The following is a 57671-nucleotide window of genomic DNA, read 5'->3' on the forward strand; positions in this document are numbered from 1 at the left end:
GCGCAAGGCCCGGTGGGTCGAGCAGGAACTGCGTGTCGAACGCGTCGAACTGGCCGATCGTCAAGGGGGCACACTCGCGGTGACGTGCCTGATAGCCGCCGAAATCAACACGCCTGAGGGCTGCAAACCCGTGTGCTGGCGGCTCCTGACCAACCGGGCCGTGCCCACGCTGGCGGCCGCAGTCGAGTTGCTGGATTGGTATCGCGCCCGCTGGGAGGTTGAGCTGTTCTTCCTGGTGCTCAAAGAAGGCTGCCGGGTCGAGCGCCTGCAACTGGCCGACACGGATCGGCTGCAAACGGCCCTGGCCCTGTACATGGTGATCACCTGGCGGATCAACCGCCTGATGCGCCTGGGACGCACCTTGCCGGATTTGCCGGCGGATCTGCTGTTCGAGCCCGATGAGTGGCGAGCCGCCTTCATTCTCAACAAGAAGCCCGTCCCCAAAATGGTGCCGCCCCTGAACGCGGTGCTGCGCCTGATCGCTCAGCGCGGTGGCTTCCTCGCCCGCCGGCACGACGGGGAGCCGGGTGCAAAAACGATCTGGCTCGGCCTTCAGGAGATTGCCGTCTTTGTTGAAGGCGCCCGCTATGCCCGACAGTTCGGGGATGTGTGAGATGTGTGTAATGGGATGGCCTCAGGGGGGCTCGGGGATCGAGGCCGGCGAACAGGATCGAATCGTACAGATTCGGATGGTTCTCCTTCACGCACAGCACGTAGTGGGCGCCCCGTTCGCGAATCGTGCGCGCGATCTTTGTCTGCGTTCCCATCGCATCGATCGTCACCACGCAGCCCTCGAGTGCCAGCTTGGCGAGCAGTTCCGGAATGGCGGTGATCTCGTTGGACTTCTCGTCGGTGGCCCTCTGGCCCAATACAACGCCCATGCCGGCGGCGAACGCGCTGACCAGATGCAGCGGAGCGGCCTCGGCTTTCGTCTTGCTGCCCGTGCGCCGGCTGGTCTTGCCGTCGATGGCGACAACCGTCTCTTCGGCCAATGCGGGCACCGTCATGCCGACCCAGCGTCGGAAGGCGGATTCGAACTCGTCGGGGGCAATCATGCCGAACACGCGCCCCATCGTGTCGTGAGACGGGATGCCGTGCTCAAGCGCGATGAACCCGCGCAACCAGTCGAGCTTGGCTTCGGCCCACAACTCGATGTCGACGAAGTCGTCCACGCCCGAGAGCACCGCACAGACCGCCACCGTCAGCAATTCGGCCAGGTCATGGCGGGTATGGCGCGCACTGCGCGGGTCGAAGATCGAGACGAATACCTGCGTCAGCGGCATGACGTTTCCCATCTTCATCGGATGCCCAAAAAGGCAGGAAACTACACAATTTGGGCCGCGGTGAACAGTCACGTCACGAATTTGTCGCGTTTTACGAGGGGCGTTTCACTATGCAAGGTAGGTGCGATTGCCCTGCGCCATAGCTGACGATTCCCCTGAGAGGGGGCACCCAACGTTGTGCCCACAATGGATTGATGGACACAAAGTTGAATCAACACCCGCATCGCGCGCCACACGGCGCGTACCGCCGCCACACGCTCGAATTCAAGCGCGCCGTCGTCGAGCAGTCCCTGCAGCCAGGCGCCTCCGTGTCGCGCTTGGCGCGCCTGCACGACGTCAACGCTAACCAGATCTTCTCGTGGCGCAAGGCCTACCGGTAAGGTTGCTTGGGCATGGCAGCATTCGTGCCGGTCGGGACGGCCCGGAGGCGCCGAAGCAGCTCGACGCGCCCAATGCCGCGTCTGGGCGACTGACGATCGAGCACAAGGGGGCGAGGCTGATCGTCGAAGGACGTCCCGACGCCTTTCTGCGGTATGCGTCTACGTGTAGAGCCCTGCTGACGGTGGGAGTTGCTTGTTATTGATTCAATTTATTTCAATGCTATAAGGTTGACTAATTGACGGCCGGGTCAAACGTCGTTCTTGTCACTTGGTTAAACTCAACCATTTTGTCGATTTCGAGAGCGATCTCTAACGAACTCTTTCCTTCTGCCAAACCGGATAATGCATGGGAGATCAATTTGTGTGGAGGCGGGACATGCCCGATCCCAAAATTACTTAGACAATACGCAAACCCACTCCCATTCGCCAAGACATTCACCCCCTTTCGTTGATTACAAGCCATGGCCTGAAGAAAGTCATGTGCGTGCATCTCTGCATGCCAGTCATCATGATTTTGAAGGTAGAGGATTTGATGCCTAAATTGCATAGCACTGATCGAAAGATCATGGCCAACGCCGATAGCACTCAATCTCGACGCTATCGAACCTACGGTAATCGCGTTAGGAAAGGCTGTCTTGATATACTCATCGACAAATTGTTCCACGTAATTTTCAACAGATGTTTGCGGGTTCCATATGAAGAGGCAAGCATTCTCCGTTTCAAGATGTGTTGAAACCCTTAAAGAGGCAAACCCCCCGCCGCTACCGCCGCAAATTAGAAGCTTTGCACCGAAGCTATCAGAAAAGTTATCAAGAATACCTGCTATGGTTTTTGGAAGGTCAGAAAATCCGTCGTATCCTAAATACCAACCAAGTTTAATTGAGTCTGACAAGCTTAGCGTCGGGTCTGAAATGGAGATAAGAGGAATTTGTAATTGTTCAGCCAGACTAAACCCGTAAAAATAAGGTGCAGCAGAGAATTCACGAGTTGACACAGCCCCTCCGAAAACGACGAGCACACTTCCTTTTTCTTTGAGGCGTTCTATGCCATTAATCAATATGTCTAGATGGCGTTTTCCATCAAGGAAGTGAAAGATTCCATTTTTGGCCTCCAAAAATTCACTTCCCAGATCGCGATCAAATACGCTCTCATTAAACTGGCTTATATCGTAAAATGGTCCATCATTAAAGTTAACATTGTTTGAGCTGTAAATCCTTGTGCTTTCATTCTCGGAATTGTGTCGAACAAATCCGATCGCGCTATAGACGCCTTTTTTTTTGTGCTCAAACTCTACGCTTCTCGATGTTGAGTACCATTTTATATCGACTTTGTTTCCATTTAGTAACAAATAGAACGCATATTCGTCGCCATCGGATTCGTCTTTTAGGCAAGGAAGTAATTCCACACGCCATTTGCTTCCAAATCGCTCGAGAATAACTTTCGAATTGCTTTGAACCGAAGAGGATAAAATTCCCTCTGAAGCTGCTTGGTAGTATGATTCAACAAAATGAAATGGACTCTTCCCCCAGCGATGATTGTTGTCACCAATAAAGTGAGCACTGTCGAAATTTAAAAATTGCGCGTCACTCAGGTCTGATGCCATGTATGCATAAATAGCCTTCAAATGCTCATTGGCGATTCGTATTCTATCTTGAGGATAAGTCGGCAAAAAATCTGATCCATCCACACACTGTTCAGCCCAAAAAACCTGATTAATGAGCAATCTATGCAACTTGCCAGTCTTGCGTAGCAATGCAGTGAATAAATTCCAGGCTTGACTCCACATTTCAAGATGCTGCTCTGAAGCAGCATGCACGACACTGCCTTGGCGTTTTGTCGGATCAAAACCTGTTGCTAGGATTTCGTTAGATAACGTACACCGAGCCCCTTTGTCATCGATAAATACGTCAAACCGCTCATCAATCGCATCGTAGATCAAGTAATCGTATTGACCTGCCTCCAGCAGTGAAATCAAACCATGCTGAATATCCATTTCAACCATACGGCGCTGGAAAGCCGATGTCAATTTGTCTAGGGGGATATCCACAACGGCCCCACAGTCTGCGGAAAAAGCAGAAACTAAAGAGGTTCTGGAAATATAGCCCACCAAATCGAAATGTTTAAACGCTGTTTGGTCGAAAATGTCGCGAGTAACGCAACTGCCGATTATTAAGATGCGCGGCTTTTTTTTCATGGCGTGTTTTGTGATGGCGAAATAAATAAATCCAATTCCGCGTCACGGATCTGTTGTGCTTCGGACTGCCGTCTAACCCGCGTTGCGGCTGCTGCAGACATCGATATAAATAGCGCTGGATCTGCTACTAGACGCTCGATGCCTTGTGCCATCGCAAGATGATCTTCGGGGGGGGCCAGAATACCGCAAGTCTCATCCACAAAATCAGGAATAGCCGCAACGCAATTGGTAACTGGCACCAAGCCCGATGCCATCGCCTCGTCCCGCGAGACACCCTGGGTATCCATTCGTGTGGGTACAAGGAATATTCCATACTCCTTGTGTAGCGCGGCTATTTCATTTTGCGGAAGAAATCGGCGTTCAATTGCAATGTTAGAAAATCTTCGTAAAGGAGCAAGAGTTTCCTCAAAAAGTGGCCCGTCGCCAATGAGTTTGAACTCCATTTCCGCAAAGAACGGCCGTGTGGAGAGCTCAAGAATGGTTTTTACGCTTAGATCGTTTGCATATGTTTTGGAGGCATATGGGCGAATTGAAAGTACTTTTTTTCTTTGTTCGACAGACTTCGGTTGATAAGAAAATAGTCCGCAGTCGATTGGGTTGTGAATAATGACATGGCTTTCGTCGGGTAAGCGAAAGCCCAGATCTTCAAAGACCTCTTCAGCAAAGTGACGTGACACGAATACCAATTTTAGGTTATTCGGCATTGGCCTGAGAATGCTCTGCCAGAACGCGATGCGTTGATCACTCTGATGTTTCGCCTCGGTACGCTCCTGTTCGCTCCGGTAGTTGTATGCACGTCGATACCAAGGCTGGACTTCGGCCCCATGCACCCAAACGATAATTCGTAGTTTCGGGTAGTGTTTCAGCACATCCCACATATCTGGTGACAGGAAATGAACTAGCACACTCCTGTAGCTTCCGCCGTTCAGCAACTTAGTCAGGGCTTGATGCCCCCCTGTAATCACGTCGACATTTTGAAATTCATGATAATGTGTAGCCTCATTCGGGCGTAAACGAAAAACATCGACGGGTACGCCGTTCTGCAGGTAAGTCTTGACTCGGCTATGTACGAACCCGTAACGATATAGATCGTCGTAACTGGCATAGTGGTTAGTCAACAGCAGGGTCTCGCCGCGACCGAGTACTCGGGCTGGCTCCAGCTTGCGATGCCCCCAGAGCAAGGTGTTGATGGTCGCTGAGCCTCCGCCGGATATACGCCAGCCTATGCGTACAAACGCTGCGGCGGCGGGGATCGTAGCCGAGTAGTTTCGATTCGCGGAGTGAATTATGTGGCTGATCTTCTGCTTCCTTTTATCAAGGAAAACAAAAACGTACTGCACATCCAGTCCTGGCGTGACATCAAGGAAGGTATCCAGCGTTACCTTGATTGGTAAAGCCTCAATTGGTAGTTCCGGGGGGGCATAGATATATTCATGTTTTCCGTCGGGCAAACTCGATTCGACGTGCAGTCCATTCTGCCTATTTTCGATGCGAACCAAAGCGTGCGTGATAGCTCCAAAAACCTGTACGAGGCGCTCGGAACTCCAATTAGGAGTACCGGTTTCGTCGGATTCCGCCGGTGGAATAGCCTCAGCTGTGTGCGTGAGTTGATCAATCGTCAATCCCGGGTTTAGCTTCACGTCATCAACGTGCTTTCTGACTGCCGCTTGGCGCGATGTAAAGCCACCACCGAGACAATAATTGAACTGATCAATGGCTAGTCCGGGGTGCTTGCTAATCTGCTCTCGCGAACGGGAAAGCCAGAATAATAGGCTCTGTTCGTGCGGCAAGGCATCGAATTGAATGATGCTGCAGCGTGCCGGGAGGTAGGTTGTGGCATGATAGGTATGCCCCGGAGCCACTATGCGAATGCTCTCATCGGCCCACTGATAATGCGTCCCTTTGCCAATGACCTGAGCCTTGCTGTAACGCGTTGCGATAGCGAGATCAAGTAGGTAGTTAGGGCCATAATAGTCATCGTTAACCATTGTGGCGAGCCAATCGTCATTGCCCTGCATACTGCCCAGATACATTTGATCTGCCACGTTATCTGTAATTACTGTGACAGTGGTATCTTCGTGGGGCTTGTGTAGCGTCAGCAACTCATTTTTCATCACGACCACAAGGCGCTTATGAGCATACTGCTGTCCGTGATACATCCCGATTAATTGCTGTAATTCGTCTATTGAACTGGCCAAGGCAACGATAACTATGCGTGGCAAGTTGACATTCTTGCGCCATCCAAGCGCCTTGCGTGCCACGTATGCCAGACGCTGCTCGTATGTGTGTTCCAGCATGACTTTTCTTAGCCCGGCAAGCCGAAACTTCTCTCCAGCCTCGTTGCCAAGCCGCTGCAAACGCTCGACAACTTCCTTGCCGCTATCGCTGGAGATCACAAGATCGCCAAACATTAGACGAACGCCGCGGGAGAAGTTGCTTACAGTGATTGTATTTGACCCCAACAACTCATAAACGCGTCGAGCAAACATAGTTTGAGACTGCTTGACGGAATTCAAATTGATTGAATAGCGGTAGCCTTTGTAAGCCTTGTCGATTTCATTGAAAGGTAGAGTGCCGACAATATATGGCTCGTATTTTGGGGGGAATTTGTAGTTGACATCATCCTTGCCGAAGTTGCGATCGAAAATCTCCAGCGGTTTGTATTTCGGAAACTCTATCATGTAGTTTTCGAGGTCGCGGGTACGCTCTGGATAGCGTACGTAATATGCTCCGGCAAAGCAGAATGCATCCTTGCGCGGATAGAGCTCAATCGGATTGTGAATCTTGGGTTGGCAAGCAAAGGGTAGCAAATAAATGCGATTGTGGCCTAATGCCGCTTTGTAGCGAGAGATGCAGTCGATATCGGTAGTAAAGACGAAGTCGAATTGCTGTGCAGTCGTCAGAAAAGTCTCAAAGTGAACCGGGTCTTCCTTGTTCCAAAAGACGGTAGGCACTTGGTTATCCTTGCACCATTGCAGCACCGAGCGAAGCTCTTGGCTGAGAGTGCCAATCTTCCGACTCCACAGTTCATCTTTGCCGCGCCATGCAGATTCTATAAAAAGGAGGTCGGGTTCAAACGCTTGCAACTCTTGGATGGCATGATTGGGGGAAAGTTGAAAGAGATTGCATTCCGGAGCATAGCTATGGAACGTGAACTCATCCATAACGCAGGCTACTTTAATCTCTCCGAGAGGGATCTCGGAGGAGCTTCTACGGTATTGTCTTTTTGTTCTCTTTTCACACAACCAGATGTTCGCTTTGAAATTATGTTCACCTAGCTGCGCCGCAAGCCTTCGGTAAAGATCGAGTGCTACCAAATACTCGCCTTGAGCAAACTCTTCGGCTGCGCGCCGAACCATCGATTTCTGATGCACTATAGCCTCCTTCAGTATCTCGTAATGCCTGCCGCAAACAGGCCAACTGTGTCGATAAGCTTGTTGTGATGGTAAGTCGCTTGGGCGGCGTCAATGAATGAAGGATGCTTCACTGATACGCAGAGCACATCGGTAGCTGCCAAAACTGCATCCAAGGCAACCAAATTCAATTTGGGATGTATCATTTTTTTCGGCAAGGTTTCGTATTTGGCTCCACTACCAGCACTTGGCAGTCCATTTGGGCAATGCGCTGGGGAATTTCGATGGCAGGGCTCTCACGCAGGTCATCGATATCAGGCTTGAAGGCGAGGCCCAGGCAGGCCGACTTTGATGTCCGCCATGGTGCTGTCTGCTTTCCGAGCCAGGGTGTCGACGATGGCTGCCGAGACCTTATCCAGTACCTATTCCGGATTGTAGTCGTTGGTTTGGCGGGCCAGGAGGATGATGCGGGTCTCGTCCGGGCTGGTATTGACCATGGACTAAAGGGCGAGCGTAATGCAGTGGCCCCCAACATCAGCCCCCGGCCGCAGGGTATTGACACGCGGGCGGCGGTAGGCAGGCCGATGTAACCGAGGTCGATCAAAGATATGCTGTTAAACACAGTTGTTTTTTTATGAAAAATTTGGGGTGTTCGCAAATTCGGGCGGCAGCCATCCCGTCGCCGTGAGGCTGTGGGCGCGGGCAGGTGGTCCTGCGGGGCGATGAGCTTGATGCTGAGGGTGTTGCCGAGGATGTGGAGTACTGACTCCGGCACATTCTGGTTGAGATGCGCGGAGTAAAGAATCTGTATATCGCTCCGCTCGACCACTTTGGGGGAAGGCACGGCAGATGTTTTCAAAGCCAGTGCCAAAGCGTTCCCAGCGGCGGTCGATGACCAGAACGAGGCATTTGCTTGGGTCGATGAGGTCTAATTTTGCCGCAAGGCGGCTTTTCAGCGCGGCGTCGGTGGGCACTCGGTCGACTACGTCGAACAAGGTATCTATGAGGGGGCTCCCGGTGATATGGATGGCATCGGCCAGCAGGTTGACACGTGCTTTTTCGGTCGGAGCGAAAGGGATGTCGGTCGCAGCGCCCGTGATTCGGCTGTTCATTTCCTCGGGCTACGGGGTGTATTTGTTGTGGGTGCGCAAGCCAGCTTCCACATGGCCGCTCTTGACTTTGGCATAGTAGGCCGAGAGGCTGGCCGCCAGGGGCGGTGTCATCGTGCACGAGGATGGCATCGGGTGCCACTCCTTATAAACCTCGCGCATACCAAGAGGCACGTTGATGGTGATGTCGGAGAGGTCCTGCTCAGGTTTCATCCGGTTAAGGTCGAAATCCGGCTGGATGTCGAAGATTTCGACCATCTGGTCAAGCGTTTGCCGATGCTGTGCGGTGACGCAGACCTTGGTGTCGAAGTTGGGGGCTGCAGCCAGCGGCGCTTTGATGACCGGAGCCATTTTGATGGCTTCAGGGTGAGTCCCGAAAACGGTGGGGCCTTTCATGTGTTAAGACCGGGGGGAGGTGGTGATATGGACTGGATTTGAATCAGGCAGGCATCTTTCTCGAGTCTGCGTTCGGTGAGGGTGTACGTGCGTTTGGCCGCGGTGATGTCACCTTGCCAGCGCTGCGCAATTTCCTTTTCATCGGTGCGAATGTAGTCGTCGAGCAGCAGATCAATGTGTGCCTGGGCGAAGTGCTGGAGGATTAGTGGCGCTGCAGGGTAGCGCGCATGTTTGCCTGTGGCGGCCGGTGGGCCGTCAACGATGACCAGCATCCGCAGGCTTGCAGTGGCGTGTGTTTGCGCAAGTTGAGCGAGGATGGGTTGGCAGTCGTAATAGGAATAGGCGTTGCCGTCCGGGGCTGGCCAGTCCTTTAGGGGCGCGAGGGAGAGCTGTACCGTATCCGCCAGCCCCGCCTGCTGCAGGTGGGCACGGGTTTGCTGGTAATACTGATCCAGGTGGTCGAACGAGGCGAACGTGACGCTGGGCTTGCCTTGCCGCCGACTGGCCATTTTGGCGAGTGTTTTGGCGATGATGACGGTAGAGATGCCCGAGCCGAACTCGATGATGAGGTCGTAGTCGTTGAGTTCGATGAGTTCGATGAGGTAGATGGCAAAGTCCGGGCTGATAGGCCAGCTATGACGTTCGGTGTTGACGCTGGGCAGTTCGCCTGTCGCGAAATAGTTTTGAAGGCCCATGAAGGCTTCGATTTGTTTCGCGGCGTTGCTGACTTCGCTCTTCAGGCTGCTATCCAGAAATTTGCGCACGCGGATGAGTTCGTCGGCTTGCTTTTTGAGCTGAGCGTCGAGTTCGGTTTTGTGTTCCTGCAGTGCATCGGTGAGCGTATCGATGTGTGTTGCGAGGGGCGTGAGCTTGAGGGCAGGGCGGTGGTCTGCATTGATGTTGAGTTGGGCAGTACCGCCAGATAGGCCAAGCTGTTGGAGTTGTTCACCCGTGCGGGCCTGGAGTAGTAGCTGGGTCGCTGCTCCAGGAGTGCCGACATCGATGGCTGATTTGAAGTGCTGCAGGGCTGTTGTCTGTTTGCCGGCAAGGGCTGCGGCACGCCCCAGGCTGTTGTGCACGCCGGCAGCCAGGATCTGGGCCAGCAGCTTCTTGCTGATGCCCCAGTCCTGGGCCAGGCGGAGGTAAAGCCGGGCCTCGTCGCTGCGATCGGTTTGCAGACGGCCCGCCGCCGCGAGCAACGCTAGCTTGGCGCGGTCGGGGTGGTGCTGCAGGGTGTCACGGTCGAGTTGGGCGAGGCTGTTCCAGTCGCCAAACTGCCACTGCGTGCGGGCGCGTTCGAGCAGATTTTCGTCGTAGGCGACGGGGTGAGCAGGGGGAGGGTTGGTGTGGAGCTCGGATGGCGAGGGGGCGGGCTGGGGCGGGTCTGCAGGGGGAGGGGCATCTGTCACCGGTGCCGGGCCAAACCAGCGGGCAAGAAAGGCGCTGAGTGTGCGTAGCATGGTGTGCCTCTTACAGTCCCGGCTCCCGCAGCAGCAGGTCCTTGATGAGTTCGAGTTGGGCGTTGGCCTTGATCATTTCCTCTTCCAGCAACTGCTGCCGGTGCTGTCCCTCGGCGATGGTTTGCGTGAGGGCATCGCGTTCGCTTGTCAGCGTGCTCTTCGCCTTGGCGAGGGTGTCGAGTTGGGCCTGACGGTCGATGGCTAGCTTTTCAGCAGTGGCTTTGGCCTTGTTCAGCGCCTCGATCTGGGCTGCGCGATCGGTGGCCAGTTTGGTCTGCTCGTCGCGGGCGGCGGTCAGCTCAGCGACCTGCTGTTGCAGGGCGTCACGGGCGGTGAGGGCGTGGGCCTTGGCTTGGGCTTCTGCATCGCGGGCTGCGAGCGCATCTGACTTTGCCTTAAGGGCCGCGTCACGCTCGGCGTCCCTGGCGGCCAGCGCTTCTGCTCTGGCCTGCTCGGCGGCTTCCTGCGCCTGGGTGAGTTGGGCCTTTTGCGTGTTCAGCGCATCGCGCTCGGTGATGAGCGCGGCCTTCTCCTGGGCGAGGGCATCGCGTTCAGCTGTGAGTGCAGTCTTTTCCTTGGACAAGGTCTCAAGCCGGGCTTGACGATCCGCGGCGAGCTGCTCGGCTGCTCCTTTGGCTTGGGTCAGGGCATCAAGCTGGGTGGCGCGGTCAGTGGCGAGTCTGGCCTGCTCGTCGCGGGCGGCGGTCAGCTCGTCGGCTTGTTTTTGCAGGTCGTTACGGGCAGCGAGAGCTTCGGTTCTCGCCTTGGCCTCGACTTCGCAAGCGGCCAGCGCTTCGGCTTTGGCCTGCTCGGCGGCTTCCTGCGCCTGGGTGAGTTGGGCCTTTTGCGTGTTCAGCGCATCGCGCTCGGTGATGAGCGCGGCCTTCTCCTGGGCGAGGGCATCGCGTTCAGCTGTGAGTGCAGTCTTTTCCTTGGACAAGGTCTCAAGCTGGGCTTGGCGATCTGCGGCGAGCTGGTCGGCAGCTGCTTTGGCTTGGGTCAGGGCATCAAGCTGGGTGGCGCGGTCAGTGGCGAGTCTGGCCTGCTCGTCGCGGGTGGCGGTCAGCTCGTCGGCTTGTTTTTGCAGGGCGTTACGGGCAGCGAGAGCTTCGGTTTTCGCCTCGGCCTCGGCTTCGCAAGCGGCCAGTGCTTCAGCTTTGGCTTGCTCGGTGACCTCCAGCGCCTGGGCGAGTTGGGCCAACTGCTCTTGCTGTACGCTGTGTTCGGCCTGCAGGGCGGTTGCTTCATCGTGCAGGAAGAGGGCTTCGCACACGGCGGGGTGGTTGGTTTCGCCCACGTGTACGCATATGAAACCCTGCTCGGCCAGAAAGTGGGTGGCGGCGGCGAGGCTGGCTGCGGGGTCATCGAGCCGGGCGGGGTCGAGTACGGCGCGCAGGCATACGACGCCAACTGTTGGCAGGGTCTGTGCGGCGCCTTGCAGGATGCGCAGGGCAGGCAGGCAGTCGATAATGAGCCAGGTGGGGCGCGCACCCGGCGAGCTGTCCGGGAGCTTGGGCAGCGGATGTTCGGCGAGCAGGGTGTCCAGGCGTCGGGCGGACTGGGTGTTGTGCGGCAGGGCGCGCAGGTTGGGCCACAGGCCCAGGAGGGCGCCGGCGGACAGCAGGCCGTCTTCGGCAGGGTTGCTGGCGTGGTGGAAGTCGACTTCTCCATCGTGGTCTGCCACCACCGCAACCAGTGCTTGCCAGTCGGGCGGGGGGCCGCCCTCCGGCTCGGTGGTAGTGAGCGTGTGCAGCCACTGCAGGCGGCTGTCGTCGGCGTCAATGACGCGCGCGTGCTTCACTGGCCAATGTTGCCATTGGTGTAGCACGCCATGTCCTTGACCTGCTCCGATATGGATGACTGCCTGTGGTGGGGCGAGGCGGCGGGCCATCTCGAGGCAGGCGAGGGTGGCGTGCGGGGCTGTGGGTTTGAGGGCGACATTCATGAAGGGGTGTCCTGCCAGCATGGCGTGCATGTGCTCAAGGTTCGCTTCAGGCGACGACGGCGTCTTCAAGCGGTGCGCGCAGGGCCAGGATGTGGCGGCTGTGGTCGGCGAGCTTGAACCAGTCTTGCCAGGCGCGGCTGATCTGCACGCCGCTGGCTTGCAGGGTGGTGAGCAGGCCGGGCAGGGCGTCGAGGAGGGCGCGCAGGAAGTGGTGGTCGGCGTCGCTGAGCTGACTCCAGACCTGGACGTCCATGGCGTCGGGCAGGGCGAAGCGTAGTTCGAGCTTGGCGCCATGGTCGTCGTAGCTTTCGTCGAACCAGCCGGGTAGCGGAGCTTGGCCCACGTGCTGCGGGAATTCCAGCTTGGGGTGCGTGCCGAAGCGGCGCGGGCCGACGTTGGCGCACGATAGGCGGAATTCGAACTGCGCCCAGCGCTGGCTGCCCAGCGACAGGTTGTCGAGCACGAGCCAGAGGTGCTCATAGTCGGGATTGGTCTGGTTGTTCTTGAGCGTTACGCGGTCGTAGCGCAGCGCCGGCGGTAAGGCGGCGAGCTGCTCCGGGAGTTGAGACAGCGCTGTCTGTAATTCAGCGGCCGGGAAATCGGCAGGGAGTTGCAGGTCGGCGGGGGCGCGCAGGGCCTGCTGGAAAACGCTTGCGAGGTTTTTCAGCAATACGAGGTCGCTGGTGGCGAGGCGTGCCAAGGGAGTCCGTGCAGACTCTACGCCCGGAGCGAGCAGTACGTCGGCTGCGTCGGTGTCGGCAGGCCAGTGCAGCAAGGCCTGACCGGCATTGCGCGGTATGCGGATGGCCGCGGTGCCGTCGATGAGTAGCGTCTGGCAGGCCAGTTGCGGGATGTGCCGGCCGGCGGTTTCCAGTTCTTCGAACTGCCAGTCGAGGGTGCCGTGCTGCGTGCCCGGGCTGGCGTTGACGGCGGCAAAGTCACAGTAATCGGGCGTGCGCTGCAGCATGCGCCGCCAGCGTTCGTTCTGGACTTGGTGTTCGTGCTTGAGTTTTTGGTGTTCGAGGAAGTAGTGCTCGAGTTCCTCCTGGACTTGATGCAGTTGGGTAAGCAGTAGCTCGCCTTCTTCACGGGCATCATCGAGATGGGCGACGAGGGTGGTCTTATCCTTGTTCAGGGCGTCGATCTGGGCTTTGTGCTCATTGGCGAGCCGGGTCTGCTCGTCGAAGGCCTTGGTCAGGTCGTCGACTTGCTTGTTGAGAGTATCGCGTGCGGTGGTGAGGGCGGCCTTGTCTTGGGTAAGGGTGCTCAGGGCAGCCTGGGCTGTCGTGAGTTGCTGGGCGGTTTGCTGTTCCTTGAGGAACAGGCTTTCGAGTTCTTCCTGCACCTGATGCAGTTGAGTGAGTAGCAGCTCGCCTTCTTCGCGGGCGTTGCTGAGGTCGGCAGCGAGGGTGGTCTTGTCCTTGTTCAGGGTGTTGATCTGGGCTTGGCGTTCGTTGGCGAACTGGGCCTGTTCATCGTAGGACTTGGTGAGGTCGGCGATTTTCTTGTCGAGGGTGGTGCGCGTCGTGGTGAGCTCGATGCGAGCACCTTCGAGTGCCTCGGCTTCTTTGCTGCGGTCGCGGAGCTGGCGGTAGGCGGCGATGACGTCATCGGTGGAGAACACTTCCGCCGCAGCCACTCCGTCCTGCGAGAGAGGGCTGAGGCAGGCGAGAATTTCCTGTTGCAGGGCGTGTTCGACGCTGCGGTCTTGCATGAGCTGCTGAGCGAGGTAGGCCGCGACGGCGTCGGAGCGAGGGGACTCGACTACCGTGCCGGAGGTGGGCTGCAGCGGAAGTTCCCACTGGCGGGTCAGCGTATCGACCAGTTGTGCGGGATGGTTGAGCGCGTCGTCGGCCATGACGAGCAGGCTGCGTTCCGGGTGGCGCAGGTGGAAGCGCAGCATGGTTTGGTGGGTGGTGTACCAGCGCCGCAGGACATCATCTGGGCCGACGTTGTCGGTCGGGTTGGCGATGGCCTGGGCGAGGGCGTGTTGCGGCAGTACGCAGACGAGGACGAAGTAGAGGTGTGGATCGAAGTGGTGCCAGAAGTCGAGTAGTTCGACGCTGTCCGGGTTGCTCCAACCCCAGGTCGGGACGTCGAGATTCCCCATGAAAATGTCTGCGGCCAACTGTTCCCACAGTCTGCCCAGTTGAGGTACGTCGACGTTGCTTGGGTGCTTGGCAAGAACGCGTTTGTGCCAGGCAGCGATGTCCATGCCGTCATTGCGGTGGGCTGGAAGCGCCGGCGCCAGGCCGCTGGCAAAAAGCTGTTGTGCCACGGCGTCCAGGGCTGGGTGGGCAATGCCGGTGATGCAGAGGGTTTTCATGAATATGGCTCGTTGAATGGCGTTGCGCTGAATTATCGGTTGGCGTGGTCGGCTGTGTTTAGCGCTGCATGGAGTTCGATGAGGCGTTGCCGATAGCGCCTACCGATGATGGTGGGCGCAAAAAGGCCGTTGCACATGTGTCCGTGTTCGTCGTCGGGCTTGGTAAAGGACTGAATTCTCGTCTGGGTCTTTGCGACGATCGCCCGCATGGCATTTGCCGCTGCGTCGAGGTCTGGTTCCGCCCAGTAGTTGCCACAGGCTTCGATATAGTCATCAGGCTTGAGTGGCACGGCTTGGGCCGGTACCAGATGGGCGCCTGAGGGGCGGCAGAAGTCGACGTTGCCGCCGTAGTCGGTGGCGATGACGTCCAGCCGGAGCAGCAGCGCTTCGGCAATGCCGCGGCCGAAGCCTTCGGCGCGATGCAGGGATACGAAACAGTCGCAAGCACGATACAGCTCCAGCACTTCCGCTTTGTCGAGCATGGCGTCGATGATGATGATGCGCGGGTCATGCTGGGCTGCGGCCTGGATGCGCTGCCAGACGCGATTGCGCGGGTCGGGGCGCATGCACTTGATGACCAGCCCGACGTCGTGGCTGTGTGCGTTGCCAGCTGGGAAGGCGTGAAGGAATGCTTCGAGAACACCGAGTGGGTTTTTGCGCTCGATGAAGGAATTGCCGTCGAACGAGAAAACAAACAGCGTCTTGTCCGCAGGCAGGTCGAAGCGGGCGCGTTGCGGTGGTGCTGCGGTGTCGACTTCAGCCGGCAGGCGCACGGCCATGGGCATCCAGTGCACCGGGACAGGGCTGGCGCCGCGCATGGCTTGTTCGATATGCCGGCTCGAAGCCCACGCTTCATCAATCAGACTGAAACAATGCTCCCAGTTGGCAGGCCAGTCTTGCAGTTCCCATGGCCAGTAGCCGATGGTGTAGCGGTCTGCGAAGAATTCTGAGCCGCGTTCCACGAAAAGTCGAAGGTGCTCCAGCGCGGTCAGGCAGACGATGTTGATGCTGTAACGTGGGGCATCGGTAACCCAGTGAGCGATGCTGTGGTCTTGCTGGCGGATGTTGCCGCCGGGAGCAAAGTCGATGACGCAAAACGGAATGCCGGCCGCGTGGCATGCGTGAGCAGCCATGCGTACGTCTTCACCGATGCCGAGTTCGCCAAAGGCGTAGCCGATGAGGTTTACGCCGAATGGGGATTCGGCTGACGGAGCGACAGGGAGATGCGAAGGTGTCACCTGTGCGGCGTCGTGCAGAGCATCCTGCAGTAGGGGCAGCGCAGTCTCGGTTTGAGCATGCAGGGTCAGCCAGGCCCGAAAATCGCGTTGCCCATGGTCTGTGCAAAGATCGAATGCGGTTTGCAGGTCTGGACGTTGCCTGTACACGAGTTGTGCGAAGCGGGTTTGTACCAGATCATCCTGGTCAAGGAGAAAGCGCGCTTGCTGGGATGTGATGCGCAAGAGCTCAGGGGCAAAATCACGCCAGCCCCCGGTGCACCATATCCAGCCCAATGCTGCCGCCTGGCTGTTCGCGTCGGGTAGTGCCGGGTCGATGTTGAGGTCTGCACGGTGTCTGATCGCGAGTTGCAGGAAGCGCGAGACTCCTCCCGCCCACTCGCTGTACGGTAGCGCAGCGGGCTGGGCCAGGTTATTCCAGAAGGGCGTCAGTTTCCGCAGCGCTTGGTATTCCTGTCCGCCGCTGCCTACACACCAGGCTAGAAAACCGACCCGCCCTTCCACCGTGTCCAATGGAAAACGCCGCTGCAAATCCTGGTCGCGGAGCTGCCAGATGGCAAGTTGCAGCGCGTAGAACTCGCTGATCTCATCCACGGCGAGCGCGGCTATCGGCTGTGAATATGCTTGCGCAGCCTTAGGGCAAGGATTTTGTGGAAATAGGGCGGCCAGCGATGTGGAGCGTTGGTTTGGCATAAGGGCTGGACGGTGGAGCTAATCATGTGATGACACACGGGGATGGTCGGCGTACGGCAGCGATTGATTCCTGACCTTCCTTATTACTGAAATACTGAATTCAGTGGTTGTGCGGCAGATGAGTCGGTATTTGTTTGCTATCCCGTCGTGGGGTCAGAGCATGGCGAGTGCCCATAGGTCTCCCTCTGGGGGAGTGATAATCCTCACTTCGGCAAAGCCGGCGTCGATCAGATGCATGCCGAGGCGCTTTGCGGTGAAGCCCGTCCTGTGCGCCATGTATTGATTACCACGCGCGACCGATGCCTGATGTCCAAACAACATATCCAGTGGCGTAATCGGGCCGGCCGGGGATACATAAATGACCTCGTCGATCTTCCCTTCGACGATCAGTTGAGCGATCTGCTCCAGATCAGGGAGCGTGATCAGCGCAAAACCGCCTGGTTTGAGTACCCGCCGGATTTCGGCCAGGGCTTGAGGGACCTGGAAGTCTTCCAGGTGCTCCAGATTATGCGATGACCAGATGGCGTCCATGCTGCCGGTTTCGACGGCGGTCATCTCGGTGATGGTGGATACGATGTCTGGCTGGACGGCCGGGTCGATATCCAGTCTGATCTCCTGCCAGCGACTGTCCTGAAAGCATTCCGGCAGGCGTGTCCGGTCGGCTTTGCCGCAGCCGATGTGAAGCAGGGTTTTGGGTTGGCCCTGATTCAGGCTGGGGATGAGGCTTGAAAGGTCGTCGTAGGTGATCTTCATGTCATGTTACATGCAAGGGGCGAGGGGGCGGCCGTGCGCGGTGGGCCCATTGGGGCTGCCAATCCGGTGTATCCGGGATGGTTTGCAGCCAGCGGCCCTTGCTTGATCGTACGGCTGCTATGAGGGGAGCCCCTGGGCCAGGTGCTTTATGGCTTGCGGAAGACCTGCAGGTTGGGGTGGTTACTCCACGGCGAAGCTTCAACGGGCTTTGGGGTGACCTCAAGTTGTAGCGCCACAAGGTGTTCTGCTCCACTGGGGCCTGAGAGTACCTTGCCTGATGCAATGGCGAGCGGGGCTTCGCCGGCGAAGACTGCCTTGCCGCTTAGCTCGAAATCGGCTGAGCGTGGCCCGGTGAGGGCGAACGTGACCAACGTGATCGGTCTGGCTTTGCCGCGGCTGCCGACGAATTGGCCGGGGACGCCCATATAGCGCTCTCCGTCGGCCCCGGTACGGCATGAGTAGGCCAGGGTCACGCCGCTAGGTGCGTTCGGCCAGTTGATCGAGAAGCCCTCGAGACGCAGGTGGGTCGTCGGATCCCCCAGCCAAGTATTGTGGGAGATGACATCACCTTGCGTTTCGATATGGCCGAGCAGCTCCTGTTGTGTCGGTGCGGTGGCGGTCGGTCTGGATGGTGCAGGGGAGGGGGCCGTTGAGATACGGTCCATGCGCAATTGGACGTCGCTGGTATCGCCTTCAGACCTGAAGGTGGTGATCAGTATGTTTGTCGGGCCACCCTTTACACGGGCCACGATACAGTCGCTGGGTGAGGCGAGCGTATTGTCGCGAACGCCCTCGGACGGAAAGAAGTCGATCACTCCGTCGCCGAGTGGGGTCGGGCTCAGGCTGATGCAGACCTTGGAGGTGCTTTGGGCATCAAGCTTGTAGCGAAAGATGTACATTCCGGTGTCAAGACGGCTGACTTGGGACGAAATCTGTAAGGCGGTGCTTTTTTCCGGTGCCTGCATGTTGGATCACTAGCTTGGTGGAGAATTCACCTGGATGGTACGGTGAAATTCTCCGCACATGGCGTCATCTGGAGTCTTCATTGTTTTTTACTGCATTTGAGAAATGTCCTCAAGTATGAAATTCCCCGTTGGATCGTTGCCGGATGCAGGGTGGGGCCGGACTTGCGCGATAGCATCTCGACGCTCGTCGTGATCTTCGGGGACAATCCGCCTCCGACAACAGCCCGCCGAAGGGAACGACATGGAATCCCGACTGACCGAGATCGAGATCAAGCTTGCCCTCACCGAAGACCTGGTGGACAGCCTCAACATGACCGTCCACCGCCAGCAGGAGCAGATCGATGCGCTGCAGCGCCAGATCCGCCTGCTTTACCAGCAGATGCAGTCGGCTACGCCGACGGCGGAGGCCCGCGATCTGCGTGACGAGATTCCGCCGCATTATTGAGTTGGGGTATTTTCGGCTCCGCCATTTGCCAGCCCGGCTGCCACTCGTGGCGGCTGATTGAAGGTCTGAGCCAAGACCATGCTGCCACAAGGGAGTTTCGATCGGTATATCATTGACCATCAAGCCTGAACAGAAGATCTGATGAGAAAACACCAGATTCGTGCGCTTTCGCTGGTGGTTTTTGTGGTGCTCGGTGTATTGCTGGTGCTGTGGTGGTCCGGTCCGCGAGAGGGGCGTCCGGGGGCGTCCGGTGGTACGGCCGGTGAAGCCGTCACGAGCACGGCCAGCGATGTGCGTGAGCTGCGCCTGGGATTGAATATTGCCGCCGGCAGCGCGCTGCATGCCGCGGCGCTGCGCTTTGCCGAACAGGTCGGCGAGCAGAGCAAGGGCAAGCTGAAGGTTACGGTGTTTCCCGACCAGCAGCTGGGCAGCGACGACCAGATGCTGGAAATGGCGCGCAGCGGCAAGCTCGACCTGGTGCTGACGCCCACAGCCAAGCTCAGTTCGGCGATCCCGGCCATGCAGTACGCCGACCTGCCGTTCTACTTCGCCAGTCGCGAAGAGCTTTACGCGATGCTCGATGGCGAGCCGGGCCGTATGCTGTTGTCCAAGCTGGGCGGGATCAACCTGGTGGGCCTGGCATTCTGGGAAAACGGTTTCAAGCAATTTACCGCCAATACGCCGATCCGCCGCCCGCAGGATTTCGCGAAGCTGCGCATCCGCACGATGAAGAGCCGCATCATCGCCGACCAGTTCGAGGTGCTCGGTGCCCAAGCCATCCCGATCGATTTCCACGCCACTTACAAGGCGCTGGCCGATGGTGCGGTGGACGGCGAGGAAAACCCGCTGGTCGCCATTGTCGGCATGCGTTTCCACGAGGTGCAGAAATACCTGACCCTCAGCAATCATGCCTATCTGGCCTACGTGTTCTCGGCCAGCAAGACGGTATTCGAGTCCCTGTCGCCAGAGATGCGCGAGGTCGTCCGGCGCAACGCCCAGGCGCTCACGGTGTGGGAACGCGAGGAAACGTCCCGCCGCGAGGCCCAGTTCATCGAGACCGTCCGGGCTGCTGGTGTCGAGATCCATACCCTGACGCCGGATGAGCGCGAGGCCTTCCGCAAGGCACTGGCTCCGATTGCCGACAAGTTCGGCTTCGACGTGGGCTATGACTTGCTGGTCAAGACCGAGGAACTGCGCCACCAGCGGCAGGAGGGCGCCGAGGCCTCGGCCGGTGTGCGGCGTCCGCCGCCGCTGGTGGTCGGCATCGATGCGGATTTCTCGATGCGCAGCGCCCAGGGCGGTGGGGCCATCTACCGGGGGGTGCAACTGGCCGTCGAGGAGATCAACGCGGACGGTGGCATCCGGGGCGTGCCGCTGCGGGTGGTCGGTCTGGACCACGCTACAAATGCGCAGGTGGGGCGGCAGAACCTCGCCCGCTTCGCAGCCATGCCGTCGCTGCTGGCCGTCGTCGGCGGCGTGCAGACGGCCGTCATTGCGGATGAACTGGAGGACATCCACCGCCTGCAGATCCCCTTCCTGATTCCGTGGGGAACCGGGCGTGGCTTGGTCGAGCACGGGCATCGACCGAACTACACCTTCCGCGTTTCGGTCAGCGACAGCCTGGCGGCGCCCTTCCTGCTGGAGCACGCATTGCGCGTCGGCGGCCGGGTGGTCGTGCTGCTCGAACGTTCGGCCTGGGGGCGCAGCAACGACGAGGTGCTCAAGCCGATAATCGACAAACTGCCGGCAGGCCGCGTGGAGATCGAGTGGTTCAACGTGGGCGATGCGGGGACCGAGGCCCGGCTGCATGCGATTGCCGGCAGCGATGTGGCGGCGCTGGTGCTGGTCGCGAACGCGCTCGAGAGCCAGAAGATCGTGCAGGCGCTGGCACGCCAGGACAAACCCCTGCCGGTGTTCGCGCACGTGGCGCTGACCGGCGGCAATTTCTGGCAGACCACCCAGGGCGCACTGCAGCATGTGGATCTGCGCTTCGTGCAGTCCATCCTGATGGACGATGCGTCAACGCATCCCCGCTTCAGGAGGTTCCTTGACCATTACCGGGAGCGCTACGGCCTTGGCCGGGACGAGATGGTGCCGTCCCTGATCGCCAGCGTGCATGCCTATGAGCTGACCCTCATGCTGGCTCGGGCCGCGCGCCAGGCGCGGCCGGACGATCATGCCGCCGTGCGCAGTGCGCTGGAGTCCCTGGGGGCTTACCCGGGCGTGCTGCGCGATTACAAGCAGCCCTTCACTGCGGAGCGTCATGATGCGCTCGAACGCGGGCAACTGCGCCTGGCGCGTTTCGACGCCCGCGGCCGTATCGTGGCCGCAGAATGAAACTGGCCTTCATCACCCGGAGCGTCCGCCGGCGGATCACCTGGGTTTTTGGATTGTTCGTCGCGCTGTCGATGGTCACCGTGGCGACCACGGTGGGCTTTCGCCTCCATTCGGCGATCACCACCAACCTGACCCACGAACTGGAAGAGCGGGCCCGCCAGGACGCCCGGCTGCTGCTGCAGCGTTTCGACTATCTGCTCGAAAGCGCCAACGTGCTGGTCAGGAATCCGCTGGTGGTGAACGGCCTCAACGACGCTCAGGGGCGCGAGACCTACCTGCCGGAGCTGATCAAGAACTTCCGCGAGGGGCGCGACGTATTCGCTGTGGCCTTGCTCGGCTATGACGGCAAGCCGGTGTATTCGACGCTGGATACGCTGCCGACCTACGAGGCTTCGGCCGAACTGCGCAGCACGCTGGCCAATGGCGTGGTCAGCTACCTGATCGATCGCAGCCACGGGCACTGGGTCGTTTTCGTGCCGGTGACCTATTACAGCACCACGCAAGGGGTTCTGGTGGTGGTGTACGACCTGGGGGCCGTGGCCCGTCGCGTGCTGCCCGCCGACCCGCTGCTCGGCCACCGCCTGCTGGTGGCGGACCAGACCCTGTTCGCGCATCCGGCCTCCGATGCGAGCGACCTGCTGATCGCTCGCAAGGCCGTCAATGACAACAATCGCAGCTTCCTCGATGGCCTCGGGCTGCAGCTCGAAGTGTCGGCGCCACGCCAGCACTACCTCGCCCCGGCCTTCAGCGCCATCCGCGACGTGGCGCTGCTGGGGCTGGTCCTGACCCTGGTGGCGATCGCAATCGCCTACTGGATCGGCTTCTCGGTGTCGCGCCCCATCGTGTTGCTGCGGGAGCGGGTGGCCGCCGCCGACGGCAGCCCGGAGCGCCATTGCGCACCGCTGGGTACCCACGACGAACTGGAAGAGTTGGCTGGTATGTTCGACCAGCGCACCCACGAGCTGCGGGACATCCAGTTGCACCTGGAGGATCTGGTGGACCAGCGCACCCGCGAGCTGGCCGTGGCCAAGGAGGCCGCGGAGGAGGCAAGCCGCTTCAAGAGCAGCTTCCTCGCCAACATGAGCCACGAGATCCGCACGCCGATGAACGCGATTGTCGGCCTGACCCACCTGATCCGCCGCTCGGCAGTGGATTCGCGGCAGATCGAGCAGCTCGACAAGATCTCCCAGGCGGCGCGCCATCTGCTGGGCATCATCAACGACATCCTTGATTTCTCGAAGATCGAGGCCGGCAAGCTGACCATCGAGAACGCCGATTTCGAGCTCGACCGGGTCTTCCGCAACCTCAACGATCTGATCTGCGACCGGGCTGCCGAGAAGGGGCTGGAGGTCATCAACCGCATCGACCCGGCCATCCCGGTGATGTTGCATGGTGACCAGATGCACCTCGGGCAGATCCTGGTCAATTTCGCCAGCAACGCGGTCAAGTTCACCGATGCCGGCTGCGTGATCTTCCGGGCGCGGCTGCTGGGCGAGGATTCCAGCGCGGTGATGGTGCGCTTCGAAGTCAGCGATACCGGCATCGGCCTCAGCGAAGAACAGCGTACCCGCCTGTTCCAGGCCTTCACACAGGCCGATGCATCAACCACCCGCAAATTCGGCGGCACCGGTCTTGGACTGGCGATCAGCAAGCGCCTGGTCGAACTGATGGGGGGCCGTGTCGGCGTCGATAGCGTATTCGGCAAGGGCAGTACTTTCTGGTTCGAGCTGCCGTTGCAGCGTGCCACCGATGTTCCGGCCCCCCGTGGCCGGGTGAAGCTCGACGAGACCCTGCACGTGCTGGTGGTGGACGACAATGCCGACGCGCGCACGGCGCTGGAGGATATGCTCAATGCATTTGCCGTGCGGGTGACGACGGCGGATTCCGGTGAGCATGCGGTGGCTCTGGCCCGTGAGGCGCTGCTGGGTGGCAGCCCGTTCAACCTTATCCTGATGGATTGGGCGATGCCAGGCATGGACGGCATCGAGACGAGCCGTCGGATCCAGGCCCTCGGTTCCGACGCAAAGATCATCCTGGCCACCGCCTACAGCAGCGAGTGGACCGTCGAGCAACTCCACACGATGGGCATCCAGTCCCAGCTGAGCAAGCCGGTCACGCCATCGATGTTGCACGATGCCATCGTCGAGGTGTTCTCCGGCGTGACATCGCGTCCGGCTGCGCCGGCGGCCGTGGATCTGTCGCCGCTGCGCGGCCGCTATATCCTGCTGGCCGAGGACAATCCGGTGAACCAGGAAGTGGCCCTCGCGCTGCTGGAGGAAACCGGGCTGCGTGTGGATGTCGCCAATGATGGCGTCGAAGCGCTGCAGAAGGCTGCCCACACCGCTTACGACCTGGTCTTGATGGATGTGCAGATGCCGAATATGGATGGTCTAGAGGCGACCCGCGCTCTGCGTCAACTGCCACAGTGCAAGTCCCTGGCCATCCTGGCGATGACCGCAAATGCCTTTGACGAAGACCGGCGGGCTTGCCTGGAGGCCGGCATGAACGACCACGTCGCCAAGCCGGTGGACCCCGACAGCCTGTTTGCCGCGTTGATCCACTGGATGCCGCCCCTGGCCCCGGTGCCGGTGGCCAGCCACGGCGAGCACGGTGACGCGGCGGTATTGGCTGGGAGGGAGCAGGCGCTGCGGGAGGCTCTGGCCGGCATCGATGGCGTGGATCTGGATTTCGGGCTCAGCCTGGTCCGTGGGAAGTTCGCCACCTATCGGCGTCTGCTGGCCATGTTTGTCGATACCCATGAGGGGGAGGTCATACGTATCCGGGGGGCACTGGATGCCGGCGACCTGGATGCCGCCCAGCGGGCCGCCCATTCCCTCAAGGGCAGTGCGGCCAGTCTGGGGCTGGTGCGCATCCAGCAGGCCGCCGCTGCGGTCGAGGCGCCGCTGAAGGGGGCCGCCGAAGGGGCTGCGGCGGCATCGCGAACTGCGCTGGTCGATCTGGAGAACGAGCTGCCACGGCTGTTGGAACGATTGCGCAAGTTGCTGTGAGTCGATGCCTGTATTGGGCGTTCCCGCACGGATTTTGAGTGACGGAGTGCCACCGAGGCGCGGGGCGCGACGCGTATCATCCTTCGGATGAAGTTGTGTGGTGTATCCCTCCGTCTGGTGCCGCTCGTGCGGCTGGTGGTCGTTATCCTGTCCGGTGTTTTCGCGGTGGGCGCCCATGCGGCCGGCGTATTGCGCGTGCTCGCCTGGCCGGGCTATGCGGATGCGGAAGTGATCCGCAGCTTCGAGCAGAAGAGCGGTGTGCGGGTCGAGCTGACGGTGGTCGATACCGACGAGAGCCTGTGGCAGAAGGTCAGTGCCAACGGTGGGCGTGATTTCGACGTCATGGCCGTCAATACCGCCGAACTGCAACGCTACATCGCCGCCGATCTGGTCCAGCCGGTGGATCCGGCGCGGATCGCTGGTACGCGCCGCCAGTTGCCGCGTTTCCGCAAACTGGCCGACATCCCGGGACTGGTCCATGTCCGCCAGGGCAGGGCTGAGGCCTATGCGATTCCCTACACGTATTCGACGATGGGGCTGATCTATGACCGCCGCCAGTTTGCCGAAGCCCCCGCGTCCATTTCGGTACTGTGGGAGCCCCGCTACAAGGGCAAGGTGCTGGCCTACAGCGGTGGTGCCCACAGTTTTTCGCTGGCGGCCCAGGCGCTCGGCTTTCCATCGCCATTTCGTCTGCAGGGCACCGAGTGGGCACGGGCGGTGGACAAGCTGATCGCACTGCGCCGTAACGTACTGGGCTTCTACAACCGTCCCGAGGAGTCGGTGCAGTTGTTCCTGCGCCATCGTGTCGCGCTGATGTTCGCCAACTACGGATTGCAGCAGTTGCACATGCTGCGTGCCGCTGGCGCGGACGTGGGCTACGTGATTCCCCGCGAAGGTGCGTTGGCTTGGCTCGACTGCTGGGCAGTCACCCGCGGCGCCCAGGACGTCGATCTGGTCCATGCCTGGATAGACCACCTGCTCGGCGACACGGCCAGCGGCCTGCTGGCCCGTCGCCAGGGCCTGGCCAACACCCTGGTCGAGTCGGATGCGGGTACTTCGTCCGACCGCATCGTCTGGCTGGCGGCGGTCGAGGATGCGCCCCGGCGGGAAGCCTTGTGGGCGCGCATCCGCTCGGGCGACCGGGCCACACGGGTGCTGGGGCCATGAAGGTGGGCATCGCAGTACGCCTGGGCCTTGCGCTGGCCCTCGTCGGAGTGCTGGCCGCCGGGCTGACCGGCTACTACGGCTACGCCGAGAGCCGCGCGATGCTGGTGGCTGCGGCGGAAGAGCGCCTGCTCACGTCGACGCGGGTGCTGGTACGCCAGCTGACGGTTGGCCTCGAGAACACCGCCCGCGACGTGTGCCTGATCGCGGAGCATCCCCAGGCTGCACGCCTGCTGCGGCGTGCCGACCCGGCCATGCAGATCAGCAGCGAGCGCAATGTGGCGCTACTCTTCCAGCGTATGCTTGAAACCCACCCCGAGTATTTTCAGATGCGCCTCATCGATGCTGCCGACCATGGTCTTGAGAGGATTCGTGTCGACCGGGACGTCAGTGGCGTGGTGCGTATCGAAGGGGATGAGCTGCAGGAAAAAGGGCATTACCCGTATGTCTTCGAGACGGTGAACCTGCCGGCGGGGGCGGTGTATGTCTCGCGGGCGGAGATCAACCACGAAGTCGGCGCCCATGCGGGGCAGGGCAAGCCGTCACTGCAGGTGGCTGCGCCGATCCGGGATCGGGCGGACGGACCGGTGCTCGGCCTGGTAGTGATCAACGTGGACCTGAACGGTCTGTTTGCCCAGTTGGCGGCCGACCTGCCGCCCGGTCTGCAGCTCTATCTGAGCAACGGGCGTGGCGATTTCCTGATTCATCCCGACCCCGGCCAGGCCTTTGCCTTCGATCGTGGGCAGCGGGCCTCCGTGCAGGAACAGTTTCCAGCGACCGCAGCCCTGCTGACGGGGCGGACGGAGCAGGCTGGCCAACTGGTGACCACGTCCCGGCCAGCAGGGCGGGAGGCCGTGGTGGCGGCTTTCGTACGCCAGCATTTCACCAGCCTGCATAGTGAGGACGATTTCATCCTGGGCTTGTCCCAGCCGCTTGCTGCGGTGGTCGAACAGAGCGCCCGTCTGGGGAGCGCAACGCTGCGCATCGTCGTGGGCTTCAGCGCGCTGGCCGTGCTGCTGGCCTTCCTGCTGGCACGGGCGCTGACCCGGCCGCTCAACCAGATCGTGCTGGCGGTGCGTGGTTATGCGCCCGGCCTGCCCGGTGGACGCCTGCCGAGCGCCAGGCAGGATGAGATCGGCGTGCTGGCGCGCAGCATCGAGGACATGCAGCAGCAGATCCGCATCCAGTTCGGCAGCCTGGAAGAGAAGCAACGCGCCCTCGACCGCCTGGCCAGCCACGACAGCCTGACGGGGCTGCCGAACCGGCGCCTGTTCCTCGACCGCCTCGACCAGGCCCTGGCCCATGCGCGGCGCAAGGACGGGCATCTGGCGCTGCTGTTCATCGACCTGGACAACTTCAAGATCATCAACGACAGCCTTGGCCACGCAGCCGGGGATGCGGTGCTGTGTGCTGCTGCGGTGCGCTTGCAGCAACTGGTGCGGGCCAGTGACACGGTGGCCCGCCTGGGCGGTGACGAGTTCATCGTGCTGCTCGACGGAGCCGACGATCCCGAAGCCATTGCGCACCTGGCCGAGAAAGCGCTGGGGGCGCTGGCCCAGCCTGTCATGCACAAGGGCCAGGCCTTGCAGTCCGGCGGCAGCATCGGCGTATCCCGCTATCCCCATGACGCAACCGGTGCCACGGAGCTCATCGCCATGGCCGACAAGGCCATGTACCGGGCCAAGAGCGGTGGTCGGCAGCGAGCCTGCTTCGCGGAAGAAGCCCCCTGAGCCGCCGCTGGGCCCAGGGGGGCTCAGTGCAGGGTTTCGGGCTTGGTCAGCGGCTGCACGTCCACCCACACGTCGCTGCCGTCGTCGGTTTCGCGGATCTGCAGGCCGAAGCTGGCAAAGGCGGCCTGCACGTCGCGGCGCAGCGGGATGTCGGCCAGTTCGCCGGGGCCGATGGCGTGCCCGGCGGCCAGGTGCTGGGCGGTGGCGGCCCAGATCGGCGACAGGAAGGACTTGGACACCAGCTCATGCATCTCGGCACTGATGGCGGACAGCGGCTGGCCGAGGCCGTCGAGGTAGCCCTGCACGTGGGCGACGGCCTGCATCAGGTGGGCGATGCGACCGAGGCTCTTGGCGAACAGGCCGTCCAGGTCCTGGTCAGCGAAGTACAGGGTGATTTCCTCCTGCATGCCGTCCGGCAGGGCCTGCAGCAGCGCGGCCAGGTGGTTCAGCAGCAGGTCGGCATCGGCCGGCACCGACCAGGCGCTGCGCCGGTTGATGCGGTATTCCTGCCACATGGCGCTGACGATGGGCGCCAGCGCCCTGGCCAGCGGTGCGTCGGATGCGGCTTCCGGAGTGGCCTGGGCATCATGCAGGCGCCAGCATTCCTTGTGCAGGTGGTGGATCAGGCGTGCGATCTCGGCGCCGTCGCCGGACAGGATCTGCCACAGCTTGCTGCCATCGAAAAGCAGGGCCAGCTTGCCCTCGTCGGCAACGATGCGCGACAAATGCTCGTCGGTGACCGGCGTTGCGCCGAAGCGCTGCTCGGCGGCGGGCAGGTCGTCGACGACACGGATGCGCGACAGGCTGGACAGGTCGAGGTCCTCGTCCCGGTCCTGAATGCGTTCCAGCAGGGCTTCGATGACCTGGCGAAGGGTATTCGCGTTGGCGGTGGAGACGGGACCGTCGAATTCGATATTCATGGTCGGAGACACGATTCCTGAAATGAAAAGGCCCGGCATCCGGCCGGGCCCGCCTGGGGCACTGCTTATTCCTCGACGTGGCGCAGGGACAGGTCGATGGCGCGGACGTCCTTGGTCAGGCTGCCGATGGAGATGCGGTCCACGCCGGTTTCGGCGATGGCGCGCACGCGTTCCAGGTTGACGCCGCCGGAGGCTTCCAGTTCGGCGCGGCCCTTGTTGATGCCGACCGCGTCGCGCATCTCGTCGAGGCTCATGTTGTCGAGGAGGATCATCTTGGCGCCGGCGGTGAGGGCTTCCTCGAGCTGGACCAGGTTCTCGACTTCGACTTCGATGAATACGTTGGACGGGGCGATGGCGCGGGCTTGCTCGATCACGGCCTTGATGCTGCCGGCGGCGATGATGTGGTTTTCCTTGATCAGGATGCCGTCGTAGAGGCCGACGCGATGGTTGGTGCCGCCGCCGACCTTGACCGCGTACTTCTGCGCCAGGCGCAGGCCGGGCAGGGTCTTGCGGGTATCGACGATCTTGGCCTGGGTGCCGGCCACGGCCTGCACGAAGGTGGACGTGAGGGTCGCGGTGCCGGATAGCAGCTGAACGAAGTTCAGCGCGGTGCGTTCGGCGGTGAGTAGCGCGCGGGCGCTGGCATCCACTTCGCACAGCAGCTGGCCGGGTTTGATGCGCTCGCCGTCACGGGCGTGCCAGATCACCGAGGCGTCGGGCTCCAGCGCGGTGAAGGCGGCGTCGAACCACGCGGTGCCGCACAGCACGGCATCTTCGCGGGTGATCACGCGGCCGCGGGCGGTGCGGTTGGTGGGGATGAGGCGGGCGGTGAGGTCGCCGGTGCCGATGTCTTCGGCCAGGGAGGCCGCCACGGAGCGCTGGACTTCAACGCGAAGCTGTTCTGCAAATTCCATCGGGGTTCACCTAAGATGTATCGGCCCGAATTCTAACACTTGGGGGGAGCGCGTCATGGGCACGATGATGGGGGTGCTGGAGGTCAGCCTGGGCGTCTTGATCGCCTTGATACTGGTGGGCGGTACGATCTACTGGTATGTGCAGGACATCACCCAGAAAAAGCACGCGATCCTGCGCAACTACCCGCTGGTTGGGCATCTGCGCTATTTCTTCGAGCAGCTCGGCGAATATTTCCGCCAGTACTTCTTCCTCGGCGACCGGGAGGAGATGCCTTTCAACCGGGCTACCCGCGGCTGGGTGTACCGCCTCGCCAAGGACGAGGGCGGGGTAATCGGGTTCGGCTCCACCTACGATATGCGCCATCCCGGCGCGCTGATCTTCGTGAACGCCGGCTTCCCGGTGCTGGAGGACGAGCAGGAGCCCACCGCGCCGCTGGGCATCGGGGTCGGCTACGCGGCTAAGCCCTTCACAGCACGCTCCATCGTCAACATCAGCGGCATGAGTTACGGTGCGCTGTCGAAGCCGGCGGTGCAGGCCCTGTCGCGGGGCGCGGCGGAGGCCGGCTGCTGGATCGACACCGGTGAAGGAGGACTGGCGCCGGCTCACCTGGAAGGGGGGGCGGACATCATCATGCAGATCGGCACCGCCAAGTATGGGGTGCGCGATGCAGACGGCCACCTGTCCGACGCGCGCCTGCGCGAGCTGGCCGCCCACGAGACGGTGCGGGCCTTCGAGATCAAGCTGTCCCAGGGGGCCAAGCCGGGTAAGGGCGGTGTGCTGCCGGCCGCCAAGGTGACGCCGGAGATTGCCGCAATCCGCGGCATCCCGGTGGGCGTGGACTCGATCAGCCCCAATCGCCACCGGGACGTGGCCAACGTGAATGAGCTGCTGGACATGGTCGTGCGGGTGCGCCAGGTGACTGGCAAGCCGACCGGCATCAAGACGGCCATCGGCGGGCGGCGCTTCATGCACGAGTTGTGCGAGGCCATCGTGCGGCGCGGGCCGCAGGACGCGCCGGACTTCATCACCGTGGATGGCGGCGAGGGCGGTTCGGGCGCGGCGCCACAGGCGCTGGCCGATCACATGGCCTTGTCCATCGACGAGGCGCTGCCGCGGGTGGTGGACACGTTGATCGAGTTCGACCTGCGTGAGCGCATCCGCGTGATCGCCTCCGGCAAGCTGGTCACCTCTGCGCGGGCCGCATGGGCGCTGGCCTGCGGGGCGGATTTCGTGAACACCGCGCGGGGCTTCATGTTCTCGCTTGGCTGTGTGCAGGCCATGCGCTGCCATCAGAACACCTGTCCGACCGGCATCACCACCCACAACGCCAAGCTGCAGCGCGGGCTGGTGGTGGAGGAGAAATACCTGCGGGTTGCCAACTACGCTCGCAACATGAACCGCGAGATCGACATGATCGCCCACGCCTGCGGCCTCCGGCAGGCCCGGGAGTTCCGCCGCGAGCACGTGCGCCTGGTGCAGCCGGACGGACGCAGCGAGGCCTTCAACATGCTTTATCCCTACCCTGAGCCGGGCTGCGAAGGGCGGGGCCACTACTGAAGCTCCTGTCGGTTTGCCGGCCGGGGGGGCGAGTTTTGCCGGTGGGCAGGGTTTTCCCCAAAATGGGTTAAAAGGCTGGCGGGACATGCGGTCCGTTGCGACTGCGGCTGGTGGATCCCGCCGGCAGTTTTTTCCGTTCTGCCGTCGAAGGTCCGCGTGAGGCTTCCGGCTCCGCTTCAAGGTTGCGGGAAGCTGCTGTTTCCGGGGATTTGGCTTAACCCAACTTTACCCGTCTTAACCCCTTGTGTCGGTCAGATAGGGGCATTCCGGCCGTTAAGTTGCTAGAGAGCAGAGCCTGGTCCGCAGTCGGCGGAAGCGGGCCCGGAAAGCACCTAGGCTTTTCCCGGTTACTTACGGAAAGGAATGCACCATGGTCAGCAGCGTAGGCAGTAATTACAGCTCCGTTTCGGCATACACGACGCGAACGCGCCCCGATCCGGCCGAGCTGGCAAGCAAGCTGTTCTCCAAACTCGACACCAAGGGCCAGGGCTACATCCAGGAAAGCGATCTGGAGTCAGCCTTCAACCAGGTCTATTCGTCCGCGTCGTCTTCATCCTCCAGCGCGGCGACGGATTCGTCCGCGGCTAGCCAGGCTTCGACGGACGCCACCCAGCTTTTCTCGGCGCTGGATAGCGACGGCAACGGGCAGTTGACGGAAAGCGAGTTTTCGAGTGGCTTGCAGAAGCTCGCCGAGGCTCTCGACAGCCAGGCATTCAGTAGCCGCATGCAGGGTGCGAGTGGAATGCCGCCGCCCCACGGTCACCACGGGGATGGCGATGGGGACGGTGACGATCAGAACGACACAGGCTTTACCAAGGACCAACTCACCAGCCAGTTGCAGCAGATCGGCTCGACCGACAGCCAGCGCTCCAGCATGATCTCCGACGTCGTCAATAACTTCGACAAGGCCGACACCGACGGTGACGGTAAGGTGACGCTGCAGGAGGCGATGGCGTACGAGCAGTCCCAGAACACCACGTCGTCCGCCTCGGCGAGCGCCACCGCGACGGCGACGTCCTCCACCGACTCGGCGTCCGCCGTGGCGTCCAGCTCCATGACCAGCCACCACGAAGGGAGGATGATGCATCGCCTCATGGAGCTGATGCGTACTTATGGTTCGAACAGCGGCACGTCGGACAGTACGAGCAGCGCCAGCAGCATCACGGTGTCCGCCTGAGGCTTCTTTCTGACGAGGACCTCGTGGGGATTCCATGTATGGGTGGTGCCTTGTGGGGGTGAAGCGATGCACCTCCACAAGGGCCCGGGGGCTGCTTCGGGGGAACCCGAAGGAGACTCAGCGCACGTCGAAATTGGTCGCCGTCGGGGCGAAGCCGCTTTCCTGGTATTCCACGTCGCCGTCCCGTGCCCACACGTAGTGAGGCTGGTCGGCGGGCGCCAGGTAGACGGCACCGGCCGGGACGGGCTGGACCCGCGTTTCGTCGAAGATTGTGCCGAAGCCCACGTACAGGGTGCCCGACAGTACCGTTGTGATCCGGTCGTCCGGATGGACATGCACGCCGATGCGCCCGCCTTGGGCCAGGCGCAGGCGGAGCGCGTAGGGGCCGGGGCCCGTTTCGGTGCCGATCAGCCAGGCGGCTTGCAGGCCCGGTAGATTGGGCGGCTCGACCCAGCTGACCTGGGCCGGGATGATGGCCTGGACCGTCGGGCCGGGCAGTTCCGGGGCCACGGGCATTGCGGCATCGCCGCCGGGGGCTTCGACCGACGGGATGTCGTCGGAGGTGTCGGCCGGGGTGTCGGGGTCGCGCTCTGCATGGGCCGTTGTGCAGGTGAGGGCTACGGCGAGGGCCACCACGGCATACAGGGGCTGCAGGGTTCTACGCATCGGTGGAATCCACTCGTAAGGACGCCGCAGCTTACCAGCGGTTTATCGATCTGGTATCGAATTCGGTATCGCTGTCCGCCGTGGTCGGACGATAGGCGACGAAGACCTGGTCTTCGGGGATCCCCGCGTGGCGCGCGATGCCCATGACGGCTGCTTTGAGCAGAGCGTCCTCTTGAATGCCCCCCATGCCGTCCTCGGTCACCCGCAGCTCGGCCAGTACCGGCTGGGCGTTGCCGGACATCAGAGCCATGGCCAGCCCGGCGACGGCCGGATGTTGTTCGGCCAGGAAGGTCCAGCTCACGGAAACCTGCTCCGGTGCCAGCCCAGCGGCATGGGCTAGATCGAGGCGGATTGCGTCGAGCAGCGGCCCGGTGTCACGTGCGTCGGGGAAGGCCTGGGAGCGGATGTGCAGAAAGGGCATGGCAGGATTCCTGGCGGAGAGTCGATACCTGCCGTTCAGTATCCGGGCAAGCAGGCCGTGCTCACAAGGCCTGTTCGACGCGCGTGCACACCTGCGTAGCCAGGTCGTCGGAGAGGCAGTCGATTTCCACCAGGTCGCCCCAGTTCTCGCGGAAGTTGCGCTGCCAGGTGATCTGCCGCTTGGCGAGCTGGCGAGTGGCGAAGATGCCCTTGTCGCGCATGGTCGGCAGGTCGATGTAGCCGTCGAGGTACTCAAGGGCCTGGCGGTAGCCGACGCAGCGCATCGACGGCAGATTCGGGTCGAGCTGATAATGCTTGCGCAGCGTGATGACCTCATCGACAAAGCCGGCCAGCAGCATGGTGTCGAAGCGGCGGGCGATGCGGGCGTGCAGCACGGCCCGGTCGCTGGGCGTCAATGCGAGTGGGATGTAGCGGTGGCTGTCGGTGTGCTGCTCCCGGCGGGCGTAGCTGGCGGCCAGCGGCTGGCCAGTGAGGCGGACGATCTCCAGCGCGCGCTGGATGCGCTGGGCGTCGTTGGGTTCGAGGCGGGCGGCGGCATCAGGGTCAAGCCGGGCCAACTCGGCGTGCAGCGCCGGCCAGCCGTCGCGGGCGGCGGCGTCCTCGATCTCCCGGCGCAGTTCGGCATCTGCCTCCGGCAGGTCCGACAGGCCTTCGCGCAACGCCTTGTAGTACAGCATGGTGCCGCCGACCAGCAGCGGGATGCGGCTGCGGGCGGTGATCTCGACCATCAGGCGACGCGCATCTTCGCAAAAGCGGGCGGCAGAATAGGCTTCCTCGGGGCTGACGATGTCGATCAGGTGGTGCGGGCAGACGGCCTGCTCGTCCCGGCTGGGCTTGGCGGTGCCGATGTCCATATCGCGGTACACCAGCGCCGAATCGACACTGACGATTTCCACCGGCAGCCGCTGGGCGAGGGACAGCGCGCAGGCGGTCTTGCCGCTGGCGGTGGGGCCCATCAGCAGGATGGCGGGCGGGAGAGGCTGTGTTTGGGGCATGATGCGCCTTTTCTGTGGACGCGCATTGTAGCGGGTGGGATGTGGGCGTGAGGATGGGGATGAGGTGGTGGAGGCAGCTCTGGCTGCTGCTGGGCCTGCTGGCTCTGGCGGGCAGCGCCGTGGCGAAAGGGCCGCTGTATCTGTGGGAGCTCAGCGACGAGCAGGGCCGGCCGCGGGCCTGGCTGTACGGCACGATTCACGTCTGCGATGCGGGCTGTTTTCCGCTGCCGGGGCGGGTCCGGGCGGCGCTGGCGGAGGCGGACAGCCTCGGGCTGGAACTGGATCCGGAGGATCCGGCCCTGTCGCCGCGCTTGCTGCAGGCCAGCCTGTTGCCCGCCGGGCGGCGGCTCGACGACATGCTGTCCCCTGAGCTGCGGGGCCGCCTGGCCCGCGTGCTGACTCGCTACGGACTGCCGGCGGACGCCATGCAGCGCATGCAGCCCTGGATGGTCGGTACCTTGCTGACCTTGCAGTCGGCCCAGCGGGCCGGGCTGGGGACCAGCCAGGGCGTCGACCTGTGGCTGGCCCGCAGCGCGCGGGCCCGTGGCCAGTCCGTGTGGGCGCTGGAGACCGTCGAGCGGCAGGTGTCGGCGATGGGGGCCGGCGGCGACGCCGCGCAGGTGGCGAGCCTGGCCGAAACGCTTGGCCTGATCGAAAGGGATGAGGCCGAGCCCTATTTCCGTCGCCTGCTGACGGCCTGGCGGCGCGGCGACAGTGTGGCGGTGGACCGTATGCTGCGTGAGGAGGCCAGCGTCGAAGCCATGACACCGATGCTCGCCGAGTTGCTCGACAGCCGAAACCGGGAGATGGCCGAGTCCATCGTGGCGCGCCTGCGCAGCGGCAGGCGGCCCTTTATCGCCGTTGGTGCTGGGCACTTCGGCGGGCCGAAGGGCTTGCTGGCGATGCTGGCCGACAGGGGCTTCCGCGCCCGTCAGGTGAGCGAGGAGTGAAGCGTCGGGTCGTCGCGCTGTTGCTGGCCGCACTGGCTGGCGTGGCGGAGGCGGTGCCGATCGCGGTGGATGTCGGCCACTACCTGGAACGTCCGGGGGCGACCAGCGCCTATGGGATCACCGAGTTCGAGTACAACCAGTCCCTCGCCGCGGTGCTGGCGGCGCGGCTGGCGGTGGAGGGGGTACCGGTGCGGCTGATCGGCTGGCGCGGCGAGATGGCCGAGCTGCGTGAACGGCCACGTCAGGCGGAAGAGGCCGGAGCGGGTTTCTTCCTGTCGGTCCACCATGATTCGGTGCATGGGAGCCAGCTGGAGCCTTGGGTCTGGAACGGGCGCGCGCTGCGCCATGCGGACGGCTTCGCTGGCTTCTCGCTGTATGTGTCGCGCCTCAATCCGCAGCTGGACCAGAGTCTGGCCTGCGCCCGTGCCATCGGCGCGGCCCTGCGGGATGCCGGTCTGCCGGTCGCGACCCACCATGCCGCAGCGCCTGGCCTGGGACTCGAATGGGCCGACGCGGCGCAAGGCGTGTATTACTACGACAACCTGGTGGTGCTGAAGACGGCGACCGTGCCGGCTGTACTGCTGGAGGCCGGGGTCATCGTCAATCGCGACGAGGAGCGCCAGCTGGCCGGGGCCGCGCGGCGGGCCCTGACGGCGGATGCGGTTGCGCGCGGCCTGCGGGGCTGCGGTGTGACGGTGAGCGACGGGCGCCGCTAGAGCATGATGTTGCATTGCGGAACCCAGCGGCTGTTGCGGTGATCCATCAGAGTCGCCACCGCGATGTCCGCGCCCACCATTTGAAAGGATCGACCCGAAAGCATGAAATCCGTCCTGTTGTCTTATTTTTCCGCGCTGCGCAGCCTCGGCCGGCCGGGCGTGCTGTGGCATCTGCTGTGGCCGACGCTCGCTGCGGCAGCCCTGTGGACGACCACGCTGATCCTCAGCTGGGGCAGCATCGTGGCCGTCGGCACCGACCTGATCACCCGCCTGCCGTTGGTCGGCCCCTGGCTGGCCGACTCGGAGACGGCGCTGCTGGTGGCCTTGTTCATGTTCAAGCTGGGCCTTGTGCTGCTCGCGCTGCCGATCATCTACGTGACGGCGGCTGCGTTGGTGGCGGCGGTGGCCTTGCCGTTGATGACCGAGAAAGTGGCCGTCATCGACTATGCCGACGTGGCCCGGCGCGCCGGCGGCAGCCAGATCGGCAGCGTGTGGAATGCACTGACCTCGGTGCTGCAGTTCCTCGTGCTGCTGGTCCTCAGTCTGCCCCTGTGGCTGATCCCCGGTGTCGGGTTGCTGATCTCCCTGCTGCTGACCGCGTGGCTCAACCAGCGGGCCTTCCGCTACGATGCGCTGATGGCCCATGCCGACAAGTTCGAGATGAAGGATCTGCCACGCCAGGAGGCCAGCGGCCTGTTCGGTGTCGGCCTGGTGGGGGCGGTGATGGCCCACGTGCCGGTCCTCAACCTGTTTGCGCCGGCCCTGGCGGGGCTGGCCTTCGTCCATTACCTGCTGTCGGCGCTACGCGTGGCGCGGCAGAACGAGAACATCATCGAGGTGCAGTGAATGACTCAAACAACCCAGCCGGCCTTCGGCGCCATCATCATCGGCGATGAAATCCTGTCCGGTCGCCGGGAGGACAAGCACCTGGCCAAGGTGCTGGAACTCCTCAAGGCCCGCGGTCTGCGCCTGGCGTCGGTGCGTTACGTGGGGGACGAGCGTCCGCGCCTGGTCCAGGCGCTGAAGGAGAGCTTCGCCAGCGACGACATCGTGTTCAGCTTCGGCGGCATCGGCGCCACACCGGACGACCACACCCGCCAGGCGGCGGCCGAGGCGTTGGGCCTGCCGCTGGCCCTGCATCCGCAGGCCGAGGCCGAGATCCGTGCCCGCTTCGGCGACGAGACCACGCCGCAACGCTTGCAAATGGGTGTCTATCCGGAAGGCAGCGACATCGTACCGAATCCCTACAACCGGATTCCCGGCTTCTCGATCCGCAAACACTTCTTCGTGCCGGGTTTTCCGATCATGGCCTGGCCAATGGTCGAGTGGGTGCTCGATACGCACTTCAAGCACCTGCACCACCAGGCCGACTACGTGGAGCGCTCGGTGATCGTGTGGGACGCGATGGAAGGCAAGCTGATCGACCTGATGGAACGCATCACCCTCGAGTTTCCCGACGCTACCCTGTTCAGCCTGCCCAGCGTGGGCGGGGAGGGCGGACGGCGTCACATCGAACTGGGCATGAAGGGGCCGGCTGCCCGCGTCGACGAGGCGATGGCGCTGATTACCGCCGAGCTGGAGCGGCGCGGCTACAGCTGGGAGCCGCCGACGGCGGACTGAGGTGAGCGCTGTGAGCGCCCCGTCCCGTTACCGGGATTTTCCGGGCCGGCGCTGGCTGGGTGTAGCGCTGCGTGCGGCGCATCTGGCCGGTGTGGTCGGTGTCGGTGCCGGCCTGGTCGGCGGAGGCGTGACGGACTCGCATTTCCCCGTGCTGCTGGTGCTGTCGGGTGCGGGCATGGCGGCGCTCGACGCGTGGTCCAACCCGCGCTGGCTGGCAGAGCCGGCGGGCCTGTCCCTGCTCGTCAAGTTCGCGCTGCTCGGCTGGTTCCTCATGGATGAGGCGAGGCGTCCGGCCTTGTTCTGGAGCGTACTGGTCTTCTCGGTCGTCTTCGCCCACGCGCCGGCGAGTTTCCGCCATTGGGGACGGCGCCCGCGACAGCCCCGGTAGCCGTGACGGATGTCACAAGGCTGAAGTCTTCATACCGTATGCTCGGTGCCGATGTGGTTGCAGGCAAGGGTATGCGCAATGAATGACGAGTGGATTCTGGAGAAGACGGTGGAGGGGTTGGCAGAGATCGCGAACCGCAGCCGTCGGGTGCCGAACCGTCTGCGGACCGTGCTGATCCTGGTGGATGGCCGCAACAGCGTCGGCCAGCTCTGCGCTTCGGCGGCCGCATTGGGCAATATCCGTGAGGCGCTGGCCGAGCTGCGCGAACTGGGGCTGATCGCCCCGCTGGATGGAGGCTTGCCGCCGGCCAGCAGGGCTTCGGTGCCGCCGGCTGCACGCCTGCAAGGGCCCCTGGCACGGCCGGAGCCCCAGCCGGGCCGCCGCCGCTCCCTGGCCTTGGCGCGTCTGTACCTGCTCAACGCGATGGAGCAGAGCCTGCGCCAGGCCGACCTGCCGGTACGCGAGCGCCTGCGCAACTGCACGACTCGGGCCGACCTGCTCGATGCCTTCGAGCTATGCCGCCAGATCGCCGCCGAAGTGGGCGTCGCCCACATCGACACCATCGAGGCCCAGTTCCTCGGCATGCTGCCGGACGAGGGCTGAGTCCCGTCGCCGGTCCTTGCGTTCCGCAGCGGCTGCTTCTATATTTCGAGTGTCCCAAAGGGGAGTAGCTCCACGTCGGTGGGCCGTCAAGACGGAGAATGCCGTGCGAAACCGCCGTGCCATGCACGGCGCCGCGGCTGATCTCCCGGCTACCGGGCAGTCGTTCGAGAATCAAGGGCGACTGTGAGCAAGACCTTTGCCGCGATGGCAAAGTGTCTTTCGGCAAAACCGGCTCCCCCGCCGGACCAAGCTCATTGGCCTTTCGTCATCGCCGGACGAAAGGCCTTTTTGTTTGGTTCCGTTTTGGGAGATTTCACATGGAAAGCATTGGTACCTGGTGGATGTGGGCGGGCTTCGCGGCCGTCGTGCTGGTGATGCTGGCCATCGACCTGCTGGTGGTCGGTGGCGGCAAGGAACACAAGGTGTCCCTCAAGGAGGCCGGCCTGTGGTCGGTGGTGTGGGTCAGCGTCGCGCTGCTGTTTGCCGGCGCCCTGTGGTGGTATCTGGACGGCACGGCCGGGCGCGAGGTGGCCAACGCGCGGGCGCTGGAGTTCGTCACCGGCTATCTGATCGAGAAGGCGCTGGCCGTCGACAACGTGTTCGTGTGGCTGATGCTGTTCTCCTTCTTCGCGGTGCCACCGGCGTTGCAGAAGCGGGTGCTGCTGTTCGGCGTGGCCGGTGCGATCGTGCTGCGTACACTGATGATCTTCGCCGGCGCCTGGCTGATCGCGCAGTTCAGCTGGCTGCTCTACGTGTTCGGAGCCTTCCTGCTGCTGACCGGCGTGAAGATGTTCGTCAGCGCCGAACATGAAACCGACCTCAACCGGAACCCGGTGGTGCGCTGGCTGCGCGGCCACATGAAGATCAGTAGCGAGTTTCACGGCCAGCACTTCTTCGTGCAGCGGGAGGAGGGCGGCCGCCTGGTCCGCTATGCGACGCCGCTGTTCCTGGCGCTGGTGCTGGTGGAGGCGTCCGACGTGATCTTCGCGGTGGATTCGATCCCGGCGATCTTCGCGATCACCACCGACCCCTTCATCGTGCTGACTTCCAACATCTTCGCGATCCTCGGCCTGCGCGCGATGTACTTCCTGCTCGCCGACTTCGCCCAGCGCTTCTCCCTGCTCAAGTTCGGCCTGGCGGCGGTGCTGGTCTTCATCGGCGGCAAGATGCTGCTGATGGACGTGGTGCATGTGCCGGTGGGCCTGTCCCTCGGGGTGGTGGCCGCGCTGATCGGTATGTCTGTGTGGCTGTCCCTGCGCAAGGAGCGCCTGGAGGCGCTGGAGAGCCAACGCTGAGGGTGGACGCGGCCCGGCAGGACGGGCATCCTGCCGGGCTTTCCTGCCTGCCTGGAGAACCTGCCGCGTGCGGATCCGCAACGAAAACCCGGCCGACGTGGCCGCCGTCCGCGAGGTCAATCTCGCCGCCTTCGAAAGCCCGGCCGAGGCGGACCTGGTGGACGCCCTGCGCGGGCACACTTTCCCCTACGTGTCGCTGGTGGCCGACGACAAGGGCATCATCGCCGGCCACATCCTGTTCACTCCGGTCCATCTGCCTGGCCATCCGCGCGCGCGCTTGATGGCGCTGGCGCCGATGGCGGTGCGGCCGGAATACCAGCGTAGCGGCGTCGGTTCGGCGCTGGTCGTCGAGGGACTGCGCCAGGCCCGCGAGGCGGGGGCCGGTGCCGTCGTGGTGCTGGGCCATCCGGCCTATTACCCGCGCTTCGGCTTCGTGCCGGCGTCCCGCCATGGCATCCGCTTTACGCAGGACGTACCGGACGAGGCTTACCTGGTCGTCGAGCTGCAGCCCGGCCACCTGGATGGGCTGGCCGGCACGGTCCAGTACCACGCCGCTTTCGACGCGGTCTGAGCTGTGCTGGTCCGCGTGGCCCTGTTCAGCCGCGGGCACCGCGCAGTCGCCCGAGGACTGGCCGCCAGGTACCGCTCTCATGGACCACGAGGCCGAGCAGGATCAGGCTTGTGCCGGCCATCACCTGCGGGCCGATCTCCTCGCGGTTGAGCAGATGCCCGAGCAGCAGCGCCATCACCGGCGTGATCAGCGTGATCAGCGCGACCTTCGAGGCTTCCAGGTGCTTGATCACGTAGTAATACAGCGCGAAGCCGATCACCGAGCCAAAGATGCCCAGGTAGCCGATGGCTGCCGCCGTACGCGAGGGCAGGGCGACGGGAAGTGCCGCGCCGTCGGCCAGCCACAATAGCCCGAACAGCGGCAGGGACACTGAGAGGGAGCCAAAGGTGGTGGCCAGAGGCGGGCTGTCGTCGCCGATCCGCTTCAGCACGACCAGGCTCGCTGACGAGATGAATACGGCCACCAGCAGGGCTACCAGGCCGGCTGTGACGTTCGTGCCGCTGGCTGCACCGTTCGGCATGAAGATCAGCGCCAGCCCGCCGGCGCCGAGCAGCGTGCCGGCCAATCTTGCCGGCGTCAGGGAACGCTCTCCGAGCCAACAGGCGGCCAGTAGGCCAGCCATCAGCGGAGAGAGCCCGAACACCACGGAAATCAGCCCCGAACTCACGTAGCGTGCGCCCCAGTAGGTCAGTGCCATGATGCCGAACAGGCCGACACCACCGACCAGGTAGGCCCGGCGGGCGCGGGCGTGGAGCGGTAGTCCGATTCGCCCGACGCCCAGGATCGCCGCGGCCACCAGCGCCCCGATCAGCATGCGGGCCAGCGCGGAGAAGGCGAAACCGGCGCCTTCGGTGCTCCAGCGGATGGCGAGCGGGGTGGTGGACCAGATCAGGATGATGGCGAGGTAGGCGAGGGAAACCGGCATGACGTACCTTTCGTGGCAGGGTGGGATGAATCCTCAAGGACAAAGAAAAAGGCCGCGGTCTGATGATCCGCGGCCCCTGGTGATGTCGGTGAGTACTGCTGTGAACTACCCCGATCCCGGCCCCGGACAAACGGCTACGCGCCATGCGCGCAGGGCGCAACGGCGGATGGAAATGGCCGGGAAGGTCTTCGGGAAGTTCATGGGCCCATGATGCTGGCGATCTGCCGGGCGCGTCAAGCGTGAATGCGCCTTGCATGTCCGGTTTCCGAACCCTTATGGTGTCCAGCCAATACGGGGGGCTGGCGGCAGCGCTGCTGCGCCCGGCCTGTCGAATCCTCCTTTGCGCCATGTCAAAGGGACCGCCAGGCGGGCGGACTTATGATTCCTCCATTGCTGCGTCGCGTCTTCTGCCTGCCCGTTGTGGGTGACCAGGGACGCCGCTTCCCGCAGGGAGTCGTCATGAGTACCTGTCTCAACCTCGACGGCAACGAAGCCGCCGCACGGATGGCCTATCTCGGCAGCGAGGTGATTGCCATCTACCCGATCACCCCGTCCTCCAGCATGGGCGAATGGGCCGACGAATGGGCGGCCCAGGGCAAGCCCAACCTGTGGGGCGTGGTACCGAAGATCATCGAGATGCAGTCGGAAGGTGGGGCGGCCGGCGCGCTGCACGGAGTGCTGACCTCCGGCGCGCTGGGCACCAGCTTCACGGCCAGCCAGGGACTGCTGCTGTTCATCCCCAACCTCTACAAGATGGCCGGCGAGCTGACGCCCTTCGTGCTGCACGTAGCGGCGCGGGCGGTGGCGACCCATGCGTTGTCGATTTTCGGCGACCACTCCGACGTGATGGCCTGCCGTGCCACCGGCTGTGCGCTACTGGCCAGCAATTCGGTGCAGGAAGCCCAGGACATGGCGCTGATCGCCCAGGCGGCGACCCTCGCCGGGCGCATTCCGGTGATCCACTTCTTCGACGGCTTCCGCACCTCTCATGAGGTCGCCAAGATCGTCGCCGTCGAGGCGGACACAGTGCGGGCGATGATCGACGATGGGCTGGTGGCGGCCCACCGGGCCCGCGCGCTGTCGCCGGAACATCCGGTGATCCGCGGCACGGCGCAGAACCCGGATGTGTTCTTCCAGTCCCGCGAGCGGGCCAATCCCTATTACGACGCCTTCCCAGGCCTCGTGCAGGCAGCGATGGACCGCTTTGCCGGGTTGACCGGCCGGGGCTACCGGCTGTGCGACTACGTCGGCGCGCCCGATGCAGAAAGGGTGGTGGTGGTGATGGGCTCGGCGGCGGAGACCGCCGAGGAGACCGTCGAGCACCTGCTGGCCCGCGGCGAGAAGGTCGGCTTGCTCAAGCTGCGCCTGTACCGGCCGTTTCCGGCGGCAGCGCTGCTGGCGGCGCTGCCGGCCAGCGTGCGGGCCATCGCGGTGCTGGACCGCTGCAAGGAACCCGGCGCCGACGGCGAGCCCTTGTTCAAAGACGTGATGACCGCCTGCGCGGAAGCCGCAGCCGACGGCCTGCGCCCAATGCCGCGGGTGATCGGCGGCCGCTACGGGCTGGCCAGCAAGGAATTCACGCCGGGCATGGCCAAGGCGGTGTTCGACGAGCTTGCTGCCGAAGCGCCGAAGCGCCGCTTCACCGTCGGCATCGTGGATGACCTCACGCAGCTGTCGCTGCCCTGGGATGCGGACTTCCGCACCGACGCGTCCCGCCGTTTGCAGCATGCGGTGTTCTGGGGCTTGGGCGCGGACGGCACGGTGTCGGCCAACAAGAACTCGATCAAGATCGTCGGCGAGGCTACCGAGCTGCAGGCCCAGGGCTATTTCGTCTATGACTCCAAGAAGTCCGGTGCGGTGACGGTGTCCCACCTGCGCTTCGGGCCGGCGGCGATCCGCTCCAGCTATCTGGTGGAGGCGGGCATGGCGGGTTTCGTGGCCTGTCACCAGACGGTTTTCGTGGAGCGTTACGACCTGCTCGCCCATGCTGCGCCGGGTGGCGTCTTCCTGCTCAACACGCCGCAGCCGGCGGACACGGTGTGGGCCAGCCTGCCGGCGGCGCTGCGTGCGGGCATCCTCGCCCGCGGCCTGCGCCTGTGGGGCATCGACGCCTACCGGGTGGCCCAGGAGGCCGGCATGGGCCGGCGCATCAACACCATCATGCAGACCTGCTTCTTCGCCATTGCCGGCATCCTGCCGCGGGAGCAGGCCATCGCTGCGATCAAGAAGGCGGTGGACAAGACCTATGGCCGCAAGAGCCGGCGCCTGGCCGACCTGAACCACAAGGCCATCGACGTGACGCTCGCCAACCTGCACGAGGTGCCCTTTGCCGGCCTGACGGGCGATGGCGACGCAAGCCAGCCGACGCTTGCCGACGCGCTGCCCGACTTCGTGCGCGACATCACGCTGCCGATCTACCGCGGCGAGGGCAACCGCCTGCCGGTGTCGGCGCTGCCGGCGGACGGCACCTTCCCGAGCGGCACCGCGCAGTTCGAGAAGCGCAACATCGCGCTGGAAATCCCGGTGTGGGAGCCGGACCTGTGTACCCAGTGCGGCAAGTGCGTGTTCGTCTGTCCGCACGCGGCGATCCGCGCGCGAGCCTTCCCAGCCGAGGCGGTCGTCGATGCACCTCCGGGCTTCAAGCACGTGCCAGCCAAGAGCAAGGACTTTCCGGCCGGCACCCACATCAGTTATCAGGTGGCGCCGGAGGACTGCACGGGCTGCGGCGATTGCGTCGAAGCCTGCCCGATCCACGACAAATCCAACGTCAGCCGGCTGGCGGTGAACATGGCGCCGCAGGCACCGCTGCGCGAGCAGGAGCGGGCCAACTTCGACTTCTTCCTGAAGCTGCCGGAGTTCGACCGCAGCCAGCTCAAGCAGGCCACCATCCCCGGCGCGATGCTGCTCGATCCGCTGTTCGAGTTCTCCGGGGCCTGCGCCGGTTGCGGCGAGACACCCTACATCCGCCTCGCCACCCAGCTGTTCGGCGACCGCATGCTGGTGGCCAATGCCACCGGCTGTTCGTCGATCTACGGCGCCAACCTGCCGACCACGCCCTACACGGTGAACGGCGCCGGGCGCGGACCTGCCTGGTCCAATTCCCTGTTCGAGGACAACGCCGAGTTCGGCCTCGGCATGCGCCTGGCGTCGGACCAGCTGATGAGCTACGCGCAGATGCTGGTGAAGGAACTGGCCGCCATCATCGGTGGCGATCTGGCGGAAGCCCTGGTATCCGCCGACCAGCGCCAGGAAGTCGGCCTCCGCGCTCAGCGCGAGCGGGTCGCCCAACTCCGCCAGGCGCTGGTGGGCTGCGCCCATCCCCGCGCCCAGGAGCTGGATTCCCTCGCCGAATGGCTGATCCGCCGCTCAGTGTGGATCATCGGCGGCGACGGCTGGGCCTACGACATCGGCTACGGCGGGCTGGACCACGTGCTGGCGCTGAGCTACGACGTCAATGTGCTGGTCCTCGACACCGAGGTCTATTCCAATACCGGCGGGCAGACCTCCAAGGCGACACCCATCGGCGCAGTGGCCAAGTTCTCGGCCGGTGGCAAACCGACTGCCAAGAAGGACCTGGCCCGGCTGGCCTCGGACTACGGCCATGTGTACGTGGCGACGGTGGCCTACGGCGCGAAGGACGTACATACCCTGCGGGCCTTCCACGAGGCCGAGTCCTATGCCGGCCCGTCGCTGATCGTCGCCTACAGCCCGTGCATCGCCCACGGCGTGGACATGCTCTACAACCAGCATCAGCAGGAGATGGCGGTGAAGTCCGGCCACTGGCCGTTGTTCCGCTACGACCCGCGGCTGGAGGAGGCGGGCGCCAATCCCTTCAAGCTCGACTCGGCGCCGCCGAGCCAGCCGATCAAGGCTTTCATGGACAGTGAAACCCGCTTCGCGATGCTCGCCCGCAGCCATCCGGAAGCAGCCGAGCGCTTGCTGGCGGAAGCCCAGAAGGAAGCCGACCGGCGCTTCAAGGCTTACCAGGAACTGGCCCAGGGCCATGCCGACGCCCCCAAGGCGGGCACCTGACGACGGAGACTTGCGATGATCGATCTGACTACCGAATACCTCGGCCTCACGCTGAAGAACCCGCTGGTGCCGTCCGCTTCGCCTTTATCGAAGCAGCTCGATTCGCTGCTGAGCCTGGAGGACGCCGGCGCGGCAGCGGTGGTGCTGCATTCCCTCTACGAGGAGGAGATCCTCGCCGAGGACGCGATGACCGACCGCTTCCTGCTGCACGCCGATTTCCACGACGGCGAGTCGTCCGGCTTCCTGCCTGACCATGGTGAGTTCCAGGGCGCGCTGGAGCGTTATCTGGAGCATCTGCGGCGAGTCAAACAGCGCCTGTCCATCCCGGTCGTTGCCAGCCTCAACGGGGTGACGCCGTCCGGGTGGGTGGATCTCGGCCTGGCCTTGCAGGAGGCCGGCGCCGATGCGCTGGAACTCAACGTCTATCACGTGGCGGCGGACCCGGCCGAGAGCGGGGATTCCGTCGAGGCGCGTTACGTGGCCTTGCTGGCGGAACTGCGCAGCGTGGTGAAGATTCCGGTGGTGATGAAGCTGTCGCCGTTCTTCTCGTCGCTGCCGCATTTCGTGCGACGCCTGGAACTGGTCGGAGCGAGCGGCGTGGCGCTGTTCAACCGTTTCTTCCAGCCGGATATCGATCTGGACAGCCTGCGCATGGTGGATCAACTACACCTGTCCAGCCGGGAAGAAGCCCTGCTGCGCATCCGCTGGATCGCCATCCTGCGGGCCCAGACGCAGATGACGCTGGCCGCTACCGGCGGCGTGCACAGCGCCGACGAGGCCCTCAAGTTGCTGCTGGCCGGTGCCGACGTGGTGCACCTGGCGTCCTGCCTGCTGAGCCATGGTTCCGAGCGCCTGAGTCTGATTCTGCGGGACATGGAGGCCTGGATGGCCGAGCGGGAATACCACTCCATCGCGCAGCTGAAAGGCAGCATGTGCCAGTCCAACCTGAGTGATCCGGACGCAGTGGCCCGGCGCAGCTACATCAAGGTGCTGGACAGCTTCACGCCGCGCAGCGGCGTGTGGCGCTGAGCGGGCGGCGCGTCAAACAGGCGTAGCGCAGGAATCAGTGCGCGGTGTTGGGTTCGGAAATAGTCCGGCTGCGCGCCGAACCCGGCACTTGGCCGTTTGAACCCCCGTCTCCCGCGGCCAGGCGTGCGGGGCTCCGTTGTGAACCCACTGGGCTCCGGGCTGCGAATGTTCCCATCCGGGTTGAACGGCTTCATCCCGGATGGGCGCCGGTTCACATCCGGGGGGCGCGGGTTCAGGTCGGTGCGTCGATAGTTCCGATCCGCGCCTCTCGAGTCCAGATCGCCGGCGCGAAGGTTCACCGCCAGGGGGAGTGAGTTCAACGCGGAGCCGCGATGGTTCAAGTCCGCGTGCTTCATGTTCACATCGCCGGGGCGACATTTCAACGCCGGGCGGAACTTCTTCAACGCGGGGCTCGGGTACTTCAGGTTTACGGGGCGAATGTTCCAGTCCCGGCAGCCCGGGTTCCAATCCGGGCCACACGGGTTCATGCCCGCGCTGCGAATGTTCAGGTCGGCGGATCAACGCCCCGAAAACAGGCAAAAAAAATGGCGGCCACGAGGGCCGCCAAAACAACGCTGCAACAGGGATCGGAACGTTGGCGTTTTACTTCTTGCGGGCAGGCGGCACGTCGGTGCAGCTGCCGTGGGCGACTTCCGCGGCCATGCCGACGGTTTCGCCAAGGGTCGGGTGCGGGTGGATGGTCTTGCCGATGTCGACCGCGTCGGCGCCCATCTCGATGGCCAGGCACACTTCGCCGATCATGTCGCCGGCCGACGGGCCGACGATGGTGCCACCGATGACCCGGTGGGTCTCCGCGTCGAAGATCAGCTTGGTGAAGCCGTAGTCGGCACCGTTGGCGATCGCGCGGCCGCTGGCGGCCCACGGGAACTTGGCGGTCTCGACCTTCTTGCCTTCGGCCTTGGCCTGGGCTTCGGTGTAGCCGACCCATGCCACTTCCGGATGAGTGTAGGCCACGCCCGGGATCACGGTGGCGTCGAAGGCGGCCTTGTGGCCGGCGGCGACTTCCGCTGCGACGTGGGCTTCATGCACCGCCTTGTGGGCGAGCATGGGCTGGCCGACGACGTCGCCGATGGCGAAGATGTTCGGCACGTTGGTACGCATCTGCGCATCCACCGGGATGAAGCCGCGGTCGGTGACGATCACGCCGGCCTTGTCGGCGCCGATCTTCTTGCCGTTGGGGGCACGGCCGGCGGACTGCAGGATCATGTCGTACTTGACCGGCTCGGTGGGGGCACCTTCGCCTTCAAACGTGACGTAGAGGCCGTCTTCCCTGGCATCCACGGCGACCGTCTTGGTCTTCAGCATGATCTTGTCGAAGCGGCTGGCGTTCTGCTTTTCCCATACCTTGACGGCGTCGCGATCCGGGCCCTGCATCAGGCCGTCCATCATTTCCACCACATCGACGCGGGCGCCGAGGGTTGAATAGACGGTGGCCATTTCCAGACCGATGATGCCGCCGCCGATGACCAGCATCTTCTTCGGGACGAAGCGCAGTTCCAGCGCGCCGGTGGAGTCCACGATGCGCGGGTCGCGGGGGATGAAGGGCAGATGCACTGCAGCGGAGCCGGCGGCGATGATGGCCTGCTTGAACTTCACGACCTTCTTGGCGCCGGTCTTGTCCTGGGCTCCGCCAGTGGTTTCCTCGACTTCGATGTGGTTAGGGTCGAGGAAGCTGCCGTAGCCGCGGATCACGTCCACCTTGCGGCCCTTGGCCATGCCAGCCAGACCGCCGGTGAGCTTGCCGACGACCTTGTCCTTGTGGGCGCGCAGGGCATCCACATCGACGGAGGGCTTGGCGAAGCTGACGCCGGCGACGGAGGCGTGCTCGGCTTCCTCGATGACCGCGGCCACGTGCAGCAGGGCCTTGGACGGGATGCAACCGACGTTCAGGCACACGCCGCCAAGGGTGGCGTAGCGCTCAATGATGGCGGTCTTGAGGCCCAGGTCGGCAGCGCGGAAGGCGGCGGAATAACCGCCGGGACCGGCGCCGAGGACGACCATGTCGTACTCCACGTCGGCCGCGCCGGCGTGGCTGGCGGCGGCCGGGGCGGCCACCGCAGCTGCAGCGGGCGCGGCGGCCGGAGCCGGTGCTGCGGCGGCCGCAGGAGCCGGGCTGGCGCCAGCGCCGTCGGCTTCGACGACGATCAGCACCTTGCCTTCGCCGACCCGGTCACCCAGGGCGACGCGGACTTCCTTGATCACGCCGGCGGCGGAGGACGGGACGTCCATCGTGGCCTTGTCGGATTCGAGGGTGGCGATGGCGTCGTCCACCTTGATGGTGTCGCCGACCTTCACGAACAGCTCGATGACCGGGACGTCGGAGAAATCGCCGATGTCCGGAACCTTGACTTCTACGAGGCTCATGGCGATCTCCTTAGAGCATGACCCGACGGAAGTCGGCCAGCAGTTGGGCGAGGTACACGTTGAAGCGGGTCGCCAGGGCGCCGTCGATCACGCGGTGGTCGGCGGTCAGGGACATCGGCAGGGTCAGGCGCGGCACGAACTGCTTGCCGTCCCACACCGGCTTCATCACCGACTTGTTGACACCCAGGATGGCCACTTCCGGCGCATTGACGATCGGCGCGAAGTAGGTGCCGCCGATGCCGCCGAGGCTGGAGATGGTGAAGCAGGCACCGGACATGTCGGCCGGCTTGAGCTTGCCGTCACGGGCGAGCTTGGCCAGGGAGCCGGTTTCGGCGGCGATCTCGAACACGCTCTTCTTGTCGGCGTCCTTCACCACCGGCACGACCAGGCCGTTGGGGGTGTCGGCCGCGAAGGCGATGTTGAAGTACTTCTTGTACACCAGGTTGTCGCCGTCGAGGGAGGTGTTGAACTCGGGGAACTCCTGCAGCGCGCGGACCGAGGCCTTGATGATGAAGGCGAGCATGGTCAGCTTCTTGCCGGACTTCTCGTACTCCTTGTTCATCAGGACACGGAAGGCTTCCAGGTCGGTGATGTCGGCATCTTCGTGATAGGTCACGGCCGGGATCATCGCCCAGTTGCGGGCGAGGTTCTGGCCGGAGATCTTCTTGATGCGCGACAGCGGCTTGACATCGATCTCGCCGAACTTGGAGAAGTCCACCTTCGGCCACGGCAGCAGATCGAGCCCGCCACCCAGGCTGCCGACGGCAGCGGCGGCGACGGTCTTGCCCGGGACGACGCCGGTGCTCATGGCGCCCTTCACGAAGGCGGTGACGTCGGCCTGCAGGATGCGGTTCTTCGGGCCGGTGGCCTTGACCTGGGCCAGATCCACGCCCAGTTCGCGGGCGAAGGCACGCACGGACGGGCTGGCGTGCACCTTGCCGCCGAGCTTGACGGCGGACGGGGCGGCAGCTGCAACGGCGGCTGCGGCAGCGACCGGAGCGGCCAGCGCCGGGGCGCCGTCCACCAACAGGGCCGCGGCCGGAGTTGCCGCCGCGGCGACGGCGGCAGGGGACGGAGCCGCAGCTGCGCCGGCACCGGTTTCGACCTTGATCAGCACGGCGCCTTCGGACACCCGGCTGCCGAGCTGGACCAGCACTTCCTTCACCACGCCGGTGGCGGAGGAGGGCACGTCCATCGTGGCCTTGTCGGATTCCAGCGTAGCAATGGCGTCTTCAGCCTTGATGCTGTCGCCGACCTTTACGAACAGTTCGATGACGGGCACGTCGGAGAAGTCGCCGATGTCCGGCACCTTCACTTCGACCACGCCACCACCACCGGCGGCGGCTGGCGCGGCAGCCGGGGCCGCGGCGACCGGGGCTGCCGCAGGAGCGGGCGCCGGAGCAGGGGCGGCGGCTGCAGAGGCCGGAGCGGCCACCGCAGCGGCAGCGCCGGCTTCGATCTTGATCAGCACGGCGCCTTCGGACACGCGGTCGCCGAGGCCGACCAGCACTTCCTTGACGACGCCGGCGGCGGAGGACGGGACGTCCATCGTGGCCTTGTCGGACTCCAGGGTGGCGATGGCGTCGTCCACCTTGATGGTGTCACCGACCTTGACGAACAGTTCGATCACCGGCACGTCGGAGAAATCGCCGATGTCGGGGACTTTGACTTCGATGAGTTGGCTCATGTTTGTACTCCTCGGCGATCAGACGGACAGGGGGGTCGGCTTGGACGGGTCAAGGTTGTACTTGACCAGTGCGGCGGCAACCTTGTCGCGGTCGATCTTGCCCTCGTCGGCCAGGCCCTTGAGGGCTGCCAGGGTGACCCAGTGGCGGTCCACTTCGAAGAAGTGGCGCAGCTTCTCGCGGGTGTCGGAGCGGCCGAAACCGTCGGTGCCCAGCGTGATGTAGGGGTTCTTGACGAAGGGACGGATCTGCTCGGCGAACAGCTTGACGTAGTCGGTGGCGGCGATGACCGGGCCGACGGCGCCTTCGAGCTTCTGTTCGACGTGGGACTTGCGCGGGGCCTCGAGCGGGTGCAGCAGGTTCCAGCGGCTGGCGTCCTGGCCGTCACGGGCCAGTTCGTTGAAGCTCGGGCAACCCCAGATGTCGGCCTCGACGCCCCAGTCGTTCTTCAGCAGGTCGGCGGCGGCGATGACTTCGTTGAAGATCGTGCCGGAGCCCAGCAGCTGGACGCGCAGCGCGCCTTCGCCGCCCTTACGGAAGGCGTACATCCCCTTGATGATGTCGGCTTCGGCACCAGCGGGCATTTCCGGGTGCTCGTAGTTCTCGTTCATCACGGTGATGTAGTAGTAGACATCCTCCTGCTCGGCGAACATGCGGCGCATGCCGTCCTGCACGACCACGGCGACTTCGTACTGGAAGGTCGGGTCGTAGCTGATGCAGTTGGGAATCATGTTGGCGAGGAGCTGGCTGTGGCCGTCCTCGTGCTGCAGGCCTTCGCCGTTCAGCGTGGTGCGGCCGGCGGTACCGCCGATCAGGAAGCCGCGGGTGCGCTGGTCGGCAGCCGCCCAGCACAGGTCCATGGTGCGTTGCAGGCCGAACATCGAATAGAAGATGTAGAACGGGATCGTCTGCACGCCATGCACGCTGTAGGCGGTGCCGGCGGCGATCCAGTCGGCCATCGAGCCGGCTTCGTTGATGCCTTCCTGCAGCACTTGGCCGGTGACGCTTTCCTTGTAGAACATGAGCTGGTCATGGTCTTCCGGAACGTAGTTCTGGCCTTGCTGGTTCCAGATGCCGTACTGGCGGAACATGCCTTCCATGCCGAAGGTGCGGGACTCGTCAGGCACGATCGGGACGATGTTCTTGCCGATCTGCTTGTCCTTCAGCAGGGTGTTCATGATGCGCACGATGGCCATCGTGGTGGACAGCTCGCGGCCTTCGCCGGAGGCCTTCAGCAGCGCGCCGAAGGTGTCGAGAGCCGGCACCGGCAGCGCGTCGGCCTTGCGGCGGCGGCTGGGCAGGAAACCGCCCAGTTCCATGCGGCGGTCGCGCATGTACTTGTATTCGGCGGAGTCTTCCGGGAACTTCAGGTAGGGCAGTTCGGCGAGCTGGTCGTCGGGCACCGGCAGGCCGAAGCGGTCGCGGAAGCGCTTGATCGATTCGATGTCGAGCTTCTTCTGCTGGTGGGAGATGTTCATCGCCTCACCGGACTGGCCCATGCCGAAGCCCTTGATGGTCTTGGCGAGGATCAGGGTCGGCTGGCCCTTGTGCTCGGAGGCGGCCTTGTAGGCGGAGAAGATCTTGAACAGATCGTGGCCGCCGCGGTTCAGTTGCCAGATGTCGTCGTCGGTCCAGTCGGCGACGAGTTCCTTCAGTTCGGGCGTGTTGAAGAAGTGCTCGCGGACGTAGGTGCCGTTCTTGGCCTTGAAGGTCTGATATTCACCGTCCACGCATTCCATCATGCGTTTCTTGAGGATGCCCTTCGTGTCGCGCTGGAGCAGGGCGTCCCAGTGGGTGCCCCAGATCAGCTTGATGACGTTCCAGCCGGCGCCGCGGAATTCGGCTTCCAGTTCCTGGATGATCTTGCCGTTGCCGCGCACCGGGCCGTCCAGGCGCTGCAGGTTGCAGTTGATCACGAAGATCAGGTTGTCCAGCTTCTCGCGGGCGGCCATGCCGATGGCGCCGAGGGACTCGACCTCGTCGGTCTCGCCGTCACCCAGGAAGGCCCACACCTTGCGCTGCTCGGCCTTGGCGGCGTCGATCAGGCCGCGGCTGGCGAGGTACTTCATGAAGCGCGCGGAGTAGATCGCACACAGGGGGCCGAGGCCCATGGAGACGGTGGGGAACTGCCAGAAGTCCGGCATCAGCCAGGGGTGCGGGTAGGACGAGATGCCCTTGCCGTCGGTTTCCTGGCGGAAGTTGTCCATCTGCTCGTCGGACAGGCGGCCCAGCATGTAGGCGCGGGAGTAGACGCCCGGCACCGAGTGGCCCTGGAAGAAGATCAGGTCACCACCGCTTTCGTGGTCGACGCTCTTCCAGAAGTGGGAGAAACCGACGTCATAGAGGGCGGCGGCCGAAGCGAACGAGGCGATGTGGCCGCCGACGTTGGTGTGCTTGTTGGCGCGCACGACCATGGCCATGGCATTCCAGCGGATGTAGGAATGGAGCTTGATCTCCATGTCCGGGTCGCCCGGGTACTTGGGCTGCTGGTCGGCCGGAATGGTGTTGATGTACTGGGTGTTGGCCGAGTAGGGGATGTCGATCCCTTCCTCACGCCCGGCTTCGATCAGCTTCTCGATCAGGAAGTGAGCCCGCTCGGAGCCCTCCTGTGCGACGACTGCTTCGAGCGCGTCCAGCCATTCCTTGGTTTCCTGGGCATCGATGTCAGCCAGGATGTTTTGCGTATTCGCGGCCATGGTCTTGTCTCCTCATGACTTGCGGGTTGTGGATAGCCGTCGCGGGTGGCGACAGCGGGGCTTCACTGCAAACCTGCGCGGACCGGATCGCGGTCCTGATTTTTCGCAATATAAAACGATCTATCGCAATGTGCAATAAGGGCGAGCTTCTAGTCTGAGTAAATTTTTGCTTTTCCCGCGTGCGGCGGGGCGCGGTGGACGGAATACGGGCGCGATCGAGCCCATGCGGAACAACGCTGATGTGGATTGGCGAAGAGCAGGAACGCGGACATCAGGGGGTGTCCGCAAGGCTTACCGCCAGCCGGGCCCGAGGGCACCGGCCGGCGAAGCTTCATTCGACGGATTGAGGAAAAAAAACGGCCGGGGGCGAGGGAGGGAGGGAGAAAACCCCCGGCCGCTTGCGGAAATGGGTGTTCCGCGTGGCGGGATCATTTGTGAAACGCGTCCCGCTTCCGGTCTTCGTCATAGGCGAAGACCACTTGTCTGTTGCGTACTTCCCCCATGACCGGGATGCGCGTCGAGTCGATGGACTCGTGGTCGGTCTTGGAGAAGGGGCGATCATATACCATGACGATGCCCTCCACATGTTCCTGCAGCGATTCCAGCGCCTCCCGCAGGCGGTGGCCTTCGGTGCTGCGCGCCTGGCGGATGGCGGCGGCGAGGAGCAGCATGGAGTCATAACCCTGGGCGGCCGCCGGCGCCACCGGAATGCGCTCCACGCCGAAGGTCTTGCGGTAGCGTTCGATGAAGCGTTTGTGCCGCGGAGTCTCGCCTTCCTGGATGAAGGTCTGTGGCATGCGGGTGCCCTCGGCGTTGGGGCCGGCATTGTCGATGAAGTTCGACATGGCCAGCGCCCAGCTGCCGACCAGCGGCACTTTCCAGCCGATCCGCACCATGCCGTTGGCAAGGTGGGCGAGCTCTGGGCCGAGGCCGTAGGTGAGGATGCCTTCCGCGCCGGCGGCGCGGGCACGGGTCAGCTGCGGCGTCATGTCTACGTCGCGGATGTTGAAACGCTCGATGGCGACCGGCTTGATGCCGTGGCGTTCAAGGGCCCGTTCCAGGTCCTCGCGGCCGAGCTGGCCATAATTTGTGCTGTCGTGGAAGATCGCCAGCCGGCGCAGGTGGCGCCGCTCGACCGCTTCCTCGACGATCATCGCGGCCTGGATGGAGTCCGGCGCCGACACGCGGAAGATATAGTTGTCCGGGTACTGGGGGGGCAGGAACTGCTTGGTGATGATCGAGCCGGTGGCCACCGAGGTGATCATCGGGATGTGGGCCTGCTGGTAGAAGCGTTGGCTGGCCAGTGCGACGCCGGTATTGACGATGCCGAGGCCGGCGATCACGCGCTCCCGGTTGATCAGTTCCTGGACGACCTGGGCGCCGCGTTCGGGGAGGGCTTCGTCGTCCCGTTCGATCAGCTGGATTGGCCGGCCGAGGATGCCGCCGCCTTCGTTGATCTCCTGCGCGGCCAGGCGGATGCCATCGCGCATGGCGATACCCATCGGATTCGAGCCACCGGTGAAGGGGCCGGACACGCCGACCTTGATCGGTTCGACTGCGCTGGCGCACAGCGCAGTCAGGCTGAGGGCGGCGATGCCGGCCAGGCGCACGATTCGAAGCAAGGGTGTCTCCGCCTGTCGTTGTAGGTGTTGTTGCAAGTCGCTGCGGATGAACGCTGCAAGCTATTCCGTCGCCTGGGGGGCGGGTATTGGTGAAAACCCGTAGCATCCGGCCTGCCGTGCCTGAAGGGGCAAGGGCTGCCCGGTTAGGGTAAGCCCGGATGCCCGGCCTTGGCGGACCCTAGCAGGATGAAAGGCAAATGCCGAACAAGTCTCGATCTTCCGCGCTGCCCCGTGCCGACTGGTACTGGACGGCGCCTTACATTGCCGTGCTGGTGTTCGCGCTGGCCATGCTGGTCATCGTGTGGACGCTGCAGCACCAGGAGCGCGAGACGCAGAGCAACGCGCTGGCGCGCGACGTTCAGTGGGCCGAACAGACGATGCGCCTGCACATGCAGGGCACCGAGGAGTTCCTGTCCCAGCTGTCCCGCGAGCTGGCGGCGGGCACGCTGGATGCCGACGCCTTCCAGGTGCGGGCCAACCAGCACATTGCCAACAATCCTGAGTTGGTCAACGTGGTGTGGGTGGCCGGCGGGCAGCGCGTCAAATGGACCGCCCCCTTCGATACCACTGACTGGTTGGTCGGCGATGCGCTGTCCGGCACCCAGGCGGCGGTGCTGGCGCGGGCCTGGGAAGTGGGGCGGCCGGTGTATGGCGAGGCCTACGTGAACGGCCGCAACATGGCGGTGCTGGAAGTCTATGTGCCGGTGCAGCAGGGGCGGACCCCGCTGGGCGCGATCATCGCGGTGTATTCCATCGAGCGTATGGTCACGCACCTGGTGCCGAGCTGGTTTGGCGAGAAGTACCGCCTGGCCTTCACCGGCCCGGAGGGCGAAGTGCTGGGCATGAACTCGGCGGTCCATCCCCTCGACGAGAGCCTGGCCTTCTCGGTGGAACTCGATCCGCCGGGCAACGGCCTGTCCCTGCAGGCGACGGCTTATCACGTGGCCAGCGATCTGCCGAAAGGCTTCCCGATCATCGTCATCGTCGGGCTGTCGGTGTTCGTGCTGTGGAGCCTGTGGCTGCTGCGGGCCCACATGCGCCGCCGCGTGCGCGTCGAGAAGGAGCGCGACCGCCTCTTCAACCTGTCCCTCGACATGCTGGCGATCCTCAGCCTGGACGGGGAGTTCCGGCGCAGCAATCCGGCCTTCGAGCGGATCCTCGGCCATCGCCCGGACGACTTGCCCGGGCGCTCCTTCCTCGACTTCATCCACGCCGAGGACGTGGCCGAGACCATCGAGCACTTGCGCAGCCTCGCGTCGGGTACGCCGGGGGCCTTCGAGAACCGCTGCCGCTGTGCCGACGGCAGCTACAAGTGGTTGGCCTGGAGCGTCAATTCGGTTCCCGAGGAAAAGCTGATGTACGCCGTCGCCCACGACATCACCGGGCGCAAGGCTGCCGAGGAGGCGCTGCGCGCCGAGTACGCGTTCCGCCAGGCGATGGAGGAGTCCCTGGTCACCGGTCTGCGCGCCATCGACCTGAACGGCGAGATCATCTATGTGAACCCGGCCTTCTGCCGCATGACCGGCTGGTCGCGGGAGGAGTTGGTCGGCTCGCGGGCGCCTTTTCCCTATTGGCCGAAGGACAGCTACGATCCGCTGCAGCGCAATCTGGAGCTGACCCTCGCCGGCAACGCGCCGAACACCGGCTTCGAGATGCGCATCCGGCGCAAGAACGGACAGCGTCTGGATACGCGCTTCTACCTGTCGCCGCTGATCGACGGAGAAGGGCGGCAGACCGGCTGGATGGCCTCCATCACCGACATCACCGAGCCGAAGCGGGTGCGCGCTGAGTTGGAGGCGGCCCACGAACGTTTCGTGGCGGTGCTCGACGGTCTCGATGCGGCGGTGTACGTGGCCGACGCGGCCAATGACGAGATCCTTTTCGCCAACCGGGCCTTCAAGAGCATCTACGGCTTCGATGCGGTCGGCCAGCGGGTCGGGCGCTACGGCCTGCCGACGCCGCCGGATACCCAGTGGTACGACGTCGATCCGCGCCGCCTGACGCTGGATCACGTGCCCCGCGAGCTGTACGACGGCGAGCTGCGCAACGCGCTGTCGGGGCGCTGGTACCACATCCGCGAGCGCGCCATCCGCTGGGTGGACGCCCGCGTGGTGCGCATGGCGATCGCCACCGACGTCACCGACCGCAAGCGCGTGGACGAGGAGAACCGCGCGCAGCAGGAGCGCCTGCAACGCACCTCGCGCCTGATCACGATGGGCGAGATGGCGTCCACCCTGGCACACGAGCTCAACCAGCCGCTGGCGGCCATCGCCAATTACTCGATGGGCTGCGTCAATCGGCTGCAATCCGGCGAATACCGGCGCGAGGACATCCTCACCGCGATGCAGAAGGCCAGCGCTCAGGCAGAGCGCGCCGGCAAGATCATCCGCCGGGTGCGCGAGTTCGTGCGCAAGAGCGAGCCGCGCCGCGCGCCGGTGTCCCTGGCGGGCATCGTGGACGACGCGATCGGCTTCCTCGAGGTGGACGCCCGTCGCCACGGTGCGCAGGTGCTGAACCAGCTGCCACATGACCTGCCACCGGTGTTCGTCGACGCGGTGATGGTCGAGCAGGTGGTACTCAACCTGGTCAAGAACGGTATCGAGGCGATGCGCGACACGCCTGCCGAGGAACGTGTGCTGATCGTGTCGGCCCATTGTGTAGAGCACGATCAGGTGGAGGTGGAGATCGCCGACCATGGCCCCGGGCTTTCCGACGAGGCGCGGGAGCGGCTGTTCACGCCCTTTTACACCACCAAGTCGGAAGGCATGGGCATGGGGCTCAACATCTGCCGTTCCATCGTCGAATTCCATGAAGGGCGTCTATGGGTAGACGCCAACCCCGCGGGAGGATGTATCTTCCGCTTCACCTTGCCTTTGGAGACCACCCGTGAAACCGCCAGCCTCGACGCCTGAACAGATCATCTACCTGGTGGATGACGACGAAGCCCTGCGCGACTCCCTGGTCTGGCTGCTCGAATCGCAGGGTTTCAAGGTCGAGGCCTTCGCGTCCGCCGAAGACTTCCTGCGCGCCTGGCGGCCGGAGTTCAACGGTTGTCTGCTGCTCGACGTGCGCATGCCCGGCATGAGCGGACTGGAGTTGCACGAGCGCCTGCGCGCCCAGTACTGCACGCTGCCGATCATCTTCATCACCGGCCACGGCGACGTGCCGATGGCTGTGGCCGCCCTCAAGAAAGGGGCGGTGGATTTCATCGAGAAGCCGTTCAACGACGCCGAGCTGCTGCGCCTCGTCACCCAGTGCCTGGCCAAGGAGGAGGAGAGCCGCGCCCGTCGCCGCCAGGATGCGGAGGTGGCACGCCGTCTCGACCAGCTCACCCAGCGGGAGCGCGAGGTGCTGGAGCTGATCATTGCCGGCAAGCTCAACAAGCAGATCGCCGACGTGCTGGGGATCAGCATCAAGACCGTCGAGGTCCATCGCGCCCGCGTGATGGAAAAGATGGCCGCCCAGTCCCTGGCTGAGCTGGTGCAGAACGTGATGGCCGTCGAGGTGAATCGGAGCTGAGTCTGGCTGCAGGGCAGGGATGCCTGTGGCCGTCAGCCGTCAGCAAGTCCGCGGGGGATGCTTCCACGCGGGCATGTTCTCGTGACGCTTTACGCAGCTATTCGAAACCCGAATTCGCCCCCAGCGCAAGCCATGGTAAACTCACGGGTTTTTCCTGAGGGGCAGCGGCATGACGGCTCGCATTATCG

The 57671-nt window shown here is 63.6% G+C and carries 42 protein-coding genes and 2 pseudogenes (2 of these 44 only partly in view); 22 read left to right on the forward strand and 22 right to left on the reverse strand.

Annotated elements, in window-relative coordinates:
• Positions 1–613, forward strand: partial view of an IS4 family transposase gene (locus tag AC1PPK_RS11460; RefSeq protein WP_481117941.1) — the 3' portion only. Its footprint begins 713 nt before the window's first position; the window shows 613 of its 1326 coding nt (coding positions 714–1326); its start codon lies off the left edge, out of view; the stop codon is at positions 611–613.
• Here the strand turns inward: AC1PPK_RS11460 and AC1PPK_RS11465 are convergent.
• A pseudogene (locus AC1PPK_RS11465) lies at positions 564–1301 on the reverse strand (ISAs1 family transposase); the annotation flags it as partial. The gene AC1PPK_RS11460 and the pseudogene AC1PPK_RS11465 sit on opposite strands and share 50 nt — an antisense overlap.
• 176 nt (positions 1302–1477) lie before the next feature.
• Here AC1PPK_RS11465 and AC1PPK_RS11470 point away from each other — a divergent pair.
• Positions 1478–1660: pseudogene (locus AC1PPK_RS11470) on the forward strand (transposase); the annotation flags it as partial.
• A 235-nt stretch (positions 1661–1895) separates the two neighbouring features.
• On the opposite strand, the gene AC1PPK_RS11475 reads toward AC1PPK_RS11470, so the two are convergent.
• The 11 genes from AC1PPK_RS11475 to AC1PPK_RS11525 form a co-directional block, all read right to left on the reverse strand.
• Positions 1896–3857 (reverse strand): DUF6270 domain-containing protein, encoded by a 1962-nt coding sequence (locus AC1PPK_RS11475; RefSeq protein WP_481117942.1) that lies wholly within the window; start codon positions 3855–3857, stop codon positions 1896–1898.
• Positions 3854–7231 carry a glycosyltransferase family protein gene (locus AC1PPK_RS11480; protein ID WP_481117943.1) on the reverse strand — a complete coding sequence of 1126 codons (3378 nt, stop codon included), beginning with the start codon at positions 7229–7231 and terminating at the stop codon, positions 3854–3856. The genes AC1PPK_RS11475 and AC1PPK_RS11480 overlap by 4 nt, the downstream gene beginning before the upstream one ends.
• A 181-nt stretch (positions 7232–7412) precedes the next feature.
• Positions 7413–7745, reverse strand: a complete 333-nt coding sequence (locus AC1PPK_RS11485; RefSeq protein WP_481118210.1) for a UDP binding domain-containing protein — start codon at positions 7743–7745, stop codon at positions 7413–7415.
• 97 nt (positions 7746–7842) lie between these two features.
• Positions 7843–8322 (reverse strand): hypothetical protein, encoded by a 480-nt coding sequence (locus AC1PPK_RS11490; protein WP_481118278.1) that lies wholly within the window; start codon positions 8320–8322, stop codon positions 7843–7845.
• A 9-nt stretch (positions 8323–8331) separates the two neighbouring features.
• Positions 8332–8715, reverse strand: coding sequence for a UDP-N-acetylglucosamine 2-epimerase (locus tag AC1PPK_RS11495; RefSeq protein ID WP_481117944.1), 384 nt, complete (start codon positions 8713–8715; stop codon positions 8332–8334).
• Complete coding sequence (locus AC1PPK_RS11500; protein ID WP_481117945.1) at positions 8712–10175, reverse strand: hypothetical protein; 1464 nt, start codon at positions 10173–10175, stop codon at positions 8712–8714. Before AC1PPK_RS11500 ends, AC1PPK_RS11495 begins: the two co-directional genes overlap by 4 nt.
• A gap of 10 nt (positions 10176–10185) precedes the next feature.
• A complete protein-coding gene (locus AC1PPK_RS11505; RefSeq protein ID WP_481117946.1) occupies positions 10186–12120 on the reverse strand; it encodes a hypothetical protein in 1935 nt (644 codons plus the stop codon).
• Between the two features lie 46 nt (positions 12121–12166).
• Positions 12167–14446 carry a hypothetical protein gene (locus AC1PPK_RS11510; protein ID WP_481117947.1) on the reverse strand — a complete coding sequence of 760 codons (2280 nt, stop codon included), beginning with the start codon at positions 14444–14446 and terminating at the stop codon, positions 12167–12169.
• Between the two features lie 32 nt (positions 14447–14478).
• Positions 14479–16275 (reverse strand): glycosyltransferase, encoded by a 1797-nt coding sequence (locus AC1PPK_RS11515; RefSeq protein WP_481117948.1) that lies wholly within the window; start codon positions 16273–16275, stop codon positions 14479–14481.
• Positions 16276–16527: 252 nt separating this feature from the next.
• Positions 16528–17127, reverse strand: a complete 600-nt coding sequence (locus AC1PPK_RS11520) for a class I SAM-dependent methyltransferase (protein ID WP_481117949.1) — start codon at positions 17125–17127, stop codon at positions 16528–16530.
• 146 nt (positions 17128–17273) lie between these two features.
• Positions 17274–18026 (reverse strand): hypothetical protein, encoded by a 753-nt coding sequence (locus tag AC1PPK_RS11525; protein WP_481117950.1) that lies wholly within the window; start codon positions 18024–18026, stop codon positions 17274–17276.
• A 307-nt stretch (positions 18027–18333) separates the two neighbouring features.
• Between AC1PPK_RS11525 and AC1PPK_RS11530 the strand changes: the two genes are divergently transcribed.
• The 5 genes from AC1PPK_RS11530 to AC1PPK_RS11550 all read left to right on the forward strand — a co-directional run bounded on the left by AC1PPK_RS11530 (position 18334) and on the right by AC1PPK_RS11550 (position 26776).
• The gene (locus AC1PPK_RS11530; protein ID WP_481117951.1) at positions 18334–18537 is read left to right on the forward strand and encodes a SlyX family protein; all 204 of its coding nucleotides are present in this window, start codon (positions 18334–18336) and stop codon (positions 18535–18537) included.
• Between the two features lie 141 nt (positions 18538–18678).
• Positions 18679–20874: a DctP family TRAP transporter solute-binding subunit gene (locus AC1PPK_RS11535; RefSeq protein WP_481117952.1), complete on the forward strand. Its 2196-nt coding sequence runs from the start codon at positions 18679–18681 to the stop codon at positions 20872–20874.
• Positions 20871–23882, forward strand: a complete 3012-nt coding sequence (locus AC1PPK_RS11540) for a hybrid sensor histidine kinase/response regulator (protein WP_481117953.1) — start codon at positions 20871–20873, stop codon at positions 23880–23882. Before AC1PPK_RS11535 ends, AC1PPK_RS11540 begins: the two co-directional genes overlap by 4 nt.
• 87 nt (positions 23883–23969) lie before the next feature.
• Entirely contained in the window at positions 23970–25049 is a 1080-nt protein-coding gene (locus tag AC1PPK_RS11545) for an extracellular solute-binding protein (protein ID WP_481117954.1), read from the forward strand.
• Complete coding sequence (locus tag AC1PPK_RS11550) at positions 25046–26776, forward strand: diguanylate cyclase domain-containing protein (RefSeq protein ID WP_481117955.1); 1731 nt, start codon at positions 25046–25048, stop codon at positions 26774–26776. Before AC1PPK_RS11545 ends, AC1PPK_RS11550 begins: the two co-directional genes overlap by 4 nt.
• A gap of 23 nt (positions 26777–26799) precedes the next feature.
• Here AC1PPK_RS11550 and AC1PPK_RS11555 read toward each other — a convergent pair whose 3' ends face one another.
• Both AC1PPK_RS11555 and nadC read right to left on the reverse strand, forming a co-directional pair.
• Positions 26800–27696, reverse strand: a complete 897-nt coding sequence (locus tag AC1PPK_RS11555; RefSeq protein ID WP_481117956.1) for a hypothetical protein — start codon at positions 27694–27696, stop codon at positions 26800–26802.
• A 65-nt stretch (positions 27697–27761) separates the two neighbouring features.
• Complete coding sequence (gene nadC, locus AC1PPK_RS11560; RefSeq protein ID WP_374486572.1) at positions 27762–28610, reverse strand: carboxylating nicotinate-nucleotide diphosphorylase; 849 nt, start codon at positions 28608–28610, stop codon at positions 27762–27764.
• Between the two features lie 55 nt (positions 28611–28665).
• On the opposite strand from nadC, the gene AC1PPK_RS11565 reads away from it, so the two are divergent.
• A complete protein-coding gene (locus AC1PPK_RS11565) occupies positions 28666–30168 on the forward strand; it encodes an FMN-binding glutamate synthase family protein (protein ID WP_481117957.1) in 1503 nt (500 codons plus the stop codon).
• Between the two features lie 370 nt (positions 30169–30538).
• On the forward strand, positions 30539–31345 hold the full coding sequence (locus AC1PPK_RS11570; protein WP_481117958.1) for an EF-hand domain-containing protein: 807 nt from the start codon (positions 30539–30541) through the stop codon (positions 31343–31345).
• A gap of 117 nt (positions 31346–31462) precedes the next feature.
• Here AC1PPK_RS11570 and AC1PPK_RS11575 read toward each other — a convergent pair whose 3' ends face one another.
• From AC1PPK_RS11575 to miaA, 3 genes are all read right to left on the reverse strand, one after another.
• A complete protein-coding gene (locus tag AC1PPK_RS11575) occupies positions 31463–32011 on the reverse strand; it encodes a cupin domain-containing protein (RefSeq protein ID WP_481117959.1) in 549 nt (182 codons plus the stop codon).
• Positions 32012–32042: 31 nt separating this feature from the next.
• Positions 32043–32432 (reverse strand): hypothetical protein, encoded by a 390-nt coding sequence (locus AC1PPK_RS11580; RefSeq protein ID WP_481117960.1) that lies wholly within the window; start codon positions 32430–32432, stop codon positions 32043–32045.
• 61 nt (positions 32433–32493) lie between these two features.
• Complete coding sequence (gene miaA / locus AC1PPK_RS11585) at positions 32494–33447, reverse strand: tRNA (adenosine(37)-N6)-dimethylallyltransferase MiaA (RefSeq protein WP_481117961.1); 954 nt, start codon at positions 33445–33447, stop codon at positions 32494–32496.
• Between the two features lie 59 nt (positions 33448–33506).
• On the opposite strand from miaA, the gene AC1PPK_RS11590 reads away from it, so the two are divergent.
• The 8 genes from AC1PPK_RS11590 to AC1PPK_RS11625 all read left to right on the forward strand — a co-directional run bounded on the left by AC1PPK_RS11590 (position 33507) and on the right by AC1PPK_RS11625 (position 39590).
• A complete protein-coding gene (locus AC1PPK_RS11590) occupies positions 33507–34397 on the forward strand; it encodes a TraB/GumN family protein (protein ID WP_481117962.1) in 891 nt (296 codons plus the stop codon).
• Positions 34394–35113 (forward strand): N-acetylmuramoyl-L-alanine amidase family protein, encoded by a 720-nt coding sequence (locus tag AC1PPK_RS11595; RefSeq protein WP_481117963.1) that lies wholly within the window; start codon positions 34394–34396, stop codon positions 35111–35113. The genes AC1PPK_RS11590 and AC1PPK_RS11595 overlap by 4 nt, the downstream gene beginning before the upstream one ends.
• Positions 35114–35215: 102 nt before the next feature.
• The gene (locus AC1PPK_RS11600) at positions 35216–35959 is read left to right on the forward strand and encodes an EI24 domain-containing protein (protein ID WP_481117964.1); all 744 of its coding nucleotides are present in this window, start codon (positions 35216–35218) and stop codon (positions 35957–35959) included.
• Positions 35960–36733, forward strand: coding sequence for a competence/damage-inducible protein A (locus tag AC1PPK_RS11605; RefSeq protein WP_481117965.1), 774 nt, complete (start codon positions 35960–35962; stop codon positions 36731–36733).
• 10 nt (positions 36734–36743) lie between these two features.
• A complete protein-coding gene (locus tag AC1PPK_RS11610) occupies positions 36744–37121 on the forward strand; it encodes a hypothetical protein (RefSeq protein WP_481117966.1) in 378 nt (125 codons plus the stop codon).
• A 78-nt stretch (positions 37122–37199) separates the two neighbouring features.
• Positions 37200–37724, forward strand: a complete 525-nt coding sequence (locus AC1PPK_RS11615; RefSeq protein WP_481117967.1) for a hypothetical protein — start codon at positions 37200–37202, stop codon at positions 37722–37724.
• 317 nt (positions 37725–38041) lie between these two features.
• Positions 38042–39019 (forward strand): TerC family protein, encoded by a 978-nt coding sequence (locus AC1PPK_RS11620; RefSeq protein ID WP_481117968.1) that lies wholly within the window; start codon positions 38042–38044, stop codon positions 39017–39019.
• A 67-nt stretch (positions 39020–39086) separates the two neighbouring features.
• Positions 39087–39590 carry a GNAT family N-acetyltransferase gene (locus tag AC1PPK_RS11625; RefSeq protein ID WP_481117969.1) on the forward strand — a complete coding sequence of 168 codons (504 nt, stop codon included), beginning with the start codon at positions 39087–39089 and terminating at the stop codon, positions 39588–39590.
• Between the two features lie 25 nt (positions 39591–39615).
• Here AC1PPK_RS11625 and AC1PPK_RS11630 read toward each other — a convergent pair whose 3' ends face one another.
• Entirely contained in the window at positions 39616–40515 is a 900-nt protein-coding gene (locus AC1PPK_RS11630; protein ID WP_481117970.1) for a DMT family transporter, read from the reverse strand.
• A 459-nt stretch (positions 40516–40974) separates the two neighbouring features.
• On the opposite strand from AC1PPK_RS11630, the gene nifJ reads away from it, so the two are divergent.
• Together nifJ and AC1PPK_RS11640 are read left to right on the forward strand one after the other, a co-directional pair.
• Positions 40975–44547 carry a pyruvate:ferredoxin (flavodoxin) oxidoreductase gene (nifJ, locus tag AC1PPK_RS11635; protein ID WP_481117971.1) on the forward strand — a complete coding sequence of 1191 codons (3573 nt, stop codon included), beginning with the start codon at positions 40975–40977 and terminating at the stop codon, positions 44545–44547.
• A gap of 15 nt (positions 44548–44562) precedes the next feature.
• Positions 44563–45576, forward strand: a complete 1014-nt coding sequence (locus AC1PPK_RS11640; RefSeq protein ID WP_481117972.1) for a dihydroorotate dehydrogenase-like protein — start codon at positions 44563–44565, stop codon at positions 45574–45576.
• 603 nt (positions 45577–46179) lie between these two features.
• On the opposite strand, the gene lpdA is transcribed toward AC1PPK_RS11640, so the two are convergent.
• The 4 genes from lpdA to AC1PPK_RS11660 all read right to left on the reverse strand — a co-directional run bounded on the left by lpdA (position 46180) and on the right by AC1PPK_RS11660 (position 53964).
• Positions 46180–47961: a dihydrolipoyl dehydrogenase gene (gene lpdA, locus AC1PPK_RS11645; RefSeq protein ID WP_481117973.1), complete on the reverse strand. Its 1782-nt coding sequence runs from the start codon at positions 47959–47961 to the stop codon at positions 46180–46182.
• Between the two features lie 10 nt (positions 47962–47971).
• The gene (gene aceF / locus AC1PPK_RS11650; RefSeq protein ID WP_481117974.1) at positions 47972–49648 is read right to left on the reverse strand and encodes a dihydrolipoyllysine-residue acetyltransferase; all 1677 of its coding nucleotides are present in this window, start codon (positions 49646–49648) and stop codon (positions 47972–47974) included.
• Positions 49649–49666: 18 nt separating this feature from the next.
• Positions 49667–52342 (reverse strand): pyruvate dehydrogenase (acetyl-transferring), homodimeric type, encoded by a 2676-nt coding sequence (aceE, locus tag AC1PPK_RS11655; RefSeq protein WP_481117975.1) that lies wholly within the window; start codon positions 52340–52342, stop codon positions 49667–49669.
• A 428-nt stretch (positions 52343–52770) separates the two neighbouring features.
• The gene (locus AC1PPK_RS11660; RefSeq protein WP_481117976.1) at positions 52771–53964 is read right to left on the reverse strand and encodes an ABC transporter substrate-binding protein; all 1194 of its coding nucleotides are present in this window, start codon (positions 53962–53964) and stop codon (positions 52771–52773) included.
• A 197-nt stretch (positions 53965–54161) separates the two neighbouring features.
• Here AC1PPK_RS11660 and AC1PPK_RS11665 point away from each other — a divergent pair, with 197 nt between their 5' ends.
• From AC1PPK_RS11665 to folD, 3 genes are all read left to right on the forward strand, one after another.
• Positions 54162–56876 (forward strand): PAS domain-containing sensor histidine kinase, encoded by a 2715-nt coding sequence (locus AC1PPK_RS11665; RefSeq protein WP_481117977.1) that lies wholly within the window; start codon positions 54162–54164, stop codon positions 56874–56876.
• Positions 56851–57483, forward strand: coding sequence for a response regulator transcription factor (locus tag AC1PPK_RS11670; protein ID WP_481117978.1), 633 nt, complete (start codon positions 56851–56853; stop codon positions 57481–57483). Before AC1PPK_RS11665 ends, AC1PPK_RS11670 begins: the two co-directional genes overlap by 26 nt.
• Positions 57484–57652: 169 nt before the next feature.
• Positions 57653–57671: the 5' end (the start) of a bifunctional methylenetetrahydrofolate dehydrogenase/methenyltetrahydrofolate cyclohydrolase FolD gene (gene folD, locus AC1PPK_RS11675; RefSeq protein ID WP_481117979.1), read on the forward strand. It continues 839 nt past the right edge of the window; only the first 19 of its 858 coding nucleotides appear in the window; it begins with the start codon at positions 57653–57655; its stop codon lies beyond the right edge, outside the window.

Source organism: Zoogloea sp. JDB1 (assembly GCF_056724025.1).

Excerpts from the sequence above, each read along its gene's own strand:
- AC1PPK_RS11475 (WP_481117942.1), bottom strand. The coding sequence starts at position 3,857 with ATGAAAAAAAAGCCGCGCATCTTAATAATCGGCAGTTGCGTTACTCGC.
- AC1PPK_RS11485 (WP_481118210.1), bottom strand. The coding sequence starts at position 7,745 with ATGTTGGGGGCCACTGCATTACGCTCGCCCTTTAGTCCATGGTCAATA.
- AC1PPK_RS11490 (WP_481118278.1), bottom strand. The coding sequence starts at position 8,322 with ATGAACAGCCGAATCACGGGCGCTGCGACCGACATCCCTTTCGCTCCG.
- AC1PPK_RS11495 (WP_481117944.1), bottom strand. The coding sequence starts at position 8,715 with ATGAAAGGCCCCACCGTTTTCGGGACTCACCCTGAAGCCATCAAAATG.
- AC1PPK_RS11500 (WP_481117945.1), bottom strand. The coding sequence starts at position 10,175 with ATGCTACGCACACTCAGCGCCTTTCTTGCCCGCTGGTTTGGCCCGGCA.
- AC1PPK_RS11505 (WP_481117946.1), bottom strand. The coding sequence starts at position 12,120 with ATGAATGTCGCCCTCAAACCCACAGCCCCGCACGCCACCCTCGCCTGC.
- AC1PPK_RS11510 (WP_481117947.1), bottom strand. The coding sequence starts at position 14,446 with ATGAAAACCCTCTGCATCACCGGCATTGCCCACCCAGCCCTGGACGCC.
- AC1PPK_RS11520 (WP_481117949.1), bottom strand. The coding sequence starts at position 17,127 with ATGAAGATCACCTACGACGACCTTTCAAGCCTCATCCCCAGCCTGAAT.
- AC1PPK_RS11525 (WP_481117950.1), bottom strand. The coding sequence starts at position 18,026 with ATGTACATCTTTCGCTACAAGCTTGATGCCCAAAGCACCTCCAAGGTC.
- AC1PPK_RS11530 (WP_481117951.1), top strand. The coding sequence starts at position 18,334 with ATGGAATCCCGACTGACCGAGATCGAGATCAAGCTTGCCCTCACCGAA.
- AC1PPK_RS11535 (WP_481117952.1), top strand. The coding sequence starts at position 18,679 with ATGAGAAAACACCAGATTCGTGCGCTTTCGCTGGTGGTTTTTGTGGTG.
- AC1PPK_RS11540 (WP_481117953.1), top strand. The coding sequence starts at position 20,871 with ATGAAACTGGCCTTCATCACCCGGAGCGTCCGCCGGCGGATCACCTGG.
- AC1PPK_RS11545 (WP_481117954.1), top strand. The coding sequence starts at position 23,970 with ATGAAGTTGTGTGGTGTATCCCTCCGTCTGGTGCCGCTCGTGCGGCTG.
- AC1PPK_RS11550 (WP_481117955.1), top strand. The coding sequence starts at position 25,046 with ATGAAGGTGGGCATCGCAGTACGCCTGGGCCTTGCGCTGGCCCTCGTC.
- AC1PPK_RS11555 (WP_481117956.1), bottom strand. The coding sequence starts at position 27,696 with ATGAATATCGAATTCGACGGTCCCGTCTCCACCGCCAACGCGAATACC.
- nadC (WP_374486572.1), bottom strand. The coding sequence starts at position 28,610 with ATGGAATTTGCAGAACAGCTTCGCGTTGAAGTCCAGCGCTCCGTGGCG.
- AC1PPK_RS11565 (WP_481117957.1), top strand. The coding sequence starts at position 28,666 with ATGGGCACGATGATGGGGGTGCTGGAGGTCAGCCTGGGCGTCTTGATC.
- AC1PPK_RS11570 (WP_481117958.1), top strand. The coding sequence starts at position 30,539 with ATGGTCAGCAGCGTAGGCAGTAATTACAGCTCCGTTTCGGCATACACG.
- AC1PPK_RS11575 (WP_481117959.1), bottom strand. The coding sequence starts at position 32,011 with ATGCGTAGAACCCTGCAGCCCCTGTATGCCGTGGTGGCCCTCGCCGTA.
- AC1PPK_RS11580 (WP_481117960.1), bottom strand. The coding sequence starts at position 32,432 with ATGCCCTTTCTGCACATCCGCTCCCAGGCCTTCCCCGACGCACGTGAC.
- miaA (WP_481117961.1), bottom strand. The coding sequence starts at position 33,447 with ATGCCCCAAACACAGCCTCTCCCGCCCGCCATCCTGCTGATGGGCCCC.
- AC1PPK_RS11590 (WP_481117962.1), top strand. The coding sequence starts at position 33,507 with ATGAGGTGGTGGAGGCAGCTCTGGCTGCTGCTGGGCCTGCTGGCTCTG.
- AC1PPK_RS11600 (WP_481117964.1), top strand. The coding sequence starts at position 35,216 with ATGAAATCCGTCCTGTTGTCTTATTTTTCCGCGCTGCGCAGCCTCGGC.
- AC1PPK_RS11605 (WP_481117965.1), top strand. The coding sequence starts at position 35,960 with ATGACTCAAACAACCCAGCCGGCCTTCGGCGCCATCATCATCGGCGAT.
- AC1PPK_RS11615 (WP_481117967.1), top strand. The coding sequence starts at position 37,200 with ATGAATGACGAGTGGATTCTGGAGAAGACGGTGGAGGGGTTGGCAGAG.
- AC1PPK_RS11620 (WP_481117968.1), top strand. The coding sequence starts at position 38,042 with ATGGAAAGCATTGGTACCTGGTGGATGTGGGCGGGCTTCGCGGCCGTC.
- AC1PPK_RS11630 (WP_481117970.1), bottom strand. The coding sequence starts at position 40,515 with ATGCCGGTTTCCCTCGCCTACCTCGCCATCATCCTGATCTGGTCCACC.
- nifJ (WP_481117971.1), top strand. The coding sequence starts at position 40,975 with ATGAGTACCTGTCTCAACCTCGACGGCAACGAAGCCGCCGCACGGATG.
- AC1PPK_RS11640 (WP_481117972.1), top strand. The coding sequence starts at position 44,563 with ATGATCGATCTGACTACCGAATACCTCGGCCTCACGCTGAAGAACCCG.
- lpdA (WP_481117973.1), bottom strand. The coding sequence starts at position 47,961 with ATGAGCCTCGTAGAAGTCAAGGTTCCGGACATCGGCGATTTCTCCGAC.
- aceF (WP_481117974.1), bottom strand. The coding sequence starts at position 49,648 with ATGAGCCAACTCATCGAAGTCAAAGTCCCCGACATCGGCGATTTCTCC.
- aceE (WP_481117975.1), bottom strand. The coding sequence starts at position 52,342 with ATGGCCGCGAATACGCAAAACATCCTGGCTGACATCGATGCCCAGGAA.
- AC1PPK_RS11665 (WP_481117977.1), top strand. The coding sequence starts at position 54,162 with ATGCCGAACAAGTCTCGATCTTCCGCGCTGCCCCGTGCCGACTGGTAC.